Here is a 54,257-nt window from a genome sequence, read left to right as displayed (position 1 = left end):
CCCCGAGCCGGTTTTCAGCGGGAAGTTGTGGGCAGACATGACCAACCTCGACCCAACTCTGACCGGCCCCATTGCCATCGCAGTGGACCGATCGCACGACGGTCGATGGTGGGCAATCGCCGCCGCGCAGCGAACCGATGACGGTCGAATCCACCTGGAGGTCGGCTACTTCCGCTCGGCTGCGAACTCGGCGGTCGTCGACTACCTGCTCAAGATCATCGAAGCCTGGGACCCCTGCGTACTGATCATCGACCGAAAGTCACCCGCGAAGGTCCTCGAGCCCCTGCTGATCGCCGCGGGTATCGAACCGGAAATGACGGGCGCTCCCCAGATGGCGACCGCGTGCGTCGGATTCCTCGACGCCGCAACGGACATGGTTCTCAGCCACACAGATCAACCGGCACTGACCGAAGCGCTGGAGAACGCGGCAAAGCGAACGATGCCCGGCGGCGACTGGGCGTGGGACCGCCTCGCCGACGCGATCATCTCCCCGCTCGTCGCAGCAACGCTCGCCCACTACGGCTTGCTCACGTTCGGCGTCGAGCCAGTCGCCAACGAAACCGCAAGCCCTTCCACTGGAAACGATCTCGATCACGCCGTCGAAGAGTTCGACGCACTATCCGCCGCATTCTGAGGAGGTGAGTCATGGCTGACACCAAGCCAACCGCAGCGCCGACCTCCGAAATCGGATACGTCAACGGCCGCGGAACCACGTGGCAGCACTGGGACGAGAGCGAGGAAGTCCCCGAGCTGCAATGGCCCCAGTCGATCAGCGTCTATTCACGCATGGCGAAGGGCGATGGACGCGTGTCCTCGCTGCTCCAGGCCATCGGTTTGCCGATTCGCCGCACCACCTGGCGCCTCGAACAGAACGGCGCCAGCGACGAGGTGCTCGAATTCGTCGCCCGCAACCTCGGTCTACCCATTGCCGGCGCCGACCCCCTGCCACTCACTCGCAGCAAGGGCCGCTTCTCCTGGTCGGAGCATCTGCAAACCGCGCTCCTGATGCTGCAGTACGGGCACTCGTATTTCGAGCAGCGCTACCGCATCGTCGGTGAGGGTGCGAACGCTCGTGCGTACATCCACAAACTGGCACCTCGACCACAAAAGACCATCGACCAAATCAACGTCGCCCTCGACGGAGGTCTGGAGTCGATCAGGCAGAAGCCCCCGGTGAGCACAGGCAAGGTCGTCTACGGCATCTCCGGCGTGGAGATCCCCGTCGACCGCCTCGTTGCGTACGTGCGCGATCCGGAACCTGGCGTATGGACAGGCAACTCGCTCCTCCGCCCGGCCTACAAGCACTGGATCCTGAAAGACGAACTGCTTCGCATTCAGGCAGCCAGTGCACGCCGAAACGGTATGGGTGTCCCCGTCGGTACCGCCGCCTCGGACTCCGACCAGGCCGAGGTCGACAAGATGCAGAAGCTCGCCTCGTCCTTCAAGGGCGGCATGAGTTCCGGCGTCGGCCTCGCGAAAGGTCAAGACCTCAAGCTGCTAGGCGTGCAGGGAAACCTCATCGACATGCAGCAGGCGATCGACTCGCACGACAAGGCAATCGCCCTCGCCGGACTCGCACACTTCCTCAACCTCGATCGGGGCGGGTCATTCGCTCTGGCATCTGTCCAGGCGGACACATTCGTCCAGTCGGTGCAGACATTCGGTGAGAGCATCCGCGACACCGCGAATGCCCACGTCGTCGAAGACCTGGTCGACATCAACTTCGGCGAAGACGTGCCTGCTCCTCGAATCGTCTTCGACGAGATCGGCTCTCGACAGGACGCGACCGCAGCCGCGCTCGCGATGCTCGTCCAGGCCGGACTTCTCGATCCCGACGAGGTCGTCAAGATCTCCGTTCGTCAGATGGTCGGTATCCCGGCCAAGGGTCAAGCATCGGAACCTGCACCGACTGAGGAGGTCCCAGCGTGACCTCGCCGCCAGTACCCCAGGCTCCCCCGCTCTCGCACCTGCCGAACGTCGAACTGATGCACGCGGGCACCTGGTCGGCATCGACCGGGGTTCACACGTTCACTGCAGACGACTTCGCCTATGCGGTAGCCGCTCTCGAATGCCCGGCCGTACGGCGACCGATCCTCAAACTCGGACACACCGACGCGCGCTTCGACGGCGAACCAGCGGCCGGACGCGTGGACAATCTGCACACCGAAAGTGACGGACACAGTCTCGTCGGTGACTACGTCGGCATGCCCGGCTGGCTCGCCACACCGGACGTCAACGGGCACACGGTCATCGCGTCCGCCTACCCCGACAGATCCGTCGAGGGCCAGTGGGACTACGAGTGCGCCCTCGGCCACATCCACCCGTTCGTCCTCACGGGCGTCGCACTCCTCGGAGTCCAAGGGCCTGCCATCGGCACGCTCACGTCACTGCACGACGTCGGCGCGATGTACGGCGTCGCGGCCAGCTCGGCCCGCGGTGGCACACCAGTTTCCATTCGCATGAAGGGATCAGCAATGCCGAACCCCCGGCCGACAACTGTCGCGATGGGCGTCACCACAGAAGACGTCCGCCGCGCCTACTACGACGAGGCGCCTTGGTCCGCCTGGATCGAAGAGATGCACCTCGAGCCACTGCAGTTGATCATCCTCGATGACAGCAGCGGTGAACGCCAGCGCATCCCGATCACTGTCGCCGGCGACGGCGTCGACGGAGTCACCTTCGGCGAGGCGGTCCCCGTCGTCATCAGATACGAGGACGTCGGCACCGAGACCCCTGAGCCGGCCGCCGACCCCGCAGTCGCGGCATCGGCCGGTCACCAAATCCTTCGGTTCGCAAGTCGAACCGAATCCCGCCTCGGCGTAGCGCCGCAGGCATCCACCCCCACCCGAGTCGCCGCGGCGACCGGGACACCCGAAGGAGGTTCTGCAGTGGAGTTCACTGACGAACAGCTCACCGCCCTTCTCGAGGCTCTCGGTCTCGCAGAGGACGCCGACGCCGACGCAATCGTCACGGCTGCCGAGGAACTGGCGACTACGCCACCCGAGACCGCAGCCGCGAGCGCCGACACACCCACCGCGGTCGCAGCATCCGCCGCACGACTCGGCCTGCAGTTGGTCGACGGCGAAACCCTCGAAGCCCGCCTCTCGCGCGGCGACGAGGCGTACGCGCGACTGCAGCGCGAGGACCGCGAACGCGTCGTCGACGCAGCACTTGGCCGAGGCGCGATCACCCCCGCACGTCGAGATCACTTCCTGCAGTTGATGGCCGCCGACACCGAGGGCACCACCGCGCTCCTGGCTGGCCTTCCCGCTGGTCTCGCCGTCCCGCTGTCTGAGGTCGGTCACGGCCAGAGCGGCGATAGCCCAACGGTTTCCGCCTCCGCCGATTCGATTCGTGAATCCGACACCTACAAGAACTGGAGCTTCTGATGAGTGGCGTCCCCCAGGTCACCAAGACCGGACCCAAGTCCTTCGTCCCTGACGAGAACATTGCCGGCGGCCAGCTCGTCGAAGCACGCGCGGCCGGACGCATCGGTGTCGCAGGCGCAGCGAGCCTCAAAGTGCTCGGCGTCGCGCTCACCGACGCCCAGCGCCCCGAGGCGCTGACCGGCGAACCTGCGACCGTGGGTGGATTCCCGCAGCTCAACGCGGCGCCGTTGCCGACCGTCGTAGCCGTCGCGTACGGCGGCATCGAAACCAAGGTGAAGTACCTCGCCGCAGCACAATTCGGCGACACTCTCATCGCCGCAGCAGGCGGAACGGTCACCCCAGCCGGCGCCACTCCGGACGCTCGAACCATCGTCGGCCGCTGCACCGCACCGGCAGGCGTCGCCGCTGGCGCCGTCGGCCTCATGCGGACCGTCTGACCTCCCACACTCCCGAAAGGTAAAGCAACATGACTGTTCCCGTGCTGAGCGTCAATGACGGTCCCCGCACCACGGTCTCGGATCTCATCGGCGCCCCGATGCAGATCCCAGCCCGCATCCTCAACCTGCTCGAAAACGCCTTCTTGTCCGAGGTCCTCCTGCGCAACGCCGGATCCAACACCAACGGACTCGTCAGCTACTCCGAGTCCACCCCGCTCTACCTCGGTGAAGATGTCGCCGAGGTCGCCGAATTTGCCGAGATCCCGGTCGCGGCCGGTGAACGCGGTACGCCGCGCATCGCCGTGTCGACGGTCAGAGCCCTCGGTGTTCGGATCTCGCGTCTGATGCGTGATCGCAACAAGATCGATGACGTCAACACGCAGATCACGCAGTTGACGAACACGATGGTCCGGGCGGACGAGAGAGCGCTTCGACAGGTGCTGCTCAATCCTGCGATCCCCACCATCGCCGCGTCGGCCGCGTGGAACACTTCGGGCGGCAAGCCTCGCCACGACATCGCCAATGCGATGGAGGTCGTCGGCTCCGCCTCCCGAACCGAGACCGACGACGATGACGAGACGTTCGGATTCCTTGCCGACACGATCGCGCTTCCGACGTCACTCACCCCCGTCCTTCAGGACAACGAGGAGTTCCTCAAGGTCTACACGGACTCGCTCGCGCCGGAATCCATCGCGTACACCGGACGCCTGCCGAAGGACATCCTCGGACTGGCGCCACTCACGTCTCGCTCGTGGCCGAGCAATCGGGTACTCGTCGTCGAACGCGGCACCGTCGGGTTCTACTCCGACGAGCGGGCACTCGAATCGACTGGCCTTTACCCGGAAGGCAACGGCCCCAACGGCGGCGCGACCGAGTCCTGGCGCGCCGACACCTCACGCGCTCGCGTGATGGGTGCTGACCAGCCGCTGGCCGCATGCTGGATCACTGGGGTGGTCTCCTGATGAGCGCATCCGAGTACGTCCTGCTCAGCCATCTCTTCGATCAGCAGGTCCAGAAGAGGGGTGAGCCTGTCGAGTATCGACGGCATCACCGCGGTGACATCCTCACTCTCACCAGTGGTGAGGCTGCCCGACTCCTCAAGGCGAAGGCCATTGCCCCCGTTGTTGCCGACGAGGACGAGGACGTCGCAGTGACGCCGAGCGATCCGTCAGACCCGACCGAGACTGCGGGCAATCCCCCGGCGCCGGCACCGTCGAAGACTCCAGGAGAGCGCCCCGCACAGACCGCGCTCAAGCCCGAATGGGAGGCCTACGGCGTGGAGCATGGCCTCGATCCCGAAGAGGTCAAGGCGCTTTCAAAGGCCGAGATCGCCGCAGCCGTCGACGCACGACAGTGAGATGAGAGGGCGTCATGGCCTACGCAACACCAGCCGAGATAGTCGCCCAGTGGCGCCCTCTCACTCCTGAGCAGACGGCACGATCGACAGCGCTACTCGACATGGCGGCGATCATGCTTCGCCGCCATGTCGTGCTCGACAACCTTCCCCTCGGGGACGAGAAGCTGACCATCGCCAAGCAAGTCTCGATCGAGATGGTGATCGATGCCCTGATTCCTGGCGATCATCGCGGCAAATCGGCCTACGCCTTCACGGTCGGCAGCATCGTCGAATCCGCAACGCTGCTCAACGGCACCGCAACGCTGGTATTCACCACGGCACAGCGAGACCTCTTCGGTCTGTCTCTCGGTGCAGAACCCCGATACAAGTTCGGAGACTGAAGTGTTCACAGACACGATCGCAATCCAGCGCGCACCCGTCACGCGAAGTCGGCAAGGTAACGAGGTCTTCGACTGGGACAACGCGACCGCAACCCCCGTTTCCTTCCTTGTCTCGGTCCAGCCCTCGGGAATGATCGAAGGCGCAGGAGGGCGATCCGTCACCACGGTCTCGAACTGGCGCCTGATCACCCCGGCCGGAACGGATCTCGATCTCCTCGCCACCGACCGCGTCCTGTGGGCGGGCCGAAGCCTCGAGGTCGTCGGCGAGATCGCACGCTGGCCGCATCCGATGAAGCCCGGCGAAGTGCATCACGTCGAGACCGAGCTGCAGAAGGTCGCGAACTGATGGCGATGTCGCGCGAAACCTTCGATCAGCTCAACCGCAACAAGCTCGTCCGCGGCAAGGTTCGCGAGGTTGCCGCCAGGAAAGCTGCACGGGCGCAGCAGATCACCGATAACGAGGGCGGCTCTGCTGTCATCAGCATCAAGTCCGGCACCCGTCCCAAGGGCCGTGCCTTCGCCAACATTCAATCCAGCAGTGCCGACGAAGAATTCGGCACTTCCACAAAAGCGCGTCGTCGGGCCCTCGGCCGAGCCGCGCGGAAAGGCTGATCCCGATGAAGATCATCTATGCCAACGTTCGCGACTCGTCCCTGATCGGCTCTATCGCCGAACTGCCCGACGACGAAGCCTCGCGACTCATCAGCACCGGCCAGGCAAGGAAAGCGACCGAGGAAGAACTCGGCGCAGCGGAACCGGAAACCGCACCCGCCCCGTTCGATTCGAAGCCGGACGAGGATTCGAAGCCAGAGGACGCCGAGGTCAAGATCGAGGATCTGACGCCTGACGCTGGCGACGGACCCAAGGCGTCCACGACCGCGCCGAAGAAAGTCGCTGCCCCGAAGCCTCCGGTCACGTCGAAGCCATGACATCTCGCAACGTCGAGACCATGCTGACCGAGGCCATCCCCGACGCGCTCTCGATCCGCACCGTCACGGAGTTGCACCCCGGATTCGAGGGTGAGCTGCCGGTCATTCAGGTCCAGCAGCTTCCAAGCCAGTCGGCGCACCGGCCCTTCAATGGTCGCCCACTGACCGACTTGATCGACATCGACGTCGACATCTTCGGGCGCAACAAGGATTCCGTCGACGACCTCGCCGAGATCTTGCGCGAGTTCCTGACCGGATGGATGCCCGGCGGACTGAGTGTCGTATCCGATCCGCCGTTCTCGAAGCGGCCGGACTACAACCCGAGCGTCAAACGATCGGGCGCCGTGTACAGGTTCCTCATCCAGCACGGCCGATAGACCACTCCCATCTCCCTTACCCCGTCCGAACTCTCGGTCGGGGTGTTCCTCATGCCCATGAAAGGGGCACCGTAATGACGAATTACGACGACACTCTGGTGCGCCTGGGCGTGACCGGAGCCTTCCGCACCGGACCGCTCGGAACCACCGCACCGATCGGCATGGCCCCGTACGTGGCCCCGGTCGTCGACCTCGGATGGATCTCGGACGAAGGCATCACCGAGAACCGCGAGACCGACACGACACCGTTTACACCGTGGCAGTCCAACAGCCCCATCCGCGTGGCCACTACGAGCGAGATCATCACGTTCGAAACGATCCTGTGGTCCACCAGCTTCGACACGATCAGCCTGTATTTCAAGACCAAGGCTGAGGACATGACCGAGACGGCCGGCGTCGTCGAGTTCGTGGACGGCAACATCAAGGATCCCGATCGCCGATTCTTCGCGGTCGACGTCATCGACGGCATCTACGCCCGTCGCGCCCTGATCCCCAATGGCGAAGTCACCGAGCGTGCAGGTCTGACCTACAAGAAAGACGAGCTGGTCGGCATGGGCGTCACAGTGACCGCGTACCCCGGCGCCGAGGGCTGGTCCGTCAAGCGCCTCTTCAAGGAAGGCTGGTCGATTCCGACCACGCCGTAACCCTTCACAAGCAGCAGCGGCGTGGGTGGCTCTGGTGGGTCGACGCCCACGCCGCTGCTTTCCAGTACCCACCACGAACCACCGGATTGGTTGACACATCATGGCTTTGGAAATCGACCTCGACGCGATTCTCGACAAGCGTCAAGAGGAAACAGGATCTCGCGACACGTTCCCCTTCGTCTTTGCCGGACAGACCTGGCACTGCATGGACCCGGTCGTCGCAGAGGCCGACTGGAAAGACGGACTCGGAGAATGCGAAACCGACGCCGAGGTCGCCGAGCACTACCTCGGAGAAGAGGCCTACGAGCAATTTCTCGCGGCTGGTGGTCGCCCCGGCTACGTCGTCCTCGCAATCCAGACGTTCATGCAGAGCGCGGTCAATGAGACCAAGGCGGGACCTACACGGCGCTCGACATCCTCGGGTCGCAACCGGAAGCGATAGAAGCGGCGCTGATCGAGGTCTATCACAAGGACTATGTCGCGAAGTACTGGCGGGGCGAGATATCGCTCCGCCAGCTTCGCGTCTTGGTCGAGCAGTTGCCCCCGGGGAGCGCGCTTCACCGCGCCAACAACGAGGGCCAGCAATGGACCAACGTCGAGGCTCTGCTCTGGTCGATCGCTCACAAGCTCGACTGGCTCGATTCACGCCTGATGTGGACCAAACGTAAGAAGCCCAAATGGCCCAAGTGGAAGCAATTCCCATGGGACAAGGACGGCGTCCGGATCGGCGATCGAGGAGACGCGACGACCGAAGAAGTCCTCGCCTACCACCGATCGATGAGTGCGAAAGCAGGTGAGTAATTGTGGCTGATGACGATGTCGTCTACGTTCCCGTCCTCCCGTCGATGCGGAACTTCGGCGCTGCGCTCGCGCGTGGTGCCGCTGGCGTCGGACGCAGTGCAGGCCAGTCGATCGGCCGCGACATCGGCACAGGTATCGAGCAGGCGCGCGGCATGGTCGAGAAGGCAACGACCGCGATGGCGAAGGCGACCGACAAGGTCGCTGACGCCGCCGGCCGTGCCCGCGTCGCTCAGGCCGCCTATCAGAAGCTGATCGACGAAGGTGTCACGGACACAGTCAAACTCACGCGAGCAAAGGAAGCTCTCGAATCGGCGCAACGCCGCGAGGTGGCCGCTACCCGTGACGCCGAGACGGCTACACGAAACCTCTCGCAGGCTGAGTCCCGCGCAGCCAGCGCGACCGACGAGGTTGCATCGTCTACTGATCGCGCAAGCGGCGGACTCAAGTCGATGTTCTCCGGACTCGGCGGTGGCATCAAGCAACTCGGCGCCTTCACTGCAGGCGCAGCCGGGGTCGGCGGCGCAGTCGCTCTCATGGGAAAGTCCATGGAGCAGGGCAAGATCGGCAGCAAGCTAGCCGCTTCGTTCGGCGAGAGCGCCGAGGAAGCGAAGCGTTACGGCCAGGTCGCAGGTGACCTCTACGCGTCCGGCGTCGGCAGTTCTATGGACGACATTCGCGAAGCGGTCTCCGCAGTCGGTGGTTCGTTCGGATCGCTCGACACCATGGGCGGTGCACGCCTGGAGCAACTCTCAGCCAAGGCGTCCGGTTTCGCAGACATCTTCGACATGGACGTCTCAGGGTCTGTGCAGGCCGCCAGCCAGCTCATGACCAACGGGTTCGCTGGAAGTGCTGACGAAGCCTTCGACCTCCTCACCCGAGGAATGCAAGAGGTCTCCGTCGAGATGCGGGGCGAGCTGCCTGAGATTCTCAACGAGTACGGCACCAACTTCCGAGCCCTCGGCTTCGACGGCAAGGACGCCTTCAATCTGCTGATCTCCGCATCGCAGGGCGGCGCAATCGCGCTCGACAAGACAGGCGACGCGCTCAAGGAATTCACGATCCTCGCATCATCGGGCGATAAGTCTGTCGGAGAGGCCTTCGCAGCAATCGGCGCCGACGCAGATCTGATGGCAAGTGACATCGCTGTCGGCGGTGAAAACGCTCAGTATGCACTCCAGCAGACCGCGCAGAAACTCCTCGAAGTCGAAGACCCTGCGAAGCGGGCGCAGTTGGCCATCGGCCTATTTGGCGCTCCACTCGAAGATCTCTCGGTCGACCAAATCCCTGGATTCCTCACCGCTCTCGCCGGTACGGACGATGCCATCGGCAGTTTCGAAGGCGCACTCGATGGTTCGATCGGCGTACTTAACGACAACTCTGCATCAGCCTTCGACACCTTCAAGCGCGGGCTAGAGCAGAACGTCACGAACATGCTCGGCGAGAACGTCCTGCCGATGCTCGGCAACTTCTCTGGTGCACTCGAAGAGAACGAGGGTTCCCTACTCGGCGCCGTCGCAGGAATGACCGGAATGACGGGCGCGGTAGCAGGATTCGAGACCGCGAAGGGCACCTTTGATTCCGTCAAGGAAGGTGCGATCGGACTCAAAGACGGGTTCATGTCGGCGAAGGACACCGCAGTCGGCATGGCGGACAACGTCAAAAAGGGAGTCACCGCGGTCAAGGACTTCGATGTCGCGTCGAAACTGTCCTCGGCCACAACCAAAATCTGGACCGGAATCCAGGCGGCATTCAACCTCGTTATGTCGCTCAACCCAATCGGGCTGATCGTCATCGCGGTCGGACTCCTCGTTGCTGCTGTCGTTCTCATCGCAACGAAAACCACCTGGTTTCAGACGATTTGGGATGCAGTCTGGAATGGAGTGACTGCCGCGTGGGACTGGGCGTGGGGCAAGCTCCAGCAGGGTTGGGAGCTACTCAAGCAGGCGTTCACGGCGATCGGCGACAAGGTCACTGAGGTCAAGGACTGGATTGTCGGCAAGTGGAACGAGCTCGTTGCGTTCGTTACCGAGCTGCCCGGAAAAATCGGGGCCGCGGCTTCCGGCATGTGGCAGAGCATTCAAGACGCTGCCGGGGTTGCGAAGGATTGGGTGGTCGACAAGTGGAACGGCCTCGTCGGCTTCGTGACCGAACTTCCCGGCAAGATCGCCTCGGCAGCCTCCGGAATGTGGGACGGCATCAAGAACTCCGCCAAGTCGGTATTCAACACCGTTGCAGGTTGGTGGAATAACAGCCTCGGGTCGATCACATGGACGGTTCCCTCTTGGGTTCCCGGAGTCGGCGGGAAGTCGATCGGGTTCCCGAAGATGCCGACACTAGCCACTGGCGGCATTGCAGGCAGACGTGAGGATGGTCGACTCTGGGGTCCGGGCACAGGTACCTCCGACTCGATTCTCGGAATCGACACCTCGGGGATGCCTACAGCCCTGGTATCCACGGACGAGGGCGTCGTCAAGAAAACAGCCATGGACAACGGTGGCGCCCAGCTCGTCGCCGCGCTCAACGCCGGATGGGTCCCGTCCGTCGACTTCCTGCGTGGAATGCTGCCCGCATTCGCAGGCGGCGGACTGGTGTCCGCCGATCAGATGAACAAGTTCCCCAGAGAGAACGGGCTCGAAGGCGCTGAGTACGACTGGGGCGGGGTCAACTGGGGTGACTGCTCTGGTGCCATGTCCGCGCTGGCGAACTACGCATCGGGGCGCGATCCTTTCGGATCACGGTTTGCCACCGGCAACATGGCCGAAGAACTCGCCGCACGTGGCGCGATCCCAGGAATTGGCCCCTCCGGATCGATGAACTTCGGTTGGTTCAACGGCGGACCCTACGGCGGACACACCGCTGGCGAACTTCCCGATGGGACGTTCGTCGAGATGGGTGGCGCTCGCGGCGACGGACAGGTGGGCGGAGGCGCAGCAGATCCTCGCGATCCGATGTTCACCGACCATGCTCACTTCCCGCCTGAGTTCTTCCTGGGTGGAGATCCAGAGCCGACGGGAACGATGACCGCCGACGCCCCGGCCTTCGACGACACGCTCTCGCCTGGCACATCTGGCGGCAGTGCGCCGATCGGATCGACGACGTCGACAGCCGGAACGTCAACGGTCGGAACCTCGTCGAGCGGATCGAGTTCGTCGAGTGGCTCACCGAGCGCAATGTCTCTCAGTGATTTCGCAGGCCAGACGGCTTCCGACTTCGCGAAGGAGACCACGAAAGACACCCTCGATTTCTTCGGGCTCGGGGCCTGGGCGGACCTACCGCTCATCCCGAACTCGCAGGTCTCAAAGGACATCGCTCCCGTGCAGTCCGGTGCGCCCGCACCCGACGATGCGAACAGCGACCTTCCTGCCGAGAGCAATCGAGGCCCGCTCATCAACATCGAGAAGCTCATCACCGAGGACGCCGATGGCGTCCGCAAGGCCTTGCATACCGAGGCCACGCGACTCCTACGTTCCGATGCTCTGGTTGGGGGGTGGCTCGGATGAGCCTGATCGCGGGCAACTCCACGATCGTCTACTACGTCGCGCCGGACGGGACAGTGTTCTTCCTGTCCGGCGGGGCCGACGCTGGCACCCAAGGCATGTGGCTCGGTCAGGGTCCGGAAGGTCTGGGCGACATCGAAGTTGCGGCAATCTTCGACGCTGCAGCACGCGACGAGGGCGAGGACTACGTCGGCAGCCGCATCGATCACGGCCAGATCGACATCCCCGTTCACATCCTCGGTAACACCGTGGATCACGCTCGGCTGCTGGCCAAGTGGTTCAAGTCGAAGGTTCGCCGCGAGACACAGGGCTACCTCTGCATCTACACCAACGTGCAGGGGTGGCGCTCGGTCGCCGTTCGCAGAGGATCGATGACGCCGGCAATCGGATTCGACCCGGCAATCACGCGCGGCTGCACGTACGACGTGATGCTTCTCGTCGATCGCCCCCATGCGCGTACTGCGGATTCGACTGCCAAATGGTCGAACTCGACGCTCGCAGGCAAGGGCGACCTCTACCTGCACCCCTCTGACGAGGTCGACGGCTGGCCGAAGTTCATCTTCACCGGACCGGGCGAACTTCGACTGATGTACGCCGACATGGACGTCACCATCCCCGCGGCGATTGTGGGAGAGGAGATCCTGATCGACACTGACCAAGTCCGGCCAACACTTCGAGCGACCACCATCAACGGCGTAAAGCGGAACCTGTGGCCGCTGATGCGTGGCAAGCACTTCCCCAACCCATGCCCCGCCGACGAGGTCACGCGCGTCAAGTTCGAAGTCAAAGGCGGCAACGCGAACACCGCCCTCTGGGGCACGCTCGCGCAACGTCACGAGGGCCTGCTGTGAGCGCGCAGACGTACGCAGATCTGCAAGCCGAGGCAGAGGCAGAGCGCAAGAAATACGGCCGACCTCGTGCGCGTGTGCGGTTCATGACGAAGGACATGGAGACCTTCGGCTACGTCGGCGACTATCGCGAACTCAAGTTCACAGAGAAGAAGAACGCGGCCGGCGGCATCGCCATCCGCGTGCCCGAGACTCCCGAATGGTCGGAGTACTTCTACGGCCAGGACCGCGCAGCCACACGCCCGATCGTCATCAACCTGCCTGGGTACAAAACACTCTGGTTCACAACAACGTTCGCCCGAGTGTGGGACCACGGCCAGCGATTCATCCAGGTCATCGGCGTCCATGCGCTAGAGCATTTGAACTGGATCCGGATCTGGCCGAACGCGAACAGCCTGGCCGAATTCCAGTGGCCCAAGAACTGGTTCGGCCTCGGTGGCGCTATCAGTCAGCTCAAAGATGCACTCGAGCAAAACCTCCGTCGACTGCAAGGCAGCAAGTTTCACCCGATCATGGTCAACCCACGCGGTCGGGGGCTGACTGACACCTCCGGGTGGACGTCGACAACAGCCCGAATGACGAAGTACATGGACCTCGCACAAGACGTCTGCAGTACCGAGAACCTCGTTATGACGGCGGATCTGATTGATCCAGAGGAGGACGAGCAGCCGTTCCCCGAGCATCGGATCATCGACCGGCCGACGCTCGTCATCGACTTCAAAGTCAGCAATCAGCCCACCGACTTCACGGGCACGGTCGTCGACGGCATTCTCCGCACCGGCTTGCAGATGCTCGACGATGCGATCGAGTGGATCTCCTACCCGATTCTCGATCCCGAGACGTACGACGACTACCTGCAAAAGCAGTTCGGCCAGATCCCCGAGAAACCGTTCGCGATCTACCGCCTTGGCCAACACTCGACGATTGACGAGGCTGAGGAAGTCACGCACATCCCACTGGCATCGCGAGCCACCGTGGGCGGAAAATCACCCGGCTGGCTGAATACCGGCATCAAGACCGGACTCAACCTGCTTCTCGGAATGCTGCTTCCCGGACTGAATCTCGGCATTTTCGAAGACCAGGTCAGCGATGTCGTCATGGCATTCCACAGTGCCGAGGATGCGCGACGCGCGAAAGCCGCGGGCGTATGGCGGTTCAAGGAAGCATTCGCGGAATCGGCCACGACCGGCCTCTCCCTGAACGCCTGGGCCGCGATGAAGAAGACCCTGTTCGATCACCGGGACTACGTCTCACAGTCGATCAAGGTCTCGAACGGCAAGCCGTACTACGTCGGCCTGCATCTCAAAGTTGGCCAACCCGTCGGCTACTCACTGTCGGACGGGACCATTCGCGTCGACACCCTCGAGGAAATCACCTACGAGGACAGCCGCAGCGTTCGCGGTGAGTTCACGCTGCAGATCGGTTCAGGCGAGGCAGAGAAGGCGCCGGGCGAAATTGCACTCGGCAAGCTCCGCCGCTTCGGCGCCTGGATCACCAGCGTGGCCCTCGGAACGTAGGCCGCGCATCGCGTTTTCACGTAAACGAAAGGACTCGAACATGACCTGGTCAGGCGATCCCGTCTGGTTAGCAGATGTCCTCCGCGCCGAAGGGCTGACCGTCATCGAACACGATGGATGGCGAGACCGAGGGCACGGAGATTTCCTCGATATCCGAGGCGTGCTGTGTCACCACACGGCCGGCGGCGGCAGCAACGATTGGCGCATTGTCCAGAACGGGCGCCCAGATCTTCCGGGGCCACTGGCGCAGTTGGTACTCGAACGTGATGGCACATGGCGCGTGATCGCTGTCGGTGTGTGCTGGCATGCCGGGCGCGGATCGTGGCCAGGATGGCCGACGAATAACGCCAACTTCCACACCATCGGCATCGAGGCCGTGAACAACGGCGTCGGCCAGCCATGGCCGGCCGTGCAACTGGACTCATACAAGCGTGGTTGCGCCGCGATCATGCGCAAGATCGGACGGAGGGCGGCCTGATGGGTGACGTTGTCGGACATAAGGAATACAGCTCAGAAGGCAAGATCGACCCCTTCGGCATTGATATGGGCCCCTTCCGTCGGGACGTGCAGCAACTCATCGACAATCCGCCCGGTACGCCGGGCGCAAACCCTGGAGGAAATGACGTGGATCTCGACGAGAACGCCGTCAACGCCGCCGCCCGACAGTGGAATGTTCCCCACCTCGTCCGGCAGGTGTTTCAGAAGAAGTTCTACAACGTCACCGACGGAAAGATGTGGGGCCGAGCAGGTCTGGCGGACATCTGGAATGAAGTCGTCTGGGACGGATATGTCAACCCTGTCGACCTCCTCGACAACAAGGATGACCCCGACGTCAATCCGACCAGCCCAAGCGCAGCCCGTCGGGGATCGCTGATCTCCTACGTCCTTGCTACCTATCGCGAGGCTGCCATCGCTCGACGCAATACCGACGAGATTCTCAAACTCCTGAAAGCAGGTAAGTGATCATGACTGAAACCACTCCGGCCCTCGAAGGCGCGCGCACGGTGGACACGAAAGCGTTCTGGTTGGACCTACTCGACCGAACCGGCAAGACGTTCGTTCAGACGTTGCTCATCTTCCTCGCAGGCGGGGCGACCATCGCATCTGTCTCCTGGACGACTGCACTGTCCTCGGCCGCACTCGCCGCAATCGTGTCCTTCCTGATCGCACTGTCGACCTCGACGGCACTCACGTCCGGGAACTTCCTCATCGATCTGACAGACCGGGTCGCGCGCACCTTTGTCAGTGCGCTCGTTGGAGCAATCCCGGCAACTGGCACCCTCTCCGATATCAACTGGCGCGACGCGCTTACCCTCGCCGCAACAGCCGCGTTCGTGTCCGTGCTGACGTCGCTGGTCTCGACCAACTTTGGATCCGCCAAAGGTTTACCCTCACTCGCCCCGGTAGCGCCACGAGAGATCACTGTCGGCGAGCACCGCGCCGGGCAGCGATCGGACGACTGACGTGCCGCGCCCTGTTCTCGCAGCGATCGCCGAGCGGTCGCTGCGCACAGGCGCGTACGCGGTGGTTACCGTCTCCGGTCTCGCATCGATCCTTTGGACGCCGCGGACAATTGCCGATGTCCTCGGCGCGGGCACTGCCACCGTGTGGGGAATCTTCCTACTTCTCGGCGGCGCACTCTGCATGTTTGCTTCGATCACGGAGCGGTACCTCATCGAGCACCCTGCAATCTTGCTCGTGGTCGCGGGACTGTGCCTTTACCTCGTCGCCTTGTGGGAGATCACACTCAACGGAGAACTCTCGCGCCTGACCCAAACGGCCGTCATCACTGCTTACGCACTGCATCTTCTCGCCAGGCATGTGCAGTTGCGCAGACTAGCGGGGGCTCTGACACCGAAGGGCGGGTAGATGTTCGGCTTCACCGCCACGGAAATAGCCCTTCTCGTAACAGCTTTCGGCGGCGGTACAACCTTGCAGGCTGCGCTGGCGGCCCTCAAGGCCCGACGTCTGGGCGCCCGATCCCGTGAAGAATCGCAGAACACTGCCGTCGCCGCAGAACTCGTCCGCGTCCGCGAGAGCGAGAACGAAGCCTGGCAGCGCGCCGACGATATGGAAGCGCGCTACGACCGAATGACCGCCAGTCGCAACGCGTGGCGCGAGCGATCACACCAGCAGGACATCTACCACGCCCGCCACTGTCGCACCGAGTCGGACGAATATCCGCCGGCCCCGATCGAATAGCGAGGACGCATGACCCACCCAGAGCCAGAAGCAATTCCGCTGTCAGACCCTCGCGTTGTGCAGCTCGGAAGGTTCCTCCAGGAGGCGCCCGTCTCGAACGGCGGCGTCGCGAAGATCCCCGAGGGGCAATCCGAACTGCTCGCACAAGCGGTCCTCAACTGGCAGGACAACCTCATCTACGACGGCGGTCAGTGGCTGGCTCGCGCGGTCGTGGAGAGCAGTCCCGAGTTCGGCGACGTCGAGATCAAATCGCTCGGCAACGACGAAGCCTTCCGGCTGGTGCACCGACCGACCGGCATCACGGTCATCGAAGAAACACGACGCGGCGCATGGGCGGCGCTGACCACGAAAGTACGGGAGGCTTCCAATGCCAAGTGATCCGATCGAGACACTGACAGCCGACATTGAGATCTACGGCATTCCGCAACAGCCCGGCATGCCGCCGATGACCGAGACGTACCTGCATGTGCGCCGCCGTCAGAACGGCGCAGCAGGCACCGCGGTCCTCGGGCTACCCGCATACGAGGGCGCACCTGGCCCAGCGGGACCGCCTGGCGCCATCCACAAGGGCGATCGGACGCAGTCGCAACTCGAAGGTCTCGCCACCACTCTCGGCGCCGCAGAGGTCAACTGGGCGTATCGCAACGTAGAAACCGACGACCAATGGATCTGGGACGGCGACGGCTTCGTCATCTACGCGAATGCCTACGGAACACCAGGGCTCACCGGCCCCGCTCCCACGATGCACGCCGGCCAACTCACCATCAACGGCACGCCCGTCGACGGCGAGTTCGGCGTCGAGGTCACCGGCACTGACGGCGACTATGCCGTCCACCTGCACCTGCCTGAAATGCCAGAGGGTGAACCGGGCCCGCCTGGCGCTTCGGGTCCAATCTTCACATCGGTCGACGTCGCAGGTCCCGCACCGACGGCCAGCCAAGTCCTCGCATTCAATGCCGCCACCGGCAAGCTCAACTGGTCGACCGTACGCACGCCGATCGAGGAGTACGTCGTACCCCCGTCCGGCTTTCCGAACGTCACCAAGTTGTCCTCTGACGTCCGTCATCAGCTCACCGTCGTCACCATCCCACCGAAGGCGTACCCGTACAGGTTCGACTTCGCGGGCGGCGTCGACTGCGAGGCAAAAGTCGGCCACCAGATCGACCTCGAGATCCGTCTCGGGGACCCCGTTTCCGGTCCACTTCTCGGATACGGCAAGGGGCAGGACGGCGAGGGCTGGCGCGAGGTCGCATTCCGAGCACACTCCGACGTGGCAATCCTCCCCGGCTCGACCGATGGCGTGATCGCTGCGAACACTCAGGCGGTCCTGTATGTCTCGGCGGTCAAAAAGGCCGGAAGCTCGTCGAGCTGGAGTGTCCGTAACAACCTCGCTCAGTTGCGGATTCGGCTGACCGGAGCGGCGTGATGACGTTCTACTACACGCCCACCAATCAGACGAGTGTCTCCGGATCGATCGACGAACAGCTCCAGGAAAACGCACAGACCGGCGCCGAGTACATCCGAAACGGCGGCGAAACAGGTGCCCGTGTCGACGATCTGGGTGAGCTCATTGCGGTTCAAGGCCAGCAGCTCACCAGTCTCGAAGACATCACGCGCACCGGAGTGACGACTCCGACGTACGCGTCTGCTGGTGGTAAGGACATCGTCACGTTCCCGGACACGATGATGCAGACGCTCGAATACAAAGATGACTCAAGCTGGGAAGTTACGAAAATCCCAGCATTCACGCAGGCTTCACTCACCTCGACCGCAACCGTCGACTTCGCATTCCTGCGTGGAGGTCTCGATCGACCTACGCCGCTGGAAGTGGTCCGCATCATCACTGGCAATGACACCGGATTCTTCGGTATCGACGCATGGAAAGTAGGGATCTACGGCTACGACGCACCGAATCTGCGCATGGTGAAGATCTGGGACTCTGGAGACATCAAGGCAATCCTCGCCGATCAGCGTCGGCGGTACCACATCGCAACCGGCATGACGGAGCTGGCGAGGCAAGATCAATTATTCGCAGTCGCAAGCTGGCAATTTGCACCCGGCTTACTGCAGACACCTCGCGGTATCGGATGCATCAATCTCACTGGAATCTCCGAGCAGGCAGGCACTGTCCCCCAGGCCAGGCACGCGACCCTTTCGGGACAAACCGGATTGCCGAACAATGTTCCGCTGTCGTCATTGACCTACGACAAGACTCGCCTCATGTGGGCGGCGATCGGAGCGTCCGCAACATGATGATCGACGGAACACTCTGCGTCACAGCCCAAGAGCTCGGTGAGTTCGCCGCCCCCGCGTTATCTGAGTTCGGTCCAATTGCTCCCCACTTGTGGTTGATCGAACTCGCAACGGGAGCGACGAACGTAGTTCGGTCGTCCGACATCGTCAACTTGCCCGAGGGTTGGGCGCTGCTCATGACCGGACCCGATCCGGACTGGGTCGCCCAGTGGGGCGGCGACTGGCAGCGAGCTTGCGACGAGCAGTTGAATCCAATGCTCGCTCAATCGGTTACATCTCCAGAGGAGGAACAGTGACATTCGACAGTTACTCAACCGTGCGCGTCAACGTCACCGCACTCGTCCTCGACGGGGTGGACCCGGACGACACTCCCGATGACATCGCCATCTCGGCAAGCCTGACGCTGACGCCGATGATCGAGTCGGGGATGGTGCTGCAGTACAACGACAATGGCGTCAAGAAACTCAAGGCGCTGACCGAGATGACGGTCGACATTGGTCCGACGGGCGACATCACGCATCGCAACAAGAGCTACGTCAAGATCGTGGCTGCAGACCCGGTCACCACAAATATCGAACAACTGCAATATCGAGCCCGATTCAACAATGTCCGCATCGGTGCGCAACCGGCGATCATCTCCGACATCTACTTCTGGGCAGTGGCCGGCGACCAGATCAACCTCGCCGATCACGTCGACCTCGGATCGCCGTCAAACTCGGTCATCATCACGCGCGGCGAGCGCGGCTTGTCGGTATCTCCAGAGGTCGAGATCGTGGGCGGTGCACTGATCTTCGAACTCGAGGACGGGACAGACTTCCCGCCCGTCGTCGTTCCCGCGCTCACACAGGCCAGCGAAGACGCCGCGGCTGCCCATGCTGATCGTCTCGCCGCCGATGCAGCAAAGGCCGGTGCGGAGACTGCGGCGACCACTGCCGTCACTGCAAAGGACGACGCCGAGGACGCGCGCGACGTCGCGCTCGCTGCCAAGGCGGACACCGCTGACGATGCACTCGCCACTGCAGCGGATCGAACAGCGACCGAAGATGCTCGAGACATTGCAGTCGCAGCGAAGGGTGAAGCCGAGGTCGACGCAGCTGCTGTCGCGCTCGATCGACTGGCGGTCGGCTCAGCGAAAACCGACACCCTGGCAGCTCGCGACGAGGCATCCGACTTCGCGACGGTCGCAACCACCCAGGCTGATATCGCCACAACGGCAGCGGGTGGCGCCCAGGCCTCGGAGACGGCAGCGCTAACACAGGCTGATCGTGCCGAGGCTCAGGCGATTCGGGCTGAGCAGGCCGCTGACGACATCGCCGAAGGTGTAGTTCCTGACGGCGGCGTCTCGACCGTCAAGCTGCAGGATGGCGCAGTCACCAAAGCGAAGACCTCAGCCGGGGTGCAAGTCTCACTCGACAAAGCGGACACGTCGGTTCAGGAGGGCGACGCGCGGCTGACCAATGCACGAACACCCACCGCGCACGTTCACGCCGAGGCTGACGTCACCGGACTTACTGCGAAGTTGGCGACCAAGGCCGACGTCGACAGCAATGGTTTCCTCGTCCAGTCCCAGATCCCGGCCGTGGCAATTCGGGAGTTCCTCGGTTCGGTCGCAACACAGGCCGCAATGCTCGCGCTCGTGGGACAGAAGGGCGACTGGTGCTCGAGGTCTGACCGCGGTTCGGACTTCCAGATCATCGGCAACGACCCGACACAGTTGTCGAGCTGGCGCGAGAACACGTACCCGGCATCGCCAGTCTCGTCAGTGCACGGTCGCCAAGGGGCTGTCACCACCCAGGCTGTCGACATCACGGACTCCACGACAGTCGGCCGAGGTGTTCTCAAGGCCGCTGATGCAGAGGCCGGACGGACTGCTATCGGAGCGGCCTCGTCAACGGATGCCCGCTTCACCGACACGCGTACGCCGACAGTTGGCACAGTGCCCTACGACATCACATTCGTGGCGCAATCCGGCACTCGTACAGTGGGACTCGGCGACGTACCGGCAGGGATCAAGCTCCGTCGTGCGGTCACATTCTCCGAGGTGACCTTCCACTGCGAGACTGCCGACGCGACAGGCAACCTCGTCGCCGAGATCCGTAAGAATGGCATACAGGTCGCTGGCTCGCCCGCAACGATTGCCGCGGCGAATCAGGTCGCAGGCGGAACCTCATCGGGAGCATTCACCTTTGCTGCAGGTGATGCCCTCACAATCAACGTCACCGGCGTTGGCACGACTCCCGGTAAGGGGCTCATTGCCGAACTCAAAGGGGTGTGCTGATGCCTCACCTATTCGTTCGCGGTGGCAAGCGGGAGATGGAGATCGTAGGCACGGCAACCTGGTCTGGAGCTGCCGCAACCACCTCGATTCTCCCCATCCCAGTGGATGCGCGGCCTGGTGATTACCTGCTGGCATTCCACGCACCGCGGCTTACGGCGGCTGCCACGCCGACCACGCCGACCGGCTGGACGCAGCATCTTCTTCAGACCTTCGGCAACTCTCGCCTGGTCGTGTACGGCAAGGAGATGGTCGAGGGAGACACGGACGCGAGCGTGACACTCAACGCCAATGCTTCCAATATGGTTGCGGCGACAGTCGCGCTCAGACGGGCGAAGAACTCTGCCCCTGTCGATGCGTCTGTAAGCAACACGTCGGCTGTGACCACGTCCGCGACATCGCCGACTGTCACCACCACAGCCGCGAAAGCCCTCGTGTTCCGTGCGATCTGGCTCGTCAACAACAGCACTGCTAACCCACCCAACGCAACATGGTCGGGAAGGTCGAAGCTGGTGGAGGCGACGAACGGGCTCAGCGCAAACTCAGTGTCACTATCCGTTGTCGCCGACTTGCAGGAGATTCCCGGAGCTGCCGGGACGGTGGCGATCGCAATCTCTCCATCCTCCACGAGTGGCGTGTGGACCACCCTTGCGATTGCGCCTCTGTAGCAAAATCCCCCCATCCTCGTCATGAGGATGGGGGGATTTTTTCGTTGCACGCGCAGGTCATAATTCGCGGATTCCGAGCGAACTGTCATTTTATGACCGGCAATGAAACATCCGAGGTTCCGTAAAACGGGGCCGAGCTGGTCTTCCCTTACCCTCCCGACCCCGCGCGACAGACTGTAGGCGAGGGCACCGACAAGCAGGCAGGATCGGGTCAGACCTTGCGCGCCGGCCGCCCGCCATGCCCCGGCCGATCCGCCTGCCATTCGTCGACCGTCTTCTCGGACCATCCTTGGTGTGTCCCGCGCGGGATCGTCCCGTCGTCGTTGATCGGTCCGATCGTCACGTCCGCTTCGGGCAGGTTGTATCCGCTCAGCGTTGGATCTGCCACGCCGATACGTTCAGCGATCTGTCGCTTGGACAGGTAGCGAGCGGTCTTACGCTGCGCCATGTCGACGCCTCGCGTTGTTGATCGACCACGCCCCGATGCCTGCCCAGATTGCCCACATGGCGAGCATCGGCGTGCTGTACGCCGTCACTGTGAGCACTCCCAAGATCACGCCCGAAGCTGCAGTGGCCTGCACGCCGCGATCTGCGATGTATGCGTTCATCATGTTCCCTTTCTCGACTCGAGTAGATCGGTGAGATGATGTGGTGGGGAACCTGCCCGCGACCTTCGGGCAGGTTCCCTCTCACTTAGTCATCGTCCTTGTTGCGATCCTGCCAGGTCTGGATTGCCTGGAGCACGAGACTCGCACCTGCGATGACGAGAGCGACCACATCGGTCCTCATCGAACCTCCTCTCTTGAGTTGTTGCCTTGCCTCTCGGCCTGACAAGAATTAATTTACCGTATCCAACGGGATAAAGCAACCGTTTCGTGCGGGCAATTAAATTTCGATTTCGCTTGTCTTGCAACGTCTTACGGTGATACGATTCCAACACAAGTTAAGAGAGTGGCTCACAGACTCACCGAGCAAGCCGACAGAGCGTCAGACGCGGGCAGATCGTCACGAGGGTAATGACCCGGGATCACGGTAGAAACGAGAGACAGCCACACATCAACCCCCGAGTAGCCCTCGGGGGTTCTCTATTTCAGGCAGCAAAAAGCCCCCACCTCCGAGAGGTGGGGGCTTTCATCGCGCAATGACTGGCGGTCAAGATGTATATCGCGGCACGTCCGACGAGTAGGCCGCAGCGTACCCTCGGCACCAATCCCAAGTCACGTAGGTCCCGTCGCTACTGCCATGGCCAGGGGCGATGGTTTCGCCAGCGAGCAGACGAATCATGTTGCCTATTAAGTCGGCCCAAGAATTTCGGTGATCCTCATTGCAGTCGTCGCAGGCAATGATGAGTCCATCGATTCCCTTTTGCTTGAGCATCGCTTCGAAGAGCGTCAGGTCGGCGAGATCGGCTCGAATGGATTGAACATCTTCCTTACCAAGCGGCATTGTTTCTCAATTCGTAAGTCGGGGCACCGGCCGTTACTGCGGGCATTCGCCGTCAATTGCTGCGTCAAATGCGCGATTCATACTCGCCTGCTCCTCTTCGGACTTTAACTGCCACTCGTCAGATGCGACACTCTCGGCACGGAGTTTCGTCAGGGAATCCTTACGCGCCGCGGCGTCCGCATCAGGGAACTGCTCCATCATCTGCAACAGGTCCCTGCACATCTGAGCCTCACCCGGCAGGTCGCCGCTCACCGGTTCACTGGACAAGGTCGACGGCTCCGCAATATTTGAACGCACGATATCGGATGTGGGAATGGACTGACTCGTGGTTGATGCGACAGCATTGCTCGACGTTTCGGGCGCACTTGTACTCGGCTCATTCGCTGAACATGCAGACAACAACAGGATTGCGGGGGCGACCATCAGCAATAGGGTTCGTTTCATCCTCAGATCAAACCAGAGCGACGAGTAGTAACAGCTACCTCATGCTCTGGTATCCATCGAAAATCGGGACGCTCGGTCCCGGCTTGGTCCCGACGCAGCGGGACTAGCGGACGTAATCCATGCAACCGGTGCAACCCTTGCAAACGCATTGACCTGTGCAAATATCGGCCGCGCATGTGGCTCAACTGGTACTACAAAACCACGCAGATCTTCGAGGGCACCAATCAGATTCAGCGTCTGGTCATCGCGCGCCAATTGGCGGGATAGTCGTCTACGTGAAATGCCCTCCCACGCAGAGTGGGAGGGCATTTTCTATCAAGGCGGTCAGTCGCCGCAGCACCCGCCCGAAGACGGAATCTCGCGAGTTTCACGGGTAATCGCGTTGCGGGCAGCCAGTTCCGAGTAGTCGGGGTAGTCCACGCGAACCAACGAAAGTCCGTGCGCCGGCGCAACGAGGATCGAACTCGACCGCGACGTTTCGTCGAGCAAACCTGCCAACCAGTCGGCGGTGCGGCGTCCCTCACCGACCGAGAGGACTGCCCCGACAAGACTCCGGACCATCGACCAGCAGAACGCATCGGCATTCACGTACGCCGTGAACACCGTGCCCTCCTGCGCCCAGTCGAAGCGTTGCAGCTCCCGCACCGTCGTAGCGCCTTCTCGACGCTTGCAGAATGCCGCGAAGTTGTGCAGGCCCAGAAGCCGATTCGACGCTTCTTGCATCGCTGTGAGATCGAGTGGTTTGGGGTACGACACCGTATCGCGCGCGCGTAGGGGTTCCACTCCGAATGCCGCGTTGGTCACCCGGTACTCGTAGTAGCGTCGCATCGCCGAGAAGCGCGCATCGAAGTCACCCGGAACCACCGAGATCTGTTTGACCCGAACGTCCTTGGGCAGGAAGCGTGCAAGTCTGCGCACGAGTCGCGACGGATCGTCGGGGAGCAACTCGCCCTGGACGTCGACGTGCGCTACCTGCCCCGTGGCGTGAACGCCGGCGTCCGTGCGACCGGCAACAGTCAGCTGAACCGGTTGCCGTAGTACCGTTCCCAACTTGTCTTCGATCTCACCGCACACGGTGCGCAGATCGGTTTGACGGGCCCAGCCCGAGAAGTCGGTGCCGTCGTAGGAGATGTCCAGCCGCAATCGAACGAGCCCGCCGTCCCCGATGGGGGCGGCGGGCTCGTTCGATTCAGCGTGTGCCGAAACCAAGGGAGACTAGTCCTTCTTGGCCTCTTCGGCCTCGGGAGCGTCGGCCGCAGTTGCGGTCTCGTCCTCGATGGCCTCGACGACTGCGTCAGCGTTCTCGACCTCAGCCTCGGTCGCGTCGGCCTCTACGGCCTCGACGACGTTCTCTGCGGCGGGAGCTTCCTGCGAGGACTTGACGCGACGAGCGCGGTCAGCCTCGGAGGTGACGGTCTTTTCCTTGACGAGCTCGATGATTGCCATCGGAGCGTTGTCGCCCTTGCGGGGGATCGTCTTGATGATGCGGGTGTATCCACCGTTACGGTCCGCGTAGAACGGGCCGATCTCGGCGAACAGGGTGTGAACGACATCCTTGTTGCGGATGACCTTCAGCACCTCACGACGGTGAGCCAGCGTGCCGGCCTTCGCGTGCGTGACGAGCTTCTCGGCGTAGGGGCGCAGTGCCTTGGCCTTGGACTCGGTGGTGGTAATGCGACCGTGCTCGAAGAGCGCGGTAGCCAGATTGGCGAAAATCGCCTTCTGGTGGGAAGCCGACCCGCCGAAGCGGGCACCCTTCTTGGGCTTGGGCATGATGATCTCCTAGTAAAGGACCTGAGCTGCTACAGCTGTTCGGTCTCGGCGTAGTCCTCGGTACCTTCGGCATCGCCGAAGGAACCGGCATCAGTGTCACTCCACGTTCCGGTGGCGGCGTCGTAGCCGGCAACGGTGGTGGGATCGAAGGATGCGGGGCTGTCCTTGAGGGACAGGCCGAGCGAATGCAGCTTGACCTTGACCTCGTCGATGGACTTCTGTCCGAAGTTGCGGATGTCGAGCAGATCGGACTCGGTACGGCCGACAAGCTCACCGACGGTGTGAACACCTTCGCGCTTGAGGCAGTTGTAGGAGCGGACCGTGAGGTCCAGATCCTCGATGGGGAGTCCGAAGGAAGCGATGTGATCGGCCTCGGCGGGCGAGGGTCCGATCTCGATTCCTTCTGCTTCGACGTTCAGCTCACGGGCCAGGCCGAAGAGCTCAACCAGGGTCTTGCCCGCCGAAGCGAGCGCGTCCCGTGCGGTGATGGAGTTCTTCGTTTCCACGTCGAGAACGAGCCGATCGAAGTCGGTGCGCTGTTCGACGCGAGTGGCCTCCACCTTGTAGGTGACCTTGAGCACCGGCGAGTAGATCGAGTCGACCGGGATACGGCCGATCTCTGCGCCGGACGCCTTGTTCTGGACGGCGGGGACGTAGCCACGACCGCGCTCGACAACGAGCTCGATCTCCAGCTTTCCCTTGTCGTTCAGGGTGGCGATGTGCAGATCAGGGTTGTTCACGGTGACGCCTGCCGGGGGCACGATGTCGCCTGCAGTAACAGCGCCGGGGCCCTGCTTGCGGACGTACATGGTGACCGGCTCGTCCTCTTCGGAGTTCACGACGAGGCCCTTGAGGTTCAGGATGATGTCGGTGACATCTTCCTTCACTCCCGGGACGGTGGTGAACTCGTGGAGAACGCCGTCGATACGGATGCTGGTGACAGCAGCGCCGGGGATCGACGAGAGCAGCGTGCGGCGCAGCGAATTGCCGAGCGTGTACCCGAAACCTGGCTCCAGGGGCTCGATGACGAACTTCGAGCGGTTATCAGCGATGACCTCTTCGGTCAGCGTGGGTCGCTGAGAAATGAGCATTGGTATTTCCTCCTGTACGGACGTCCACTATTTGACGCCCACGATGGGAAAGGGCCTGCGGCCCTGTGAGTGGTTGAGGAGTCCGGAGACTCCTCAACCACTCACGGGGTGCGAAGCGCCTTACTTCGAGTAGTACTCGACGATGAGCTGTTCCTGCAGAGCGATGTCGATCTGCGCGCGCTCGGGAAGCTGGTGAACCAGGATCCGCAGACGCGAGCCGACAACCTGCAGCCACCCGGGAACCGGGCGATCGCCGACGGTCTCACGCGCAACCTGGAACGGAAGCGTGGAGAGCGACTTCTCCTTGACATCGATGATGTCGTACTGCGAGACGCGGTAGCTCGGGATGTCGACCTTCTTGTTGTTCACGAGAAGGTGACCGTGCGTGACCAGCTGACGTGCCTGACGGCGCGTGCGAGCGAGGCCTGCGCGGTACACGACGTTGTCGAGACGCGACTCGAGGATGCGAAGCAGGTTCTCGCCGGTCTTGCCGGGGCGGTTGTTCGCCTCCTTGTAGTACAGGCGGAACTGCTTCTCCATGACGCCGTAGGTGAAGCGAGCCTTCTGCTTCTCCTGCAGCTGGAGCAGGTACTCGCTCTCCTTGATACGCGCGCGGCCGTGCTGTCCGGGCGGGTACGGGCGACGCTCGAATGCCTGGTCGCCTCCAACGAGGTCGACGCGCAGACGACGCGACTTGCGGGTGATGGGTCCGGTATAACGTGCCATTTTCTTCTACCTATCCTTCCCGCTATACCCGACGCCGCTTGGGCGGACGGCAGCCGTTGTGCGGCTGGGGGGTTACATCGGAAATGGTGCCGACCTCGAGGCCAGCAGCCTGGAGGGAACGGATTGCGGTCTCGCGACCGGATCCCGGTCCCTTGACGAAGACGTCAACCTTCTTGACACCGTGCTCCTGCGCCTTACGGGCAGCGCTCTCAGCAGCAAGCTGAGCGGCGAAGGGAGTCGACTTACGCGAACCCTTGAAGCCGACGTGTCCCGAAGACGCCCAGGAAATAACATTTCCGGCGGGGTCCGTGATGGACACGATGGTGTTGTTGAAGGTGCTCTTGATGTGAGCGGCGCCGTGCGGGATGTTCTTCTTATCCCTGCGACGCGTCTTCTGGGTCTTCTTCGGACCGGTGCTACGTGACTTCGGGGGCATTACTTCGCCTTCTTCTTGCCGGCAATGGTGCGCTTCGGACCCTTACGGGTACGGGCGTTGGTCTTGGTGCGCTGACCACGCACGGGCAGACCACGACGGTGGCGCAGGCCCTGGTAGCAGCCGATCTCGATCTTGCGACGGATGTCGGCTTGAACCTCGCGGCGAAGGTCACCCTCGACCTTGAGCGACTCCTCGATGTACTCGCGGAGCTTTGCCAGGTCCTCGTCCGAGAGGTCCTTGCTCCGGAGATCCGGGCTGACGCCGGTGGCGTCAAGGATTTCCTTGGAGCGGGTACGGCCGATGCCGTAGATGTATGTCAGTGCGATCTCCATGCGCTTTTCGCGAGGAAGATCAACACCAGAGAGACGTGCCATGGTGGCATTTCCTTATCGGTGTGCGGAGGTCTGCTCCCAGCCCTTCCCCTGTGCCTCTTGCCGAGTACCGACGCCCGAAGGCGCAGATGATCTCATCAACTAACTCAGTGGGGCCCCGGCCTCCGTGCCGGGGGTGAACCATTGTCCGACCTTGGCGATCGGTGAACGATCGCGTGGGGTCTCGTCAACAATGGCTGGTACTGGGAGGTCTTCTTTGCTTGTTGCCAAGCAGATCTTCGAAAAGCTAGATCTAGCCCTGACGCTGCTTGTGACGCAGGTTCTCGCAGATCACCATGACTCGACCGTTACGGCGAATCACTTTGCACTTCTCGCAGATCTTCTTGACGCTCGGCTGAACCTTCACGTCTTCTGATCTCCTGTTTTGTCGCAGCCCGCCGCGATGAACCGCGGCAGACATACTTCTCCCTGACCCAGGTCAGGTCCGGGAAGTTCGTTACTTGTAGCGGTAAACGATGCGTCCGCGCGACAAATCGTAGGGCGAGAGCTCCACGACAACGCGATCTTCCGGGAGGATGCGAATGTAGTGCTGACGCATCTTTCCGCTGATGTGGGCGAGGACCTTGTGGCCATTCTCGAGCTCAATGCGGAACATCGCATTGGGCAGCGGCTCGACTACTCGTCCTTCGACCTCGATGGCCCCGTCTTTCTTAGCCATATCCTCCGCGATCCGTTTGGTTTGGCATGCTTCGTGCATCGGCTTCCGTTACATTGGCACGCAATGGAAAGATCGTCGGCACTTCGGGGGCCCGATCCCGGAGCGATCCGGGCGTAAGCACACGAACTATCGACGCGCATAGCGCACCGCCTAGCCATGTTACGCGATGTAAACGACCAGGCCAAATGCGCCTCCGGTCAGGGTGACGACGCACACCGCTCCCCCATCGAAAAAGTCCCAGCCTCGACATGAGGCTGGGACTTCTCGAACGTGAATCATGCTCGCTGCCAACACTTGTCAGCGACGGCGTCAACTACTCCGGCCGGAGTGTCAGAATCCGCGGACCGTCCTCGGTCACAGCGACAGTGTGTTCCCAGTGCGCCGCCCGGGACCCGTCGGTCGTCACAACGGTCCAGTCATCGTCGAGAATCACCGTGTCGGTGGTGCCGAGCGTGAGCATCGGCTCGATCGCGAGGCACGATCCGACAACCAGTTCAGGACCCTTACCCGGGGCACCTTCATTGGCGAGGAACGGATCCATGTGCATTTCCCGACCGATTCCGTGTCCACCGTATCCGTCGACGATGCCGTAGGAACGACCGTGCAACTTCTCGGCGGCATGAGTACCGACCTCGATCGCGTGCGAAACATCCGTCAGACGGTTACCGGCGATCATCGCCGCGATCCCGGCTTCCATCGAAAGCCGAGTAGCTTCGCTGAGTTCCTGATCGGCGACGCTGATCTCACCGACACCGAACGTCCAGGCAGAGTCACCGTGCCAACCGTCGAGGATCGCGCCACAGTCGATGGAAACGAGGTCGCCTTCAGCCAGGATGTCCTGGGCTGAGGGGATCCCGTGAACGACGCGATCGTTGACCGAAGAGCAGATCGAACCGGTGAAGCCGTGGTACCCGAGGAACGAGGGCACGGCGCCGGCGTCACGAATGACCGATTCTGCGACCGCGTTCAATTCCAAAGTGCTGACACCGGGCTTTGCCGCAGCGCGCACCGCCACCAGGGCCGAACCCACGATCGCACCGGCAGCAGCCATCGCGTCGAGTTCGCCCGCGGAGCGGAACGGAACAACCTTGCGTTTACGCCCGAAGACCATTACTTACCCAACGCTGCCAGTGCGCGTGCGTTGACTTCTTCGACCTCGCCGATCGCGTCGACGGAGACGATGCTGTCCTTGTAGTAATCGAACAGCGGTGACGTCTCGTCGCGGTAGACCCGGAGTCGGTTGCGAATGACGTCCTCGGTGTCGTCTGCACGACCGCGGGCGAGCATGCGCTCGACCACGATGTCCTCGTCGACGACAAAAGAGAGAACACCGTCGAGCTTGGTGTCGAGATCCTTCAAGATTCCCTCGAGTGCCTGAGCCTGTTCGACCGAGCGCGGAAATCCGTCGAGAAGGAAACCGTTTGCTGCGTCCGGCTCTGCGACGCGAGCCTTCACCATGTCGTTGGTGATCGAACTCGGTACGAGTTCGCCGGCGTCGATGTACTTCTTTGCTTCCACACCGAGAGCGGTGGCCTGACCGATGTTCGCGCGGAAGAGATCACCCGTGGAGATATGGGGAACGCCGAACTTCTCGGACAAGATAGCGGCCTGGGTGCCCTTGCCGGCACCGGGAGGACCAAGGAGGACAAGTCTCACTTGAGGAACCCTTCATAGTTACGCTGCATTAGCTGACTCTCGATCTGCTTCACGGTGTCCAGGCCGACGCTGACCATGATCAGCACCGCGGTGCCACCGAACGGCAGGTTCTGCGCGCCGCCGCCATTCCCGATGTCGAGGAACAGGTTGGGCAGAACAGCAATGGTGCCGAGGTAAATCGCACCCGGAAGGGTGATGCGACTCAGCACGTAGTTGAGGTAGTCCGCGGTCGGCTGACCTGGTCGGATACCGGGGATGAAGCCGCCGAACTTCTTCATCTCGTCGGCGCGCTCTTCGGGATTGAAGGTGATGGCGACGTAGAAGTACGTGAAGAAGACGATCAGGCCGAAGTAGATCGCGATGTACACCGGGTTGGCCGGGTTCACCAGGTAGGTGTTGATGAGGCGCTGCCACCAACTCGGGTCGACCGCTTTACTGGCCGAAGTCAGCTGTGCGATCAAGTTCGGGAGGTACAGCAGTGAAGACGCGAAGATCACCGGGATGACGCCGGCCTGGTTCACCTTCAGAGGCAGGTACGTCGAGGATCCGCCGTACATCTTGCGTCCGACCATCCGCTTTGCGTACTGAACCGGGATCCGGCGCTGACCCTGCTCGACGAAGACGACACCGGCGATGATCAACAGCGCTGCGAGGCAGACGAAGGCGAAGACCAGTGGACCGCGGCTGTCGAGAATCGACTTGCCCTCGCTCGGGATACGCGATGCGATACCGGCGAAGATGAGGAGCGACATACCGTTACCCACGCCACGTTCGGTGATGACCTCGCCGAACCACATGACCATGGCAGCACCGGCAGTCATGACCAGCACGATGATGGCAAGACCGAAGATCGACTTGTCGGCGATGATGTCGTCACAGCCCTGGAGCAACTGTCCGCGTGCCGCAAGAGCGACGATGCCGGTCGACTGCAGGATTGCCAGAGCGATGGACAGGTAACGCGTGTACTGCGTCATCTTGGCCTGACCGGACTGGCCTTCTTTTCGAAGTTCCTCGAACTTCGGGATCACCACGGTCAGCAGCTGCACGATGATGCTTGCCGTGATGTACGGCATGATGCCGATCGCAAAGATCGACATCTGCAGCAGAGCGCCACCGGAGAACAGGTTGATCAGCGAGTAGATACCTGCTGAGTCACCGGAGTTGGCGATATCGATGCACTGACGCACGCGGCCGTAGTCGACACCTGGGGACGGAATGAGAGCGCCGACCCGATACAGAGCCACCAAGCCGAGGGTGAAGAGGATCTTCCGCCTCAGGTCTGGGGTCCTGAGGGCCGAGACGAAGGCGGAAAGCAAAGATCCTCCTGGCACGACGGTAGGGAGACAGATCGTTTGACCTGTCGAACTTTTGAACTCTAACAGTGAGCATTTGGGAACTAAGCGGGCAGACCACGAAAACCGGGTAAGCCGAAGATACATTTGCCACTCGGTGACCAGAATACTGGCCCATCCGAGGCATGCACGACCAATCTGTGACAAGACCTGGTAGACGCCGATGGCCGCAGCGCAGCAAACGCTGCGCTGCGGCCATCGGACTAGCTACGCGTGATTACTCACAGCTCGGTGGCGGAACCACCGGCAGCAGCAATCTTTTCCTTGGCGGAACCGGTGAACTTGTCGACGGTCACCTGAACGGCAACTGTCAGTTCGCCGTCGCCCAGAACCTTGACGAGCTGGTTCTTGCGGACTGCGCCCTTGGCAACGAGATCCTCGACCGTGATTGCTCCACCTTCGGGGAACAGACGGGCGATGTCGCCGACATTGACGACCTGGTACTCGGTGCGGAACGGGTTCGTGAAGCCCTTGAGCTTGGGCAGACGCATGTGAAGCGGCATCTGTCCACCCTCGAAGCCCACGCGCACAGTGTTACGTGCCTTGGTGCCCTTGGTACCGCGACCTGCGGTCTTACCACGCTTGCCGCCCTCACCGCGTCCAACACGAATCTTGTTGGACTTGGATCCCGGAGCGGGGCGCAGGTGGTGCAGTTTGATGGTCATGGTTAGACCTCCTCAACTGTTACGAGGTGGCGCACCACGTTGATCAGACCGCGGTTCTGTGCGTTGTCCTCACGAACAACGGTCTGACGGATGCCCTTGAGACCGAGCGTGCGCAGAGAATCCTTCTGGTTCTGCTTGGTCCCGATGATGCTCTTGATCTGAGTGACCTTGAGATCTGCCATTACTTCACACTCCCAGCAGCCTGTGCGCGAGCGCGAAGCATGCCGGCGGGTGCAACCTCTTCGAGGGTGAGGCCGCGGCGAGCCGCAACTTCCTCGGGACGCTGCAGACCCTTGAGCGCAGCAACGGTCGCATGCACGACGTTGATGGCGTTGTCGCTACCGAGCGACTTCGACAGGATGTCCGCGATACCAGCGCACTCCAGCACGGCGCGCACAGCGCCACCGGCGATAACACCGGTACCGGGGCTTGCCGGGCGAAGCATGACGATGCCGGCAGCAGCCTCACCCTGAACGGGGTGAGTGATGGTGTTGGCGATCATCGGGACGCGGAAGAAGCTCTTGCGAGCCTCCTCGACACCCTTCTGGATGGCCGCGGGAACTTCCTTGGCCTTTCCGTAGCCGACGCCGACCAGTCCGTTGCCGTCTCCGACGATCACCAGAGCGGTGAAGCTGAAGCGACGACCACCCTTGACGACCTTGGAAACGCGGTTGATCGTGACAACGCGCTCGATGAACTGTGACTTCTCCGCAGCGTTTCCGCCACGGCCACCGTCGCGACGGTCACGGCCGCCACCACGGTTGTCCCCACGAGCGTTGCTGTTGTCACCGCTGTTGGGGCCATTCTGTCCGGCGGGTCCGCTTCCGCCGTCACGCCTTTGACGTCCCGGCATCAGGCTGTCCTTCCGTTGAAAATGTTGGTCATCAGAACTTCAACCCGCCTTCGCGAGCCGCGTCTGCCAGGGCCGCGATGCGACCGTGGTAGCCGTGTCCGCCGTGGTCGAAGACAACTGCTTCCACGCCGGCAGCCTTGGCGCGCTCGGCGATCAGCTGACCGACCTTCGCGCTCGCAGCCTTCTTGTCGCCTTCTGCCACGCGCACGTCTGCTTCGATGGTCGACGCGGAGGCCAGGGTGTGGCCGGCCAGGTCGTCCACGAGCTGGACGTGGATGTGGCGCGAGGACCGGTTGACGACCAAGCGGGGACGCTCGGGCGTGCCGGAGACCTTCTTGCGGAGACGGAAGTGACGACGCGTCTTCGAGAGACGACGCTTGGTGGACGCATCCTTGCCCAGCGGAATCCGCTTGGCTTTCTGGTTTGCAGTCTGGCTCATATCACTTACCCGTCTTTCCGACCTTGCGGCGGATCTGCTCACCCTCGTAACGCACGCCCTTACCCTTGTACGGGTCCGGACGACGGAGACGACGGATGTTGGCCGAGATCTGCCCGACCTTCTGCTTGTCGATGCCGGACACCGAGAACCGGGTGGGCGACTCGACGACGAAGGTGATGCCTTCAGGAGCCTCGATCGGCACCGGGTGGCTGAAGCCGAGCGCGAACTCGAGGTCCTTGCCCTTCAGTGCCACACGGTAACCAACACCGTGGATCTCCATCTTCTTCGTGTAACCCTCGGTGACACCGGTGATGATGTTCGCAACCAGGGTCCGCGACAGACCGTGCAGCGCGCGGCTACGACGCTCGTCGTCGGGGCGCGTGACGCTCAGCGAGCCGTCCTCTGCCTTTTCGATTGCGATGGGCTCGGAGATGGTCAGCGCGAGGGTGCCCTTGGGCCCCTTGACGGTGACATCCTGGCCGCTGATCGTGACGTCAACGCCCGCGGGGACGGTGACCGGAATCTTTCCAATACGCGACATTGTGGTGGCCTCCCTTACCAGACGTAGGCGAGGACTTCCCCGCCTACTCCTTGATTGGCCGCCTGGCGATCGGTGAGCAGACCGGACGACGTGGAGATGATGGCCACGCCGAGGCCTCCGAGGACCTTGGGCAGGTTGGTGGACTTCGCGTAAACCCGGAGACCGGGCTTGGAAACGCGACGCACGCCGGCGAGGCTACGCTCGCGGCTGGGACCGTACTTCAGATCGACGATGAGGGTCTTGCCGACCTCTGCGTCTTCGGTACGGAAATCGGAGATGTAGCCCTCGCGCTTGAGGATCTCGGCGATGTTCGCCTTGATCTTCGAGTGGGGAAGCTTCACCTCATCGTGGTACGCCGTGTTGGCGTTGCGCAGACGCGTCAAGAAGTCTGCGATGGGGTCAGTCATGGTCATAGGTCGACCTCGACACCTTTCTCGCTGTGGTTCCCATGCAACACCGGACGAATCCGATCGTGGGCCTCCAGCAATTCGGCTGGGCCGTCCGACTTGTGTCAGACGGCGTAAGTTACCGCACCGAGCTGAACGCATGCGTCAGCCACGGCAACCGCTCTAGTGTAGGGAACTTTGGCGCAGGTGTCCACCGGGATGCCACGTCGGCTCCCCCACCGCCACCCGAAGGTCGCTGATCGGGAAGGTATCGACGCACCCCGAAATCTGAACTGCTCGTTCGTCACCGAAGAACGACATCGACGAACGATGATCGCTTTCAACCAGAGTCGCAGCGCGACAGTTCTTTTCAGGATCGGCGCGATACACAACTCGATGGAAACCACGAATGGACGTGGGTTCCAAAGGAACCCACGTCCATTCACATGCGTGGTGTGACGAAGCCCGAGGGCCTCAGATCACCAAGAGCTCTTGCGAACTCCGGGAAGCTCGCCGGCGTGAGCCATCTCGCGAACGCAGATACGGCACAAGCCGAACTTGCGGAACACCGAGTGCGGGCGACCGCACCGCTGGCAGCGGGTGTAGGCGCGAACCGCGAACTTGGGCTTCTTGTTGGCCTTGTTGACCAATGCCTTCTTAGCCATGCGCTCAGTTCTCCTTGAACGGGAAGCCGAGGTGCTTGAGCAGTGCACGGCCTTCTTCGTTGTTGGTTGCGGTGGTCACGACGGTGATGTCCATACCGCGGGGGCGATCGATCTTGTCCACGTCGATCTCGTGGAACATCGACTGCTCGTTGAGGCCGAACGTGTAGTTGCCGTTGCCGTCGAACTGGTTGCCCGAGAGACCGCGGAAGTCGCGGATACGGGGCAGAGCGACAGACACGAGGCGGTCCAGGAACTCCCACATGCGGTCACCACGGAGGGTGACGCGTGCGCCGATGGGCATACCTTCGCGGAGCTTGAACTGCGCGATGGACTTACGTGCCTTGCGGATCTCGGGCTTCTGGCCCGTGATCAGCGACAGGTCATGGACAGCGCCGTTGATCAGCTTGGCGTCACGGGCAGCGTCGCCGACGCCCATGTTGACGACAACCTTGACCACGCCGGGGATCTGCATGACGTTCGAGTAGTCGAACTCGCTGTTGAGCGCGTCCTTGATCTCAGCGCGGTAGCGTGCCTTGAGGCGCGGCTGGACCTTGTTTTCGGTGGAGGTCATGTCAGATGTCCTTCCCGTTCTTCCGGGAAATCCGAACGCGCTTGCCGGACTCTTCGTCGGTGCGGTAGCCCACGCGGGTGGGGTTTCCGTCCGAGTCGACGACTGCAACGTTGGAAACGTGGATCGGGGCTTCCTGCGTGACGATGCCGCCGGAGGATGCTCCGCGCTCGTTCGCGGAAACCGCGGTGTGCTTCTTGATTCGGTTCACGCCTTCGACGAGGACCTTGTCGGTCGCGGGGTAGGCCTGAATGACCTTGCCCTTCGCGCCCTTGTCCTTGCCGGCGATGACCAGAACGGTGTCACCCTTGTGCACCTTCATCACAGCACCTCCGGGGCAAGCGAAACGATCTTCATGAACTTCTTCTCGCGCAGCTCACGGCCGACGGGTCCGAAGATGCGGGTTCCACGGGGATCACTGTCAGCCTTGATGAGCACTGCAGCGTTCTCGTCGAACTTGATGTAGGAACCGTCCGGACGACGGCGCTCCTTGGTCGTGCGAACGATGACGGCCTTGACGACCTCACCCTTCTTGATGTTTCCACCGGGGATTGCGTCCTTGACGGTGGCGACGATGACGTCACCGATCCCGGCGTAGCGACGTGACGAACCGCCGAGAACGCGGATGCAAAGGATTTCCTTGGCACCCGTGTTATCAGCGACGCGAACTCGCGACTCCTGCTGAATCACTTGATCTCCCTAGACCTGGAATTTCGTGCGCAACGGATTACCGACCCGGTGCGCGCGGTCATTGTTGCCACCTGCGTCGTGTCTGAGCTGCAGTCCCACCGACTGACGTCGGGAGACGATCACTGCAAGCACCGTTCGAGCTGCGCACGTGAAGACACACCTCTGCCACAGGCAACCGTTCTATTGTAGGGAAGGGTTCACCGAATACCAAATCAGCCGTACTCGACGCAACTCGAACCCTTCGCTCGGAAAGCCCCCGGAAAGCCGAATGGCCCACTCCCCCAAGGGGAAGCGGGCCATTCGGTGATACTCGATCAGCTCGAGGATTCGATCAGGCTTACTTGGCCTTTTCGAGGACCTCGACCAGACGCCAGTGCTTCGTCGCGGACAGCGGACGGGTTTCCATCAGCTGAACGCGGTCGCCGACGCCGGCAACGCCGTTCTCGTCGTGCGCCTTCACCTTGGTCGTACGGCGGATGATCTTGCCGTAGAGCTTGTGCTTGACGCGGTCTTCGAGCTCGACCACGATCGTCTTTTCCATCTTGTCGGACACGACGTATCCGACACGGACCTTACGGCTCGCGCGCTCTTCTGTGCTCACTGCTTTTTCCTCACTCATGCCGCGTCACCTGCATCCGGACCCACAGCGAGTCCGAGCTCACGCTCACGCAGGACGGTGTAGATGCGCGCGATCTCGTGACGAACGGTGCGCAGTCGTCGGTTGTTGTCCATCTGGCCGGTAGCCATCTGGAAACGAAGGTTGAAAAGCTCTTCCTTCGACTCACGGAGCCGGGTGACCAGCTCGTCTTCACTGAGCTCGCGGAGCTCTGCTGCTGGGGTTCCAGTAGCCATCAGAACTGCTCCTCTCTGGTCACGATCCGGCACTTGCACGGGAGCTTGTGCATCGCGCGGCGCAGGGCCTCACGAGCAATCTCCTCGTTGGGGTATGTCATCTCGAACAGAACGCGTCCGGGCTTGACGTTGGCAATCCACCACTCGGGCGAACCCTTACCGGAACCCATTCGGGTTTCGGCCGGCTTCTTCGTGAGGGGGCGATCCGGGAAGATGTTGATCCAGATCTTGCCGCCACGCTTGATGTGCCGAGTCATGGCGATACGAGCGGACTCGATCTGCCGGTTGGTGATGTAGGCAGGCTCGAGAGCCTGGATGCCGTAGTCACCGAAGGTCACCTGGGTACCGCCCTTGGCGGCACCCGAACGGCTCGGGTGGTGCTGCTTGCGGTGCTTGACCCGCCGTGGGATCAACATGCGTCAGCCCTCCTGATTCTGTTCAGTTGCGGGAGCATCGGCGGTTGCGGTCGCTGCGCGGCCGGCCTCGGTGCTGGTCGCAGTGGTACCGGTGGCACCGGAACGACGCGGACGGCTCGGACGCTCACGACGCGGGCGATCCCCGGCCGGTGCGGCCGTGTTGGCGGCGAGCTCACGCTTGCCACCGACGATGTCGCCCTTGTAGATCCAGACCTTGACGCCGATGCGACCGAAGGTGGTCTTGGCCTCGTAGAGGCCGTAGTCGATGTCCGCACGAAGCGTGTGCAGCGGCACACGGCCTTCGCGGTAGAACTCCGACCGGGACATCTCGGCGCCGCCGAGACGACCGGAGCACTGAACGCGGATTCCCTTGACGTTGGGCTGACGCATGGCCGACTGGATGGCCTTGCGCATTGCACGACGGAAGGCAACGCGGTTCGAGAGCTGCTCGGCCACACCCTGTGCGACGAGCTGTGCTTCAGCTTCTGCGTTCTTGACCTCGAGGATGTTCAGCTGAACCTGCTTGCCGGTCAGCTTCTCGAGCTCGGAGCGGATGCGATCGGCTTCGGCGCCGCGGCGGCCGATGACGATGCCCGGACGTGCAGTGTGGATGTCCACGCGAACACGGTCACGGGTGCGCTCGATTTCGACCTTCGCGATTCCTGCGCGCTCCATGCCGGTGGCGAGGAGCTTACGGATCGCGACGTCTTCCTTGACGTACTCCGCGTACTGCTTGTCTGCGTACCAGCGAGACTTCCAGTCGGTGGTGATGCCGAGACGGAAGCCGTGCGGGTTGATTTTCTGGCCCACTACTGAGCACTTCCCTTCCGGCGATTACGGGTCGATGTTCCGGTCTTCGGCAGGCTCTCCACGATCACGGTGATGTGACTGGTGCGCTTGCGAATACGGAACGCACGTCCCTGTGCACGCGGCTGGAACCGCTTGAGGGTCGCGCCCTCGTCCACGAACGCCGTAGCAACGACAAGCGTGCTGGGGTCGAGGTCGAGGTTGTTCTCGGCGTTGGCTGCTGCGGAGGCGATCACCTTGGCGACCGGCTCGCTCGCTGCCTGCGGCGCGAACTTCAGGATGTTCAGGGCGTCTTCAACCGAGCGCCCGCGGACCAGGTCCACAACTCGACGTGCCTTCATCGGCGTAACGCGAACGTGCTTCGCTACAGCCTTGGCAGTCGGGTTGGCGGTTTCGGTGTTGCTCATCGCCTCTTCGCCTTCCGATCATCCTTGATGTGACCCTTGAACGTGCGGGTCGGTGCAAACTCTCCGAGCTTGTGTCCGACCATGGAGTCGGAAACGAACACGGGGACGTGCTTGCGGCCGTCGTGAACTGCAAACGTGTGGCCGATGAAGTCCGGGATGATTGTCGAACGACGGGACCAGGTCTTGATGACCTGCTTGGTTCCCTTTTCGTTCTGTACATCCACCTTCGCGAGGAGGTGGTCATCGACGAACGGGCCCTTCTTAAGGCTGCGTGGCATCCTTCACTCCCTCCTAGCGCTTGTTCTTGCCGGTGCGGCGGCGACGGACGATCATCTTGTCGCTTGCCTTGTTCTTGCGGGTACGGCCTTCAGGCTTACCCCACGGGCTGACCGGGTGGCGTCCACCTGAGGTCTTGCCCTCGCCGCCACCGTGCGGGTGGTCGACCGGGTTCATCACGACACCACGAACGGTCGGGCGCTTGCCCTTCCAACGCATACGGCCGGCCTTGCCCCAGTTGATGTTCGACTGCTCGGCGTTGCCGACCTCGCCGACGGATGCGCGGCAGCGCACGTCGACGCGACGGATTTCACCGGAAGGCATACGCAGCGTGGCGTAGCTGCCTTCCTTACCGAGGAGCTGGATGCTGGCGCCTGCGGAACGAGCCATCTTGGCTCCGCCGCCGGGACGCAGTTCCACACCGTGGATGGTGGTACCAGTCGGGATGTTGCGCAGCGGCAGGTTGTTGCCCGGCTTGATGTCGGCGCCTGCACCGGACTCGACCGGTGAACCCTGCACCAGGCCCTTGGGGGCGATGATGTAGCGCTTCTCACCGTCTGCGTAATGCAGGAGTGCGATGTTTGCTGTGCGGTTGGGGTCGTACTCGATGTGAGCGACCTTTGCCGGGATGCCGTCCTTGTCGTTGCGACGGAAATCGATCAGTCGGTATGCACGCTTGTGTCCGCCACCCTTGTGACGGGTGGTGATACGACCGTGTGCGTTACGTCCACCGCGACCGTGCAGCGGGCGAACCAGCGACTTCTCGGGGGTTGACCGAGTGATCTCGGCGAAGTCCGAGACGCTCGAGCCACGACGGCCCGGTGTTGTCGGCTTGTACTTACGGATTGCCATGAGTCTTCTCGTCCTCTATGTCTCGTCAAGTCCCGGCGCTTACGCGACCGGTCCTCCGAAGATCTCGATGGGCTTGCTGTCAGCGGACAGGGTCACGAGCGCGCGCTTGGTGTCCTTGCGCTTGCCGTAACCGAATCGGGTCCGCTTACGCTTGCCCTGACGGTTGGCGGTGTTGACGCTGGTCACCTTGACGCCGAAGACCTTCTCGACGGCAATCTTGATCTGCGTCTTGTTCGAGTCCGGGTGCACCAGGAAGGTGTAGGTGCCTTCCTCGATCAGTCCGTAGGACTTCTCGGAGATGACCGGAGCGAGCAGGATGTCGCGGGGGTCAGCGATGGTGCTCACTTGGCGTCCTCCTTGTTCTGAGCGCTCTCTGCGGGCCCGTGGATGAACGCGTTGAGTGCCTCGACGCTGAACACGACATCGTCTGCATTGAGCACGTCGTAGGTGTTGAGCTGGTCGGGTGCAATGGGATGCACGCCTTCCAGGTTCTGCACGCTCTTCCAAGCGGCTACATCCTGGCGACCCACGACGAGCAGCAGCTTCTTGCGATCCGAAATCTCGCCGAGGAACGCGATTGCGCCCTTGGTCGAAGGCGTCTGCCCTGCAACCAGTTCGGTGATGACGTGGATGCGCTCGTTGCGTGCGCGGTCAGAGAGGGCTCCGCGAAGAGCGGCTGCCTTCATCTTCTTGGGGGTGCGCTGGCTGTAGTCACGCGGCTGCGGGCCGTGAACGGTTCCGCCGCCGACGAACTGCGGTGCGCGAGTCGAGCCCTGGCGTGCGCGGCCGGTGCCCTTCTGGCGGTACGGCTTCTTGCCACCGCCGCGGACGTCGCCGCGGGTCTTGGTGGAGTGGGTTCCCTGACGAGCAGCTGCGAGCTGCGCGACGACAACCTGATGGAGAAGCGCGATGTTGGCCGGAGCGTCGAAGATCTCAGCGGGGAGATCGACGGTGCCGTTGGTCTTGCCGCCGGCGACCTTGACGTCCAGGGTCAACTTGGTCTCGGTGCTGGTCATGCCCGTGCACCACCCTTCACTGCACTCTTGACGATCACGAGGCCGCCCTTGCGGCCGGGGATCGCACCCTTGATCAGCAGCAGGCCGTTCTCGGCATCCACCTTGTGGACCGAGAGGTTCTGCGTCGTGATGCGGTCGCTACCCATGCGTCCGGACATGCGCATGCCCTTGAACACGCGGCCGGGAGTTGCACAGCCACCGATGGAGCCCGGGCGGCGGTGAACAGCCTGGGTACCGTGCGACGCGCCCTGTCCCTTGAAGCCGTGACGCTTCATGGTTCCGGCGAAGCCCTTGCCCTTGCTGGTTCCGGTGACGTCGACGTATGCGCCGTCCTCGAAGACCTCGGCGGTGAGCTCCTGGCCGACCTCGTAGTCGGAGGTGTCCGCAACGCGGAGCTCCACTACGTGGCGACGCGGGGTCACACCAGCCTTGGTGAACTGGCCGGAAGTCGGCTTGTTCACCTTGCGCGGGTCGATGGCGCCGAACGCGAGCTGAACGGCGCTGTAGCCGTCACGCTCTTCGGTACGGATCTGGGTTACGACGTTCGGCCCAGCCTTCACGACGGTGACCGGGACAACCCGGTTGTTCTCGTCGAAGACCTGGGTCATGCCGAGCTTGGTGCCCAGGATTCCCTTGATCTTGGTATCAGTCATTGTTTTTGTCTCCGCCGTCACTGAATGTTCACGTCGACACTGGCCGGAAGGTCGATGCGCATGAGCGCGTCAACCGTCTTCGGCGTCGGGTCGAGAATGTCGATCAGCCGCTTGTGAGTACGCATCTCGAAGTGCTCGCGCGAGTCCTTGTACTTGTGCGGCGAGCGGATGACGCAATATACGTTCTTCTCGGTCGGCAACGGCACAGGTCCAACGACGCGGGCACCCGTACGGGTTACCGTCTCGACGATCTTGCGCGCTGACGCGTCGATCGCCTCGTGGTCGTAGGCCTTGAGCCTGATGCGGATCTTTTGTCCCGCCACGCTTAGTGTCCTTTTCTTGCCGCGTTTCGTAGCCCGCCTGGTCAGGCTCGAGCTACCTCGTCTGCACAGTCCTTGCCTGGACGATGACACGACGAACACTGAAGCGATCGGGACCAAGTCCGAAAGTTCGGAAGACCGTGTTAGCGGTAAACCGAGCATCGGATCAGATCAGGATCTGCTGCCGCTGTTCGTTTGTCATTGTTCTCCGGTACACGCGGTCGGGCGTGTCGCCTTCTCACTCATCCTGCGCCGGACAATCTTTCGATCATCTGGCGCGTGATGCGTACCGGACGTGTTCGATGTCGAACACAAAGTAGGTACTGCTTCCGTCCTGCATTACTTCTCGTCTTGCATGTCTTGCATGGTCACAGTCGTTGACCCGATTACCCTGACGGGATCTGCGATCGATCGTCTGTGACGTCTTACCCTTACCCGATCACGGCCGCAAACGACCGCGTCCCGGACAAGGCAACCCGACCAGTATGCCGTACCTGGCCCGATTCCTCAACTCCCCCGAACCAGCCTTTCCGAGTGAGCTGCGCGACAACAACCTTACTCAGAAGTAAGATAGTCCGATGACTACTTCCAGCCCCACCTATCGCGGATGGCAGAAATTGCCGGACAACGCCCTCGGACATGCAGTTTTCTCGGCGGCGATGTCCATTCGCGTGCCCTACTTCGCCTCCGTTCTCCCCCGGGTGACCAAGTTGGAACCGGGACTGTGCGAGGTCCGCTCCCCCAAATGGTGGGGCGTCCACAACCATCTCGGCACTTTTCACGCGATCGCAGCATGCAATCTCGCGGAGGTCGCAATGGGCATGCTGAGCGAAGCGACGGTTCCGAACTCGCACCGCTGGATCCCCAAGTCCATGAAGGTCGACTACCTCGCCAAGGCCGAGACCGGCCTGCGGGCGGTCGCCCGACTCGAGACTTTGCCGGACTTCGCGGCGATCGAGAGTGGCACGGAACTTCTCGTTCCCATCTCGATCTTCGACCGGGGCGGCAAGGAAGTAGTCCACGCCGAAATCACCACCTGGGTCTCCCCCAAGTAGGCACTCACGAACCCGCCTGCATCGCAACCTGATTCGCCCGCCAAACAGGTTTCGCAGAATTAGGCACTACCGCAGGTTTCGGCGAATGACGATCGTGGAACACCTCCCCGAACGGCGATGGTCGGTCGGGGTGCCGGTGTCCGGAGGTGGGTTGCGTTCCGGGCACCACATCGTCGACCTCGCGTCACGCCGAGCACCGGGAGGCCTCGTGGAAGAGTTCTTGACCACAACGAGTTCCGAAGCAGGCACGCAGACCTCGTCGTATCCGGACGAGGCCGAGGGATTGGACAGCTTCCGGCGCGACCTCGACGCCATCGACGCTCTACTTCTCGAGACGGTGCGGCAGCGGCTGGAACTCTGCCTACGCATCGGCGAGTGGAAGCGCTCCCGCGAGGTTCCGATGATGCAACCCGGCCGCGTCCGCCTCGTGCAGGAGCGGGCGCGTGAATTCGCCCGTAGACACGACCTCTCCCCCGACTTCTTCAACGCCCTGTACGAGCTGATGATTGCCGAGACCTGTCGACTCGAAGACCTGGTGATCAACGCACCTGTTGAGGAGGAGGACACTGTTCGGGAATCCGTCGGACCGAGATCAGGATCATCGACATGAGTTCCCGCACCCTTCTGGTGGACAATTACGACTCGTTCACCTACAACCTGTTCACCCTGTTGACCGAGGTCAACGGGGTTGTGCCGACCGTGGTCCGCAACGACGCGGATTGGGATTCCATCGATCTCGCGTCATACGACAACGTGGTCATCTCCCCAGGTCCCGGCCGGCCGGATCGCGACCGTGATTTCGGAATCAGCCGCCGTTTCATCGAAGAAGCGCCTCTCCCACTTCTCGGTGTCTGTCTCGGCCACCAGGGCCTGTGCGAGTTGTTCGGCGCGGACGTGGTGGTTGCGCCCGTACCGATGCACGGCCGAATTTCGCTGATCGATCACGACGGCTCGGGCATCTTTGCCGGACTTCCTTCGCCGTTCCGAGCTGTTCGCTACCACTCGTTGACCGTCGAGAATCTGCCGAACGCCTTCGTTCGTACCGCGTGGACGTCCGACGGTCTGCTCATGGGTGTCCGGCACCGGACCAAGCCGATGTGGGGCGTTCAGTTCCATCCGGAGTCCATCAGTACCGAGTTCGGCATAGATTTGCTCGCGAACTTCCGCGATCTGTCCGTCGGACGCACTCTGGATTCGGTGATCCGACCCGAACCGACTTCGCAAACACCCGACCTGCGGCCGGCGATCAACTACGACGTCGACGACGTGACTCTCGATTTTGCAGTGGACCCGTCTGCGGCCTATGCAGCACTGTTCGCCGACGGCCCGAACGCGTTCTGGCTGGACCGCGCGGCAACCGCAGAGCCGAGTGCGCGCTTTTCGATACTCGGCGATTCGTCGGGGCCGCTGGCCGAGTTCATCACGTACGACGTGCAAGCCGAGGTACTGACTGTCAGCCGAAAAGGCTTGTCCGACGAGCACATTCGAGTTCCGTTCTTCGATTACTTGGACGCACAACTCTCGACGCGCTTCGTGCCCTCGCATCCGGAACTCGACTTCAACCTCGGCTACGTGGGCTACCTCGGCTACGAACTGAAAGCACAGACGGGAGGAAGGGCAGTCCATCCGGCACCCACTCCTGATGCCGCTCTGGTGTTTGCCGATCGCGCCGTCGTCATCGATCACACCGCGGGCCGCACTCACGTTTTGAGGTTGCGCGAGAAAGTCCGGGACGCCGGCTATGACGATTGGCTCGAATCGACCGTCGACACCCTGGCGCGGATCGGCGCGGACCTTCCGGAACGCACCCCCGTTCCGCTGATCAGCGACACCGTCTGGACGCAGGCTCGCCTTCGGCATGATCGCGATCAGTACCTGTCGTTGATCGGAACGGCCCTCTCGGAGATCCGGGCAGGTGAGTCCTACGAGGTATGTCTGACCAACATGGCGAGCGTCGACGAGACGATCGATGCACAGCAGGCGTTCGAGTATCTGCGCTCGATCAATCCGACGCCGTACAGCGCACTTCTCGACTTCACCGGCATCTCGGTGGTCTCGGCCTCGCCTGAGCGGTTCCTTCGTGTCGACTCGGACGGCAACGTCGAGTCCAAGCCGATCAAAGGGACCCGTCCGCGCGGCGTCACCCGAGCGCGTGATGCTGCGCTACGGCAGGACCTGCTCGACAGCGAGAAGGACCGCGCCGAGAACCTGATGATCGTGGACCTCACTCGCAACGACCTCACCAAGGTCTGCGTTCCGGGAAGTGTCCACGTTCCGAGGCTGTTCGCGATCGAGTCGTACTCGTCCGTTCACCAAATGGTGTCGACGGTGCGTGGACATCTGAGCCCGGGGTCGTCGGCGGTGGACTGTGTCCGCGCCGCGTTCCCCGGCGGATCGATGACAGGTGCTCCGAAGGTACGAACGATGGAGATCATCGACCGCCTCGAATCCGGCCCACGTGGGGTCTACTCGGGATCGATCGGGTACTTCGCCCTCGGTGGCGCCGCAGACCTCTCGATCGTGATCCGGTCGCTGGTCTGCACCGAGAGCGGCGTGACCTTCGGAATCGGTGGTGCCATTACAGCGTTGTCCGACCCGGAAGAAGAATTCGACGAGACCACGGTCAAGGCGTCCACTCTGCTCCGTGCACTCGACGCGGTGTCCTCGCGGGTCCTCGAGTACGGCGGGTAGACCCAGCCGTGACGGCGGCATCAGGCACAGCGACGGTTGTCGGCGGGCTGGGTGCCGTCGGATCCATGTTCGTCGAACTGCTTCGCGCCGGGGGGTCGACCGTCACCGTCGTCGACCCAGCAGGCAGCGATCCCGACGGAGATGTAGTCGTCGGAGACATCACGAAACCCAGTGAGCAAATCCTCGCGCACGTGGAGTCCTCGAGCGTCATCGTTCTCGCCGTTCCCGAACAGGTCGCTCTAGCCGCACTACCGAGCCTTCGAACATCCGGCGCTCTCGTTGTGGACACGCTGTCGGTCAAATCGCGGATGGACGCAGCAATCGCCGACGCCGGCCGAGAAGGGGAGTTCCTCGGACTCAACCCCATGTTCCGTCCGTCGCTCGGCCCACGCGGTCGGGCCGTCATCGCAGTGCCGTACGTCGACGGTCCGCAGTCCGTCAGATTCCTCGACGTCGTGCGCTCGTGGGGAGCGTCGGTCGCGGTGATGGACGCCGATCGTCACGACCGGTTGGCCGCAGCTACCCAGGTTCTGACACACGCGTCGGTGCTGGCTTTCGGCGTTGCCCTGGCCGAACTCGGAGTTTCTGCGGACGAACTCCTCGCGGTCGCCCCTCCCCCGCATCGGACCTTGCTCGCGCTCCTGGCGCGGATAGCCGGCGGCGAACCGGAGGTGTACTGGGACGTACAAGCGGGCAATCCGCATGCAGGTGCGACACGAAAAGCACTGTTTGATGCCACCTCACAGGTGGACACGGCGGCCGAGACGCTCGGCGACTTCACGACGCTGATGAAAACCGCCGAGGCAGCGCTCGACGATCACTCCGGCGAATTGAACGCGGAGTGCCAGAGCTTGTTCGATCGCATTGCCGAAGGGCACAGAGAGTAGGGAACGATGAGACCTGGAGTGAGTCCGCCCAGCCTCCCGGAGTACGACGCCTCGGATCCGGTCGAGAGTGCAATCGCCAGTCGGCTTGCGAGCAATTGGGCGCGCCGGGCAACCGTGAAGAAGGCGGAGCCGGAACTGGACGATCTCTTCGATTCGTCGTTGTCCGACTACCCCGAAGCACTTCTCCCGTTCGCGGAGCATCCGACCTACCTGGCATTGAGTCCCGAGCAGAAGCAACGCCTGCAAGCCTGGGCATGGATCGCGTTCAACAAGAACGTCATGGACATCGAGAAGTACGTCGTCAATCCCGGCTTCGACGTTCTCGCCGAAGACCGACTCGGCGTCGGACTCGGAGATTGGGCTGCAGTGGCCGTCAATCAGGCGATGGTCGACGAGCAATATCACACGCTCATGCACTTCAATGCCAGTTCAGCGACCCGTCGAGGCAGGGGCTGGGCGCTTCCGTCGAAGGCGCTGCCAGACGTCCTGACGGTCCGCACGCGGGCGCAAGCCCTCGACGCAGCCGAGGGGCCTCGCAAGATCGCCCTGACACAGTTGGCGTTCATGACCGTCGCCGAGGTGTCGATCACCGCATACCTCGACCTGATCTCGGATGACCCGGGCGTGCAGTCGATCAACCGCGCGACAATCCGGTTGCACGCTCGCGACGAGTACTGCCATGCCTCGATTGCCGGGGAACTGGCCGTGTCGGTCTGGGATTCCCTGGATCGTGGAGATCGCAGCTATCTATTGGAAGGCTTCGAGGGCGCCATGCGCGCTTTCAGCGGAACCGACTTCGGCGCTTGGCGCGCAATCATGGAGATCGAAGCCGTAACCGGCGGACAGAAGATGCTCGACGACATCGAATCGGGACGGCGCAACAACCTGTTCGTCCAGGACTACAGCGGTATCGAGAGGTTGTACAAGACCTTGAATCTGGACACGATGTAGCCGACTCTCACGAATCCACGGGCATAGTGCGGGCTCCGGAACCTGACAGCAGTTTCCGCCATGACAGCCGATCGGTTTGCCGGTCGTACATTCGGTACGCCGGCCACAACAGAGCATGCAGAATTGACGACTTGAGAATCATCAAACGTAGTCGTGTAGTCATAGCCTGGTGATACTCGAGCGTTGTCACCGAAGCCTTGTTGTATGACAGAAACTCGATGGGTCCAGTCTCTCCCCTTCGACCGGAGATTTCGCTCCGCATGTCCAGGTCAGTGCCGAACTGCATCCCTGCCTTCACCAGGCACAGCGACAGATCCACGTCTTCGTGAATGTCGGTGCGATCACTGACCTTGTCGCGGATCGAGCGCCACGACGTCGCCCGAATCGCCATATTCGAACCAGTCAGTGCGTGCGCCGATTTGATTCCGTGGAAACCGCCACGGGCCTCGGCTTTGTTCACCGCTGCTCGTTGAAGACCTGAAAACGGTGACTCGTAAAACAACGAGAAACCGGTAACGGCATCAAGATCATGAGAAGCGAAGGAACTTCGAACCGCTCGCGCCCATCCTGGTGCGACACGCGAATCCGCATCGACCCTACCGATGAATTCACCCGCTGCGATGTCGAACCCGGCATTACGAGCATGAACAACGCCTTGACGCGGTTCGACAAGATATCGGACTCGAGAATCCCGCTGCTCGAAAGAACGCACGATTTCAGGGGTGCGGTCGGTGGAATTGTTGTCGACAACAATTATCTCGAGAATTTCGTCCCCTTGACGCGAGAGGGACTCCAAACACCCGGCGATGTAGTCCTCCTCGTTGTACACGGGAACCACCACTGACAACGTGCCGATATCCATGAGCAGTAGGTTACCTCGCCAGAGGGAGTCGACTTGATGATCGAGTCAGGGGTGCCCGTCGATCGAGTACGAACTCGTAGTATTCGACGAGCATTCAGCACTCGCGAATACGGTTCACACCTGTCGGTGACCCGAAATCAGGCCCGGTACCGGACACTGTGCGATATCGCACATTCCCGTCGGTCGACCTGACCTCGGCTTCTCGCCAAGCTGCACATTTGCATTGCTCCGCACCGCGCGAAGGCCGGACCGAGGTTGTCCCTCCGGTAACATCCACTGTGCATCCGGAGATAGACGTACAAGGTTCCCGCAACCACTGGGACCCTTACCAGTGACTCCGGCTCGGGCTACGGCTTGCTCGAGAAAGGACAGTGCCGAGAGGCCCTGTCCAAGCACAGCTTGGCCCGAACATCCATGTAGACAGCGGAGAATTAATGCCCTTATCGACGGACGCGGCGGTAGTCGTGGAGGACGTTCACAAGTCCTTCAAGGATGTGCACGCATTGCGTGGCATCAACTTCCAAGCTCCCAAGGGCACAGTGCTCGGCATCCTTGGGCCCAACGGCGCAGGTAAGACCACCACCGTCAAGGTTCTGTCCACGTTGATTCGGCCTGACCACGGCGTCGCAATGGTTGCCGGATACGACGTCGCTCGCAACCCAGCCGACGTTCGCCGTTCGATCATGATGACTGGCCAATTCGCCGCACTCGACGACGCACTCACCGGACGCGAGAACATCGAACTTTTCGCTCGCCTGATGGGCCTCGATCGTGCATCCGCCAGGCAACGAGCCGTGGATCTTCTCGAAGAATTCGATCTCGTGGAAGCTGGGGGGCGAGTTGTTGCAGGGTACTCCGGTGGCATGCGACGACGCATCGACATTGCGTGCGGATTGGTGGTGAGGCCAGAAGTCGTATTTCTCGACGAGCCGACGACTGGACTGGACCCTCGCAGCCGCCAGAGCGTGTGGAACCTCGTGCAGACTTTGAAGGAGCAAGGCATCACGGTTCTGCTGACCACTCAGTACCTCGAGGAAGCTGACCTTCTCAGCGACAACATCATTGTCATCGACAAAGGATCCGTCATCGCGGAGGGGACCGCCAACGAATTGAAGGCACGAACCGGCGCGAGCTTCTGCGAAATCGTTCCCGCTGAGACAAGCTTGCTGGGACCAGCAGCCAACGCGTTGGGTAATTTGGTTCCGCCGGACTTCCGCTTCGATCTCGCAGTCGAGAACGGCCGAATTGCAATTCCCGCACCCCGTGGTTCTGCAACCCTTGCAGAAGCCCTGCGGCGTCTCGATCACGCACGGATACCACTCGCGGACATCGCCCTGCGCAGGCCTTCACTTGACGACGTGTTCCTGTCGTTGACGGGGCAGTCACGTCCGAGCGAAACAAGCGATGCGCCGTGACCACGACGACGAAGTACGCAACTCAAGATCTTGCCTTGAAACAGGTAGGTCAACGGTCCATCACGGTGCCAAATGCAGCTCGCATCGGGCGCCATCGTCGTCCGCAGCCGTCCGCTGTAACACAGTGGTGGACACTCACCGGCCGTACCGTTCGCGCAATGATCCGCCGGCACGAATTGCTCGTCGCAATCGTCGCGCCATTGATCTTCACGGTCGGCTTTTATCTGCCCCTCAAGTTCGTAATGCAGCTGCAGGGCATCAATTACGCGCAGTTTTTGATGCCGATCATCGTCTTGCAGGCGATGGCCTTCACTTCGATCTCAGCGGCGCAGATGTCGGCGACCGAACGCATCACTGGCTTCAGCAGTCGGATGCAAACTATGCCGGTATTCGGCCCGGTTCCACTGTTTTCGCGGATGAGCAGTGGATTCCTCCGGTCCGTCGTCTCACTGACAGCAGCTCTGATCTACGGATACGCGATCGGATTTCGCTTTGTCGGTGGTCTGTCACAGGCCGTGCTCTTCTGCGTGATCGCGTTAACATTCAGTACGTGTTTGTCGCTCGGTGGCGATGCAATCGGCTCACTATCGAAGAGCCCGCAAGCAACCAGTCAGGCATTGACACTTCCCCAATTGATCCTCGGGATGCTCTCGTGTGGATTTGTTCCTGAGAGCGGATTCCCGGAATGGATCAGACCCTTCGTACGCAATCAGCCCGTATCTCAGTTCTCCTACGCCATGCGTGACCTGGCTGCCGGCAGCCTCACCCCGAATACCTTGGTACCAGTCGCGGCTTGGTCGATCGGGTTGATAGCGGTATGCGGGCCTCTCGCATACTGGGCAAGTACGAGGCGTGTGTGATGAGTTCTCTTGAAAAGAGCGAGGAAATACGCAGCGGGCGGACACTCGCTTTCCCACTACCCGACGCTGCACTACCCGAGAGTTCGGCTGGTGCGCTCTGGACACACAGCCTCATACAGGCGAAACGCCTTCTGATCACTTGGGCGCGCGATCCTTCGACCACAATCCAAGCGCTCGTTTACCCCGCGTTGACCTTGATCATGTTTCGCGTTGTTCTGGGTAATTCCATCACCGCGGCCACCGGGCAATCAAGTATCTATGGGACAGTCCCGCTCATCATTCTCGTGGGGGCGATGTTCGGTTCGATCGCCAGCGCAGTTGGCTTGCGGGGCGAGAGGAAGAGCGGTCTGCTCGCTCGTTTCTGGACGCTTCCTGCACACCGCGCATCGGGCCTAGTAGGCCGGATGATGGCCGAAGCCGTTCGAGTTCTACTGACCACGATCGTCATCATCGGCGTAGGTTATGCCGTCGGGTTCCGGTTCACTCAGGGCCCGCTTGCGGCAGCGGCAATGATACTTCTACCCATCGCATTCGGCATTGGGTTCGCGGTAATGGTCACGGCTCTCGCCACGATGTCGGAAAATGTCCCGCTCGTCGAATTGGTTTCCATTGGGTGCACCTTGTTGATGTTCTTCAACAGTGGTTTTGTCCCGACAATGGCATATCCGGTCTGGCTTCAACCCGTAATTGCCGCACAACCGATGTCCGTCGCAGTCGACGCTATGCGCGGACTTTCGCTCGGAGGGCCAGTCCTGGTGCCAGTTCTGAAAATGCTTGCCTGGTCAGCGGGAATGATCGCAGTATTTCTATATCCTGCGATTCGGGGTTACCGCCGGGCTGCGGAGACTTCATGACAGACGCATCCAGCGAGTGTGGCCTCATACCAGAATTTGAATATCTAAATACGGTAACAGTCCACAAACAATAACCGACTTAATTCTCTGAATGCGACAAGGTCGCAATCGACAATGAATCAACCGAAAGGTATGAGGTCTTGACGCGAAATTCCACGACCTGGCGACGCACCGTACAGATCGGCGCATTGGCCGTTGCCGGCTCACTGCTCACAGCCGGTCTCGCGCAGGCCACCCCCGCGCGCGTCGGTGGCGACTCATCCGAAACAGCGTCGACGGGCTCTTACGTCAAGTCCGTCGAGAAGGTCAATGACCGTCAACTCGTAGTCAATGTTTATGCGGCGTCGATGGACAAGGTCGTTCCGATCCAGGTCATCACTCCCGCTGATAATTCCGAGCCTCGCCCGATCGTGTATCTACTGAACGGTGCCGGCGGCGGGGAAGACGCTGCTACGTGGGAGAGGCAAACCGACGTAGTCGAGTTCTTTGCCGACAAGAACGTGAACGTCGCCACTCCTGTCGGCGGTCGACTCTCGTACTACACGGACTGGGAGAAAGACGACCCCAAGGCTGGACGCAATAAGTGGTCGACCTTCCTGGGCAAAGAATTGCCTCCGTTGTTGAACGAAGAGTTGGGGAGCAACGGCAAGCAAGCCATCTCGGCCATCTCGATGTCCGGTACATCGGTACTGAACCTGGCGATCGAGTACCCCGGTTTCTACAGTTCTGTTGCCGCTTACAGTGGCTGCGCACAGACCAGCGATCCCCTCGGACAAGCATTCGTCCGGACGACCACGGAATGGATCGGCGGAGTCGACGACATCACCAATATGTGGGGACCGCTGGACGGACCAGGATGGGTCGAGCACGATCCGCTCGTCAACGCCGAAAAGCTACGTGGGACACCGATCTACATGAGCACGGGCAACGGACTTCCCGGAATTCCGAACGACACCTTCCTCAACCCACGCCTGAGCGATGGTCGCGCGTACACCGAGAACCAGATCATCATCGGCGGCCCAATCGAAGCAGCGACCAACCTTTGCACTTCGAACATGGCCAAGCGCCTGTATGAATTGAGCATTCCGGCAGTTGTCGATTTCCAGCCGGTAGGGACCCACTCGTGGGGCTACTGGCAGGATCAGCTGCACAAGTCGTGGCCGTTCATCGCCGGGTCGCTCGGAATCTGATCAACTCCTGATCTGCCTCGAAGGCCACCTGATCGCTACACGCCCGACGCAGCGTGTCCGTACAGGTGGCCTTCGTCGTAGTGTGCTGTTTCACTTACCGAGCGCACGAAGTTAAACATGTATTGCTGCACAACCTGCGGCTGCGCCGATTCGTTCGACGCCTCGACGCATGCCTGACACACAGTCATGAGTACGACAGCGGAATCGGTTCATGGATCCGGATCTATCCGGAAGTTTGCGGTGTCTGGATTGCCGGTCACGGCGTCGAGTCGCGTCCTCGAAGGAAACATTGCCGTAGGTGACTCAACCGTATGGTCTCACTCAGCTCGCATTGGAACTCCAAGCTGCCCAGCCTTTTTGGCAGGAAGCGCCACCTCTGACCCAAAATGCCAGGCATATAGCGACGTCGGTTATTGCCCGACCTGGCCCGGGACCTGACCCGACAAACACGCGGAACGTCGGCTTCTCGCTCAGATTCGTCCCGACGTCCTCTAACGGTCCGATCAGCTCCTGAAGAACGCCGACAATCGCGGACCGATCAGCTCGAGCTGATCGGTTTCCATCATCGAGTGATGCGAACTCTCGACCGTTGTCTCAGCCAGGGTTCCGTTGACGTAAGGCTTCCAGGCCTCGGCAAGTTCGATTGTCGAACCGACTCCCACGGTGGCGCTGAGAAGTACAGCGTCACCGTCGAAGACGCGCGGTACGTACCCGTCGATTATCGAGGCAGCTGAGATCGCAAAATCGTACAGAGATCCGAGTTGCTCGTCGGAGAGGAACGACAGGGAATCGAGCGATCGGCCGAGCGCGAGAATCTCGTCCCGGCCCAACGCACCGAGATCCAGGGTGTCCCCGACGTCGACCCCCCATCCAGCGGCCAGTTCGGAGACGTTGTCCCGGGCCTGGTTCTCCCCTACTTCGGTAGTGCCGCGAGGATCGATCATTGCCAGCTTCACGTCGAACCCCTTCGAGCGCAATAGAACTGCACACGCGTGTCCGATGAACCCGCCGAGCGAGTAGCCGACGATGTGGAACGGGCCGCTCGGAGTCACACTCAGCATCTCGCGAACGTACCGCTCGGCTAATGCGTCGACTGATGTGGGCAGAGGCCACGATTCCGTCATCACCGGTGCCTGCAGTCCGTAGAGCGGAGTCTGCGCGTCGAGGTGAGGAACCAGACCGGAGGCTTTCCATGCCAGCCCGCTCATCGGGTGGATGAAGAATACCGGTACCGACGATCCAGCTTCCCGGATCGGCAATAGAACATCGAGCGCCTGACTCGACGACGGCGCGCTGCCACGAAGTGTGTCTTCGATTCGGGCAGAGAGGGATTCAACTGTCGATGCACCGAACAGCATGCGCACGGGGACGTCGGCACCAACAGATGCACTCAGTTCGGACGCCAACTTCATCGCGATGAGGGAGTTGCCACCCAACTCGAAGAAATCATCATCCAACCCCACCCGATCAACACCCAACACACCCACAAACGCCGACGCCACCACCAACTCCACCGACGACACCGGAGCCCGAAACAC

General features: G+C 61.9%; 75 protein-coding genes (1 of these 75 running past the window's edge). 37 read left to right on the top strand and 38 right to left on the bottom strand.

The annotated features are described in order from the left end of the window. From ABX74_RS07735 to ABX74_RS07605, 28 genes are all read left to right on the top strand, one after another. Nucleotides 1-634, top strand: partial view of a hypothetical protein gene (locus ABX74_RS07735; RefSeq protein ID WP_189637313.1) — the 3' end only. It extends 911 nt beyond the left edge of the window; 634 of the gene's 1,545 nt are visible here — the last part of the coding sequence; its start codon lies beyond the left edge, outside the window; its stop codon occupies nt 632-634. A gap of 11 nt (nt 635-645) precedes the next feature. Then, the gene (locus ABX74_RS07730) at nt 646-1,929 is read left to right on the top strand and encodes a hypothetical protein (protein ID WP_047888546.1); all 1,284 of its coding nucleotides are present in this window, start codon (nt 646-648) and stop codon (nt 1,927-1,929) included. Beyond that, nucleotides 1,926-3,389 (top strand): phage protease, encoded by a 1,464-nt coding sequence (locus ABX74_RS07725; RefSeq protein WP_223257855.1) that lies wholly within the window; start codon nt 1,926-1,928, stop codon nt 3,387-3,389. Before ABX74_RS07730 ends, ABX74_RS07725 begins: the two co-directional genes overlap by 4 nt. Then, nucleotides 3,389-3,826 carry a hypothetical protein gene (locus ABX74_RS07720; RefSeq protein ID WP_047888545.1) on the top strand — a complete coding sequence of 146 codons (438 nt, stop codon included), beginning with the start codon at nt 3,389-3,391 and terminating at the stop codon, nt 3,824-3,826. The genes ABX74_RS07725 and ABX74_RS07720 overlap by 1 nt, the downstream gene beginning before the upstream one ends. A 29-nt stretch (nt 3,827-3,855) precedes the next feature. Then, nucleotides 3,856-4,788 (top strand): hypothetical protein, encoded by a 933-nt coding sequence (locus ABX74_RS07715; protein ID WP_047888544.1) that lies wholly within the window; start codon nt 3,856-3,858, stop codon nt 4,786-4,788. After that, complete coding sequence (locus ABX74_RS07710; RefSeq protein ID WP_144419560.1) at nt 4,788-5,183, top strand: hypothetical protein; 396 nt, start codon at nt 4,788-4,790, stop codon at nt 5,181-5,183. The genes ABX74_RS07715 and ABX74_RS07710 overlap by 1 nt, the downstream gene beginning before the upstream one ends. 14 nt (nt 5,184-5,197) lie before the next feature. Continuing rightward, entirely contained in the window at nt 5,198-5,563 is a 366-nt protein-coding gene (locus tag ABX74_RS07705; protein ID WP_047888542.1) for a hypothetical protein, read from the top strand. 1 nt (nt 5,564) lies between these two features. After that, entirely contained in the window at nt 5,565-5,909 is a 345-nt protein-coding gene (locus ABX74_RS07700) for a hypothetical protein (RefSeq protein WP_053061992.1), read from the top strand. Then, nucleotides 5,909-6,175: a hypothetical protein gene (locus tag ABX74_RS07695; RefSeq protein WP_047888540.1), complete on the top strand. Its 267-nt coding sequence runs from the start codon at nt 5,909-5,911 to the stop codon at nt 6,173-6,175. The genes ABX74_RS07700 and ABX74_RS07695 overlap by 1 nt, the downstream gene beginning before the upstream one ends. Nucleotides 6,176-6,180: 5 nt before the next feature. Continuing rightward, complete coding sequence (locus ABX74_RS07690) at nt 6,181-6,492, top strand: hypothetical protein (RefSeq protein WP_047888539.1); 312 nt, start codon at nt 6,181-6,183, stop codon at nt 6,490-6,492. After that, complete coding sequence (locus ABX74_RS07685; protein WP_047888538.1) at nt 6,489-6,869, top strand: hypothetical protein; 381 nt, start codon at nt 6,489-6,491, stop codon at nt 6,867-6,869. The genes ABX74_RS07690 and ABX74_RS07685 overlap by 4 nt, the downstream gene beginning before the upstream one ends. A 74-nt stretch (nt 6,870-6,943) precedes the next feature. Next, nucleotides 6,944-7,513 (top strand): hypothetical protein, encoded by a 570-nt coding sequence (locus ABX74_RS07680; protein ID WP_053061991.1) that lies wholly within the window; start codon nt 6,944-6,946, stop codon nt 7,511-7,513. 100 nt (nt 7,514-7,613) lie between these two features. Further along, nucleotides 7,614-7,955 carry a hypothetical protein gene (locus tag ABX74_RS29665; RefSeq protein ID WP_053061990.1) on the top strand — a complete coding sequence of 114 codons (342 nt, stop codon included), beginning with the start codon at nt 7,614-7,616 and terminating at the stop codon, nt 7,953-7,955. 83 nt (nt 7,956-8,038) lie between these two features. Beyond that, entirely contained in the window at nt 8,039-8,314 is a 276-nt protein-coding gene (locus tag ABX74_RS07670; protein ID WP_047888537.1) for a hypothetical protein, read from the top strand. A gap of 2 nt (nt 8,315-8,316) precedes the next feature. Further along, on the top strand, nt 8,317-11,814 hold the full coding sequence (locus ABX74_RS29660; RefSeq protein ID WP_053061989.1) for a hypothetical protein: 3,498 nt from the start codon (nt 8,317-8,319) through the stop codon (nt 11,812-11,814). Further along, entirely contained in the window at nt 11,811-12,662 is an 852-nt protein-coding gene (locus tag ABX74_RS07660; RefSeq protein WP_047888536.1) for a hypothetical protein, read from the top strand. Before ABX74_RS29660 ends, ABX74_RS07660 begins: the two co-directional genes overlap by 4 nt. Beyond that, nucleotides 12,659-14,176, top strand: coding sequence for a hypothetical protein (locus ABX74_RS07655; RefSeq protein ID WP_047888535.1), 1,518 nt, complete (start codon nt 12,659-12,661; stop codon nt 14,174-14,176). Before ABX74_RS07660 ends, ABX74_RS07655 begins: the two co-directional genes overlap by 4 nt. A gap of 40 nt (nt 14,177-14,216) precedes the next feature. Then, nucleotides 14,217-14,654, top strand: coding sequence for an N-acetylmuramoyl-L-alanine amidase (locus tag ABX74_RS30575; RefSeq protein ID WP_223257854.1), 438 nt, complete (start codon nt 14,217-14,219; stop codon nt 14,652-14,654). Then, complete coding sequence (locus ABX74_RS30570) at nt 14,654-15,139, top strand: hypothetical protein (protein WP_223257853.1); 486 nt, start codon at nt 14,654-14,656, stop codon at nt 15,137-15,139. The genes ABX74_RS30575 and ABX74_RS30570 overlap by 1 nt, the downstream gene beginning before the upstream one ends. A 2-nt stretch (nt 15,140-15,141) precedes the next feature. Beyond that, nucleotides 15,142-15,639 carry a holin gene (locus ABX74_RS07645; RefSeq protein WP_047888608.1) on the top strand — a complete coding sequence of 166 codons (498 nt, stop codon included), beginning with the start codon at nt 15,142-15,144 and terminating at the stop codon, nt 15,637-15,639. Nucleotide 15,640: 1 nt separating this feature from the next. Then, nucleotides 15,641-16,045: a hypothetical protein gene (locus ABX74_RS07640; protein WP_047888534.1), complete on the top strand. Its 405-nt coding sequence runs from the start codon at nt 15,641-15,643 to the stop codon at nt 16,043-16,045. Continuing rightward, complete coding sequence (locus tag ABX74_RS07635; protein WP_047888533.1) at nt 16,046-16,378, top strand: hypothetical protein; 333 nt, start codon at nt 16,046-16,048, stop codon at nt 16,376-16,378. A gap of 9 nt (nt 16,379-16,387) precedes the next feature. Then, nucleotides 16,388-16,756 (top strand): hypothetical protein, encoded by a 369-nt coding sequence (locus ABX74_RS07630; RefSeq protein WP_047888532.1) that lies wholly within the window; start codon nt 16,388-16,390, stop codon nt 16,754-16,756. Further along, nucleotides 16,746-17,804 carry a hypothetical protein gene (locus tag ABX74_RS07625; protein WP_047888531.1) on the top strand — a complete coding sequence of 353 codons (1,059 nt, stop codon included), beginning with the start codon at nt 16,746-16,748 and terminating at the stop codon, nt 17,802-17,804. Before ABX74_RS07630 ends, ABX74_RS07625 begins: the two co-directional genes overlap by 11 nt. Then, nucleotides 17,804-18,631 carry a hypothetical protein gene (locus ABX74_RS07620; RefSeq protein ID WP_047888530.1) on the top strand — a complete coding sequence of 276 codons (828 nt, stop codon included), beginning with the start codon at nt 17,804-17,806 and terminating at the stop codon, nt 18,629-18,631. The genes ABX74_RS07625 and ABX74_RS07620 overlap by 1 nt, the downstream gene beginning before the upstream one ends. Beyond that, nucleotides 18,628-18,927 carry a hypothetical protein gene (locus ABX74_RS07615; RefSeq protein ID WP_144419559.1) on the top strand — a complete coding sequence of 100 codons (300 nt, stop codon included), beginning with the start codon at nt 18,628-18,630 and terminating at the stop codon, nt 18,925-18,927. The genes ABX74_RS07620 and ABX74_RS07615 overlap by 4 nt, the downstream gene beginning before the upstream one ends. Continuing rightward, on the top strand, nt 18,924-20,909 hold the full coding sequence (locus ABX74_RS29655; RefSeq protein WP_053061988.1) for a hypothetical protein: 1,986 nt from the start codon (nt 18,924-18,926) through the stop codon (nt 20,907-20,909). Before ABX74_RS07615 ends, ABX74_RS29655 begins: the two co-directional genes overlap by 4 nt. Beyond that, entirely contained in the window at nt 20,909-21,574 is a 666-nt protein-coding gene (locus tag ABX74_RS07605) for a hypothetical protein (RefSeq protein ID WP_144419558.1), read from the top strand. The genes ABX74_RS29655 and ABX74_RS07605 overlap by 1 nt, the downstream gene beginning before the upstream one ends. Nucleotides 21,575-21,785: 211 nt before the next feature. Here the strand turns inward: ABX74_RS07605 and ABX74_RS07600 are convergent, their stop codons facing one another. The 36 genes from ABX74_RS07600 to rpsJ form a co-directional block, all read right to left on the bottom strand. Continuing rightward, nucleotides 21,786-22,022 carry a hypothetical protein gene (locus ABX74_RS07600; protein WP_047888527.1) on the bottom strand — a complete coding sequence of 79 codons (237 nt, stop codon included), beginning with the start codon at nt 22,020-22,022 and terminating at the stop codon, nt 21,786-21,788. Next, nucleotides 22,009-22,185 (bottom strand): hypothetical protein, encoded by a 177-nt coding sequence (locus ABX74_RS30320; protein ID WP_189637312.1) that lies wholly within the window; start codon nt 22,183-22,185, stop codon nt 22,009-22,011. Before ABX74_RS30320 ends, ABX74_RS07600 begins: the two co-directional genes overlap by 14 nt. 541 nt (nt 22,186-22,726) lie before the next feature. Then, entirely contained in the window at nt 22,727-23,020 is a 294-nt protein-coding gene (locus tag ABX74_RS07595; RefSeq protein ID WP_053061987.1) for a DUF5319 family protein, read from the bottom strand. A 33-nt stretch (nt 23,021-23,053) separates the two neighbouring features. Beyond that, nucleotides 23,054-23,443, bottom strand: a complete 390-nt coding sequence (locus ABX74_RS30155; protein ID WP_144419557.1) for a hypothetical protein — start codon at nt 23,441-23,443, stop codon at nt 23,054-23,056. Nucleotides 23,444-23,788: 345 nt separating this feature from the next. Continuing rightward, complete coding sequence (truA, locus tag ABX74_RS07585; RefSeq protein ID WP_047888525.1) at nt 23,789-24,673, bottom strand: tRNA pseudouridine(38-40) synthase TruA; 885 nt, start codon at nt 24,671-24,673, stop codon at nt 23,789-23,791. Between the two features lie 6 nt (nt 24,674-24,679). Beyond that, a complete protein-coding gene (gene rplQ / locus ABX74_RS07580; RefSeq protein ID WP_020906897.1) occupies nt 24,680-25,237 on the bottom strand; it encodes a 50S ribosomal protein L17 in 558 nt (185 codons plus the stop codon). A gap of 29 nt (nt 25,238-25,266) precedes the next feature. Then, nucleotides 25,267-26,328 carry a DNA-directed RNA polymerase subunit alpha gene (locus ABX74_RS07575; RefSeq protein WP_003941016.1) on the bottom strand — a complete coding sequence of 354 codons (1,062 nt, stop codon included), beginning with the start codon at nt 26,326-26,328 and terminating at the stop codon, nt 25,267-25,269. 120 nt (nt 26,329-26,448) lie between these two features. Next, nucleotides 26,449-27,054: a 30S ribosomal protein S4 gene (gene rpsD / locus ABX74_RS07570; RefSeq protein ID WP_003940769.1), complete on the bottom strand. Its 606-nt coding sequence runs from the start codon at nt 27,052-27,054 to the stop codon at nt 26,449-26,451. A gap of 22 nt (nt 27,055-27,076) precedes the next feature. Further along, a complete protein-coding gene (rpsK, locus tag ABX74_RS07565) occupies nt 27,077-27,490 on the bottom strand; it encodes a 30S ribosomal protein S11 (protein WP_003940683.1) in 414 nt (137 codons plus the stop codon). Beyond that, nucleotides 27,490-27,864: a 30S ribosomal protein S13 gene (rpsM, locus tag ABX74_RS07560; protein ID WP_003940834.1), complete on the bottom strand. Its 375-nt coding sequence runs from the start codon at nt 27,862-27,864 to the stop codon at nt 27,490-27,492. Before rpsM ends, rpsK begins: the two co-directional genes overlap by 1 nt. Before the next feature lie 250 nt (nt 27,865-28,114). Then, nucleotides 28,115-28,228, bottom strand: coding sequence for a 50S ribosomal protein L36 (gene rpmJ / locus ABX74_RS29860; RefSeq protein ID WP_003938068.1), 114 nt, complete (start codon nt 28,226-28,228; stop codon nt 28,115-28,117). A 90-nt stretch (nt 28,229-28,318) separates the two neighbouring features. Further along, complete coding sequence (gene infA, locus ABX74_RS07550; RefSeq protein WP_003418601.1) at nt 28,319-28,540, bottom strand: translation initiation factor IF-1; 222 nt, start codon at nt 28,538-28,540, stop codon at nt 28,319-28,321. 313 nt (nt 28,541-28,853) lie between these two features. Next, a complete protein-coding gene (map, locus tag ABX74_RS07545; RefSeq protein ID WP_003940806.1) occupies nt 28,854-29,651 on the bottom strand; it encodes a type I methionyl aminopeptidase in 798 nt (265 codons plus the stop codon). Continuing rightward, nucleotides 29,651-30,196 carry an adenylate kinase gene (locus ABX74_RS07540; RefSeq protein WP_003940868.1) on the bottom strand — a complete coding sequence of 182 codons (546 nt, stop codon included), beginning with the start codon at nt 30,194-30,196 and terminating at the stop codon, nt 29,651-29,653. Before ABX74_RS07540 ends, map begins: the two co-directional genes overlap by 1 nt. Beyond that, nucleotides 30,193-31,512: a preprotein translocase subunit SecY gene (secY, locus tag ABX74_RS07535; protein WP_047888605.1), complete on the bottom strand. Its 1,320-nt coding sequence runs from the start codon at nt 31,510-31,512 to the stop codon at nt 30,193-30,195. The genes ABX74_RS07540 and secY overlap by 4 nt, the downstream gene beginning before the upstream one ends. 257 nt (nt 31,513-31,769) lie before the next feature. Then, nucleotides 31,770-32,213, bottom strand: a complete 444-nt coding sequence (gene rplO, locus ABX74_RS07530) for a 50S ribosomal protein L15 (protein WP_019747555.1) — start codon at nt 32,211-32,213, stop codon at nt 31,770-31,772. Nucleotides 32,214-32,215: 2 nt separating this feature from the next. After that, on the bottom strand, nt 32,216-32,395 hold the full coding sequence (gene rpmD / locus ABX74_RS07525) for a 50S ribosomal protein L30 (RefSeq protein WP_003940751.1): 180 nt from the start codon (nt 32,393-32,395) through the stop codon (nt 32,216-32,218). Next, nucleotides 32,395-33,066, bottom strand: coding sequence for a 30S ribosomal protein S5 (gene rpsE, locus ABX74_RS07520; RefSeq protein ID WP_003940718.1), 672 nt, complete (start codon nt 33,064-33,066; stop codon nt 32,395-32,397). The genes rpmD and rpsE overlap by 1 nt, the downstream gene beginning before the upstream one ends. A 31-nt stretch (nt 33,067-33,097) precedes the next feature. Further along, a complete protein-coding gene (rplR, locus tag ABX74_RS07515) occupies nt 33,098-33,505 on the bottom strand; it encodes a 50S ribosomal protein L18 (protein WP_003940996.1) in 408 nt (135 codons plus the stop codon). A 1-nt stretch (nt 33,506) separates the two neighbouring features. Next, nucleotides 33,507-34,046 (bottom strand): 50S ribosomal protein L6, encoded by a 540-nt coding sequence (rplF, locus tag ABX74_RS07510; RefSeq protein ID WP_003940970.1) that lies wholly within the window; start codon nt 34,044-34,046, stop codon nt 33,507-33,509. Nucleotides 34,047-34,060: 14 nt separating this feature from the next. After that, nucleotides 34,061-34,459, bottom strand: coding sequence for a 30S ribosomal protein S8 (rpsH, locus tag ABX74_RS07505; RefSeq protein ID WP_003940873.1), 399 nt, complete (start codon nt 34,457-34,459; stop codon nt 34,061-34,063). A 452-nt stretch (nt 34,460-34,911) separates the two neighbouring features. Next, nucleotides 34,912-35,097, bottom strand: coding sequence for a type Z 30S ribosomal protein S14 (locus tag ABX74_RS07495; RefSeq protein ID WP_003940698.1), 186 nt, complete (start codon nt 35,095-35,097; stop codon nt 34,912-34,914). Between the two features lie 4 nt (nt 35,098-35,101). After that, nucleotides 35,102-35,668, bottom strand: a complete 567-nt coding sequence (gene rplE, locus ABX74_RS07490) for a 50S ribosomal protein L5 (protein WP_003940924.1) — start codon at nt 35,666-35,668, stop codon at nt 35,102-35,104. 1 nt (nt 35,669) lies between these two features. Then, entirely contained in the window at nt 35,670-35,987 is a 318-nt protein-coding gene (gene rplX, locus ABX74_RS07485) for a 50S ribosomal protein L24 (protein WP_003941019.1), read from the bottom strand. After that, entirely contained in the window at nt 35,987-36,355 is a 369-nt protein-coding gene (gene rplN, locus ABX74_RS07480; RefSeq protein ID WP_003940951.1) for a 50S ribosomal protein L14, read from the bottom strand. The genes rplX and rplN overlap by 1 nt, the downstream gene beginning before the upstream one ends. A gap of 337 nt (nt 36,356-36,692) precedes the next feature. After that, nucleotides 36,693-36,974: a 30S ribosomal protein S17 gene (gene rpsQ, locus ABX74_RS07475; RefSeq protein WP_003941020.1), complete on the bottom strand. Its 282-nt coding sequence runs from the start codon at nt 36,972-36,974 to the stop codon at nt 36,693-36,695. After that, entirely contained in the window at nt 36,971-37,207 is a 237-nt protein-coding gene (gene rpmC / locus ABX74_RS07470) for a 50S ribosomal protein L29 (protein ID WP_003940734.1), read from the bottom strand. Before rpmC ends, rpsQ begins: the two co-directional genes overlap by 4 nt. Next, the gene (gene rplP / locus ABX74_RS07465) at nt 37,207-37,623 is read right to left on the bottom strand and encodes a 50S ribosomal protein L16 (RefSeq protein ID WP_003940899.1); all 417 of its coding nucleotides are present in this window, start codon (nt 37,621-37,623) and stop codon (nt 37,207-37,209) included. The genes rpmC and rplP overlap by 1 nt, the downstream gene beginning before the upstream one ends. Nucleotides 37,624-37,626: 3 nt before the next feature. After that, complete coding sequence (gene rpsC, locus ABX74_RS07460; protein WP_003941003.1) at nt 37,627-38,433, bottom strand: 30S ribosomal protein S3; 807 nt, start codon at nt 38,431-38,433, stop codon at nt 37,627-37,629. Beyond that, a complete protein-coding gene (rplV, locus tag ABX74_RS07455; protein WP_003940717.1) occupies nt 38,433-38,837 on the bottom strand; it encodes a 50S ribosomal protein L22 in 405 nt (134 codons plus the stop codon). The genes rpsC and rplV overlap by 1 nt, the downstream gene beginning before the upstream one ends. Beyond that, nucleotides 38,834-39,115, bottom strand: a complete 282-nt coding sequence (gene rpsS / locus ABX74_RS07450; RefSeq protein WP_003940820.1) for a 30S ribosomal protein S19 — start codon at nt 39,113-39,115, stop codon at nt 38,834-38,836. The genes rplV and rpsS overlap by 4 nt, the downstream gene beginning before the upstream one ends. Before the next feature lie 13 nt (nt 39,116-39,128). Continuing rightward, on the bottom strand, nt 39,129-39,965 hold the full coding sequence (rplB, locus tag ABX74_RS07445) for a 50S ribosomal protein L2 (protein ID WP_003940895.1): 837 nt from the start codon (nt 39,963-39,965) through the stop codon (nt 39,129-39,131). 39 nt (nt 39,966-40,004) lie between these two features. Next, nucleotides 40,005-40,310: a 50S ribosomal protein L23 gene (gene rplW, locus ABX74_RS07440; protein ID WP_003940990.1), complete on the bottom strand. Its 306-nt coding sequence runs from the start codon at nt 40,308-40,310 to the stop codon at nt 40,005-40,007. Beyond that, on the bottom strand, nt 40,307-40,981 hold the full coding sequence (gene rplD, locus ABX74_RS07435) for a 50S ribosomal protein L4 (protein ID WP_003940723.1): 675 nt from the start codon (nt 40,979-40,981) through the stop codon (nt 40,307-40,309). Before rplD ends, rplW begins: the two co-directional genes overlap by 4 nt. After that, complete coding sequence (gene rplC, locus ABX74_RS07430; protein WP_003940826.1) at nt 40,978-41,634, bottom strand: 50S ribosomal protein L3; 657 nt, start codon at nt 41,632-41,634, stop codon at nt 40,978-40,980. Before rplC ends, rplD begins: the two co-directional genes overlap by 4 nt. A 17-nt stretch (nt 41,635-41,651) precedes the next feature. After that, nucleotides 41,652-41,957, bottom strand: coding sequence for a 30S ribosomal protein S10 (gene rpsJ / locus ABX74_RS07425; protein WP_003938093.1), 306 nt, complete (start codon nt 41,955-41,957; stop codon nt 41,652-41,654). Between the two features lie 575 nt (nt 41,958-42,532). Here rpsJ and ABX74_RS07420 point away from each other — a divergent pair. The 5 genes from ABX74_RS07420 to ABX74_RS07400 all read left to right on the top strand — a co-directional run bounded on the left by ABX74_RS07420 (nt 42,533) and on the right by ABX74_RS07400 (nt 47,538). Beyond that, nucleotides 42,533-43,009: a hotdog fold domain-containing protein gene (locus ABX74_RS07420; RefSeq protein WP_003940943.1), complete on the top strand. Its 477-nt coding sequence runs from the start codon at nt 42,533-42,535 to the stop codon at nt 43,007-43,009. 85 nt (nt 43,010-43,094) lie between these two features. Beyond that, nucleotides 43,095-43,619: a chorismate mutase family protein gene (locus ABX74_RS07415; RefSeq protein ID WP_019747551.1), complete on the top strand. Its 525-nt coding sequence runs from the start codon at nt 43,095-43,097 to the stop codon at nt 43,617-43,619. Further along, on the top strand, nt 43,616-45,700 hold the full coding sequence (gene pabB / locus ABX74_RS07410) for an aminodeoxychorismate synthase component I (RefSeq protein WP_047888524.1): 2,085 nt from the start codon (nt 43,616-43,618) through the stop codon (nt 45,698-45,700). The genes ABX74_RS07415 and pabB overlap by 4 nt, the downstream gene beginning before the upstream one ends. An 8-nt stretch (nt 45,701-45,708) precedes the next feature. Next, nucleotides 45,709-46,587 (top strand): prephenate dehydrogenase dimerization domain-containing protein, encoded by an 879-nt coding sequence (locus tag ABX74_RS07405; protein WP_047888523.1) that lies wholly within the window; start codon nt 45,709-45,711, stop codon nt 46,585-46,587. 6 nt (nt 46,588-46,593) lie between these two features. Next, nucleotides 46,594-47,538 (top strand): diiron oxygenase, encoded by a 945-nt coding sequence (locus ABX74_RS07400; RefSeq protein ID WP_047888522.1) that lies wholly within the window; start codon nt 46,594-46,596, stop codon nt 47,536-47,538. Nucleotides 47,539-47,545: 7 nt separating this feature from the next. Here the strand turns inward: ABX74_RS07400 and ABX74_RS07395 are convergent, their stop codons facing one another. Beyond that, entirely contained in the window at nt 47,546-48,400 is an 855-nt protein-coding gene (locus tag ABX74_RS07395) for a glycosyltransferase (RefSeq protein ID WP_047888521.1), read from the bottom strand. A gap of 434 nt (nt 48,401-48,834) precedes the next feature. Here ABX74_RS07395 and ABX74_RS07390 point away from each other — a divergent pair, with 434 nt between their 5' ends. The 4 genes from ABX74_RS07390 (at nt 48,835) to ABX74_RS07375 (ending at nt 52,719) form a co-directional block, all read left to right on the top strand. Further along, entirely contained in the window at nt 48,835-49,815 is a 981-nt protein-coding gene (locus ABX74_RS07390; protein ID WP_047888520.1) for a daunorubicin/doxorubicin resistance ABC transporter ATP-binding protein DrrA, read from the top strand. Further along, a complete protein-coding gene (locus ABX74_RS07385; protein ID WP_047888519.1) occupies nt 49,812-50,675 on the top strand; it encodes an ABC transporter permease in 864 nt (287 codons plus the stop codon). The genes ABX74_RS07390 and ABX74_RS07385 overlap by 4 nt, the downstream gene beginning before the upstream one ends. Beyond that, entirely contained in the window at nt 50,675-51,529 is an 855-nt protein-coding gene (locus tag ABX74_RS07380; protein WP_047888604.1) for an ABC transporter permease, read from the top strand. Before ABX74_RS07385 ends, ABX74_RS07380 begins: the two co-directional genes overlap by 1 nt. 140 nt (nt 51,530-51,669) lie before the next feature. Next, on the top strand, nt 51,670-52,719 hold the full coding sequence (locus tag ABX74_RS07375; protein WP_047888518.1) for an alpha/beta hydrolase: 1,050 nt from the start codon (nt 51,670-51,672) through the stop codon (nt 52,717-52,719). Nucleotides 52,720-53,222: 503 nt separating this feature from the next. Here ABX74_RS07375 and ABX74_RS07370 read toward each other — a convergent pair. Next, on the bottom strand, nt 53,223-54,257 hold a 1,035-nt coding region (locus ABX74_RS07370; protein WP_144419556.1), incomplete at its 5' end, for an alpha/beta fold hydrolase.

Origin of the sequence: Rhodococcus sp. ARP2, from assembly GCF_001029585.1 — a bacterium.
Taxonomy (GTDB): domain Bacteria; phylum Actinomycetota; class Actinomycetes; order Mycobacteriales; family Mycobacteriaceae; genus Rhodococcus_F; species Rhodococcus_F erythropolis.
Note: the sequence above shows the minus strand (reverse complement) of the source record. Positions and strands in the feature narration are given on the sequence as shown.

Coding starts and splice junctions, on each gene's coding strand:
- ABX74_RS07730 (WP_047888546.1), top strand. CDS start 646: ATGGCTGACACCAAGCCAACCGCAGCGCCGACCTCCGAAATCGGATAC.
- ABX74_RS07720 (WP_047888545.1), top strand. CDS start 3,389: ATGAGTGGCGTCCCCCAGGTCACCAAGACCGGACCCAAGTCCTTCGTC.
- ABX74_RS07715 (WP_047888544.1), top strand. CDS start 3,856: ATGACTGTTCCCGTGCTGAGCGTCAATGACGGTCCCCGCACCACGGTC.
- ABX74_RS07710 (WP_144419560.1), top strand. CDS start 4,788: ATGAGCGCATCCGAGTACGTCCTGCTCAGCCATCTCTTCGATCAGCAG.
- ABX74_RS07705 (WP_047888542.1), top strand. CDS start 5,198: ATGGCCTACGCAACACCAGCCGAGATAGTCGCCCAGTGGCGCCCTCTC.
- ABX74_RS07695 (WP_047888540.1), top strand. CDS start 5,909: ATGGCGATGTCGCGCGAAACCTTCGATCAGCTCAACCGCAACAAGCTC.
- ABX74_RS07690 (WP_047888539.1), top strand. CDS start 6,181: ATGAAGATCATCTATGCCAACGTTCGCGACTCGTCCCTGATCGGCTCT.
- ABX74_RS07685 (WP_047888538.1), top strand. CDS start 6,489: ATGACATCTCGCAACGTCGAGACCATGCTGACCGAGGCCATCCCCGAC.
- ABX74_RS07680 (WP_053061991.1), top strand. CDS start 6,944: ATGACGAATTACGACGACACTCTGGTGCGCCTGGGCGTGACCGGAGCC.
- ABX74_RS29665 (WP_053061990.1), top strand. CDS start 7,614: ATGGCTTTGGAAATCGACCTCGACGCGATTCTCGACAAGCGTCAAGAG.
- ABX74_RS07660 (WP_047888536.1), top strand. CDS start 11,811: ATGAGCCTGATCGCGGGCAACTCCACGATCGTCTACTACGTCGCGCCG.
- ABX74_RS30575 (WP_223257854.1), top strand. CDS start 14,217: ATGACCTGGTCAGGCGATCCCGTCTGGTTAGCAGATGTCCTCCGCGCC.
- ABX74_RS30570 (WP_223257853.1), top strand. CDS start 14,654: ATGGGTGACGTTGTCGGACATAAGGAATACAGCTCAGAAGGCAAGATC.
- ABX74_RS07645 (WP_047888608.1), top strand. CDS start 15,142: ATGACTGAAACCACTCCGGCCCTCGAAGGCGCGCGCACGGTGGACACG.
- ABX74_RS07635 (WP_047888533.1), top strand. CDS start 16,046: ATGTTCGGCTTCACCGCCACGGAAATAGCCCTTCTCGTAACAGCTTTC.
- ABX74_RS07630 (WP_047888532.1), top strand. CDS start 16,388: ATGACCCACCCAGAGCCAGAAGCAATTCCGCTGTCAGACCCTCGCGTT.
- ABX74_RS07625 (WP_047888531.1), top strand. CDS start 16,746: ATGCCAAGTGATCCGATCGAGACACTGACAGCCGACATTGAGATCTAC.
- ABX74_RS07620 (WP_047888530.1), top strand. CDS start 17,804: ATGACGTTCTACTACACGCCCACCAATCAGACGAGTGTCTCCGGATCG.
- ABX74_RS07615 (WP_144419559.1), top strand. CDS start 18,628: ATGATGATCGACGGAACACTCTGCGTCACAGCCCAAGAGCTCGGTGAG.
- ABX74_RS07605 (WP_144419558.1), top strand. CDS start 20,909: ATGCCTCACCTATTCGTTCGCGGTGGCAAGCGGGAGATGGAGATCGTA.
- ABX74_RS07600 (WP_047888527.1), bottom strand. CDS start 22,022: ATGGCGCAGCGTAAGACCGCTCGCTACCTGTCCAAGCGACAGATCGCT.
- ABX74_RS30320 (WP_189637312.1), bottom strand. CDS start 22,185: ATGATGAACGCATACATCGCAGATCGCGGCGTGCAGGCCACTGCAGCT.
- ABX74_RS07595 (WP_053061987.1), bottom strand. CDS start 23,020: ATGCCGCTTGGTAAGGAAGATGTTCAATCCATTCGAGCCGATCTCGCC.
- ABX74_RS30155 (WP_144419557.1), bottom strand. CDS start 23,443: ATGGTCGCCCCCGCAATCCTGTTGTTGTCTGCATGTTCAGCGAATGAG.
- rplQ (WP_020906897.1), bottom strand. CDS start 25,237: ATGCCCAAGCCCAAGAAGGGTGCCCGCTTCGGCGGGTCGGCTTCCCAC.
- ABX74_RS07575 (WP_003941016.1), bottom strand. CDS start 26,328: ATGCTCATTTCTCAGCGACCCACGCTGACCGAAGAGGTCATCGCTGAT.
- rpsD (WP_003940769.1), bottom strand. CDS start 27,054: ATGGCACGTTATACCGGACCCATCACCCGCAAGTCGCGTCGTCTGCGC.
- rpsK (WP_003940683.1), bottom strand. CDS start 27,490: ATGCCCCCGAAGTCACGTAGCACCGGTCCGAAGAAGACCCAGAAGACG.
- rpsM (WP_003940834.1), bottom strand. CDS start 27,864: ATGGCACGTCTCTCTGGTGTTGATCTTCCTCGCGAAAAGCGCATGGAG.
- infA (WP_003418601.1), bottom strand. CDS start 28,540: ATGGCTAAGAAAGACGGGGCCATCGAGGTCGAAGGACGAGTAGTCGAG.
- map (WP_003940806.1), bottom strand. CDS start 29,651: ATGGTCTTCGGGCGTAAACGCAAGGTTGTTCCGTTCCGCTCCGCGGGC.
- rplO (WP_019747555.1), bottom strand. CDS start 32,213: ATGACCATCAAACTGCACCACCTGCGCCCCGCTCCGGGATCCAAGTCC.
- rpmD (WP_003940751.1), bottom strand. CDS start 32,395: ATGGCAGATCTCAAGGTCACTCAGATCAAGAGCATCATCGGGACCAAG.
- rpsE (WP_003940718.1), bottom strand. CDS start 33,066: ATGCCGGGACGTCAAAGGCGTGACGGCGGAAGCGGACCCGCCGGACAG.
- rplR (WP_003940996.1), bottom strand. CDS start 33,505: ATGAGCCAGACTGCAAACCAGAAAGCCAAGCGGATTCCGCTGGGCAAG.
- rplF (WP_003940970.1), bottom strand. CDS start 34,046: ATGTCGCGTATTGGAAAGATTCCGGTCACCGTCCCCGCGGGCGTTGAC.
- rpsH (WP_003940873.1), bottom strand. CDS start 34,459: ATGACCATGACTGACCCCATCGCAGACTTCTTGACGCGTCTGCGCAAC.
- ABX74_RS07495 (WP_003940698.1), bottom strand. CDS start 35,097: ATGGCTAAGAAGGCATTGGTCAACAAGGCCAACAAGAAGCCCAAGTTC.
- rplE (WP_003940924.1), bottom strand. CDS start 35,668: ATGACCTCCACCGAAAACAAGGTCCAGCCGCGCCTCAAGGCACGCTAC.
- rplX (WP_003941019.1), bottom strand. CDS start 35,987: ATGAAGGTGCACAAGGGTGACACCGTTCTGGTCATCGCCGGCAAGGAC.
- rpsQ (WP_003941020.1), bottom strand. CDS start 36,974: ATGAGTGAGGAAAAAGCAGTGAGCACAGAAGAGCGCGCGAGCCGTAAG.
- rpmC (WP_003940734.1), bottom strand. CDS start 37,207: ATGGCTACTGGAACCCCAGCAGCAGAGCTCCGCGAGCTCAGTGAAGAC.
- rplP (WP_003940899.1), bottom strand. CDS start 37,623: ATGTTGATCCCACGGCGGGTCAAGCACCGCAAGCAGCACCACCCGAGC.
- rplV (WP_003940717.1), bottom strand. CDS start 38,837: ATGAGCAACACCGAAACCGCCAACCCGACTGCCAAGGCTGTAGCGAAG.
- rpsS (WP_003940820.1), bottom strand. CDS start 39,115: ATGCCACGCAGCCTTAAGAAGGGCCCGTTCGTCGATGACCACCTCCTC.
- rplB (WP_003940895.1), bottom strand. CDS start 39,965: ATGGCAATCCGTAAGTACAAGCCGACAACACCGGGCCGTCGTGGCTCG.
- rplD (WP_003940723.1), bottom strand. CDS start 40,981: ATGACCAGCACCGAGACCAAGTTGACCCTGGACGTCAAGGTCGCCGGC.
- rplC (WP_003940826.1), bottom strand. CDS start 41,634: ATGACTGATACCAAGATCAAGGGAATCCTGGGCACCAAGCTCGGCATG.
- ABX74_RS07420 (WP_003940943.1), top strand. CDS start 42,533: ATGACTACTTCCAGCCCCACCTATCGCGGATGGCAGAAATTGCCGGAC.
- ABX74_RS07415 (WP_019747551.1), top strand. CDS start 43,095: ATGACGATCGTGGAACACCTCCCCGAACGGCGATGGTCGGTCGGGGTG.
- pabB (WP_047888524.1), top strand. CDS start 43,616: ATGAGTTCCCGCACCCTTCTGGTGGACAATTACGACTCGTTCACCTAC.
- ABX74_RS07400 (WP_047888522.1), top strand. CDS start 46,594: ATGAGACCTGGAGTGAGTCCGCCCAGCCTCCCGGAGTACGACGCCTCG.
- ABX74_RS07395 (WP_047888521.1), bottom strand. CDS start 48,400: ATGGATATCGGCACGTTGTCAGTGGTGGTTCCCGTGTACAACGAGGAG.
- ABX74_RS07390 (WP_047888520.1), top strand. CDS start 48,835: ATGCCCTTATCGACGGACGCGGCGGTAGTCGTGGAGGACGTTCACAAG.
- ABX74_RS07380 (WP_047888604.1), top strand. CDS start 50,675: ATGAGTTCTCTTGAAAAGAGCGAGGAAATACGCAGCGGGCGGACACTC.